The sequence below is a fragment of the Mesorhizobium sp. M5C.F.Cr.IN.023.01.1.1 genome (genome assembly GCF_003997585.1).
GTDB lineage: Bacteria > Pseudomonadota > Alphaproteobacteria > Rhizobiales > Rhizobiaceae > Mesorhizobium > Mesorhizobium wenxiniae.
The window spans coordinates 1-40,548 of sequence record NZ_RZSU01000061.1 but is presented as its reverse complement, the minus strand read 5'-3'; the positions used below and the strand labels follow the sequence as shown (position 1 = coordinate 40,548).

40 protein-coding genes, 1 tRNA gene and 2 pseudogenes are annotated in these 40,548 nt (G+C 61.9%); 22 read left to right on the top strand and 21 right to left on the bottom strand.

Features of this window, described 5'->3' with window-relative positions:
* The 6 genes and pseudogenes from EOA78_RS22475 to EOA78_RS22450 all read left to right on the top strand — a co-directional run.
* Nucleotides 1-955 (top strand): alpha/beta hydrolase (locus tag EOA78_RS22475; protein ID WP_245477651.1); only part of this gene is annotated, 955 nt, incomplete at its 5' end.
* A gap of 206 nt (nucleotides 956-1,161) precedes the next feature.
* Nucleotides 1,162-1,561 (top strand): annotated as a pseudogene (locus tag EOA78_RS22470) (GFA family protein).
* Nucleotides 1,562-1,695: 134 nt separating this feature from the next.
* The gene (locus EOA78_RS22465) at nucleotides 1,696-1,920 is read left to right on the top strand and encodes a hypothetical protein (RefSeq protein ID WP_127317033.1); all 225 of its coding nucleotides are present in this window, start codon (nucleotides 1,696-1,698) and stop codon (nucleotides 1,918-1,920) included.
* Between the two features lie 223 nt (nucleotides 1,921-2,143).
* Nucleotides 2,144-3,160 carry a GH25 family lysozyme gene (locus EOA78_RS22460; RefSeq protein WP_127317032.1) on the top strand — a complete coding sequence of 339 codons (1,017 nt, stop codon included), beginning with the start codon at nucleotides 2,144-2,146 and terminating at the stop codon, nucleotides 3,158-3,160.
* A 190-nt stretch (nucleotides 3,161-3,350) separates the two neighbouring features.
* Complete coding sequence (locus EOA78_RS22455; protein ID WP_127317031.1) at nucleotides 3,351-5,549, top strand: esterase-like activity of phytase family protein; 2,199 nt, start codon at nucleotides 3,351-3,353, stop codon at nucleotides 5,547-5,549.
* A 254-nt stretch (nucleotides 5,550-5,803) separates the two neighbouring features.
* Entirely contained in the window at nucleotides 5,804-6,175 is a 372-nt protein-coding gene (locus EOA78_RS22450) for an endonuclease domain-containing protein (protein WP_127317030.1), read from the top strand.
* A gap of 249 nt (nucleotides 6,176-6,424) precedes the next feature.
* Here the strand turns inward: EOA78_RS22450 and EOA78_RS22445 are convergent, their stop codons facing one another.
* From EOA78_RS22445 to EOA78_RS22390, 12 genes and pseudogenes are all read right to left on the bottom strand, one after another.
* The gene (locus EOA78_RS22445; RefSeq protein ID WP_127317029.1) at nucleotides 6,425-10,201 is read right to left on the bottom strand and encodes a vitamin B12-dependent ribonucleotide reductase; all 3,777 of its coding nucleotides are present in this window, start codon (nucleotides 10,199-10,201) and stop codon (nucleotides 6,425-6,427) included.
* Between the two features lie 701 nt (nucleotides 10,202-10,902).
* The gene (locus EOA78_RS22440; RefSeq protein WP_127317028.1) at nucleotides 10,903-11,391 is read right to left on the bottom strand and encodes an NUDIX hydrolase; all 489 of its coding nucleotides are present in this window, start codon (nucleotides 11,389-11,391) and stop codon (nucleotides 10,903-10,905) included.
* Nucleotides 11,392-11,590: 199 nt separating this feature from the next.
* Nucleotides 11,591-12,091, bottom strand: coding sequence for a xanthine phosphoribosyltransferase (gene gpt / locus EOA78_RS22435; RefSeq protein ID WP_029353723.1), 501 nt, complete (start codon nucleotides 12,089-12,091; stop codon nucleotides 11,591-11,593).
* Between the two features lie 123 nt (nucleotides 12,092-12,214).
* Entirely contained in the window at nucleotides 12,215-13,048 is an 834-nt protein-coding gene (locus tag EOA78_RS22430) for a universal stress protein (protein ID WP_127317027.1), read from the bottom strand.
* A gap of 176 nt (nucleotides 13,049-13,224) precedes the next feature.
* Nucleotides 13,225-13,968 (bottom strand): competence/damage-inducible protein A, encoded by a 744-nt coding sequence (locus tag EOA78_RS22425; protein WP_127317026.1) that lies wholly within the window; start codon nucleotides 13,966-13,968, stop codon nucleotides 13,225-13,227.
* Between the two features lie 209 nt (nucleotides 13,969-14,177).
* The gene (locus EOA78_RS22420; protein WP_029353730.1) at nucleotides 14,178-15,071 is read right to left on the bottom strand and encodes a carbohydrate ABC transporter permease; all 894 of its coding nucleotides are present in this window, start codon (nucleotides 15,069-15,071) and stop codon (nucleotides 14,178-14,180) included.
* A 1-nt stretch (nucleotide 15,072) separates the two neighbouring features.
* Nucleotides 15,073-16,023 carry a sugar ABC transporter permease gene (locus tag EOA78_RS22415; RefSeq protein WP_023798201.1) on the bottom strand — a complete coding sequence of 317 codons (951 nt, stop codon included), beginning with the start codon at nucleotides 16,021-16,023 and terminating at the stop codon, nucleotides 15,073-15,075.
* Between the two features lie 107 nt (nucleotides 16,024-16,130).
* Nucleotides 16,131-17,456, bottom strand: a complete 1,326-nt coding sequence (locus EOA78_RS22410) for an ABC transporter substrate-binding protein (protein WP_127317025.1) — start codon at nucleotides 17,454-17,456, stop codon at nucleotides 16,131-16,133.
* Nucleotides 17,457-17,490: 34 nt separating this feature from the next.
* Nucleotides 17,491-18,579 carry a sn-glycerol-3-phosphate ABC transporter ATP-binding protein UgpC gene (gene ugpC, locus EOA78_RS22405; protein ID WP_127317024.1) on the bottom strand — a complete coding sequence of 363 codons (1,089 nt, stop codon included), beginning with the start codon at nucleotides 18,577-18,579 and terminating at the stop codon, nucleotides 17,491-17,493.
* Between the two features lie 292 nt (nucleotides 18,580-18,871).
* The gene (locus EOA78_RS22400; protein ID WP_065008174.1) at nucleotides 18,872-19,111 is read right to left on the bottom strand and encodes a DUF2188 domain-containing protein; all 240 of its coding nucleotides are present in this window, start codon (nucleotides 19,109-19,111) and stop codon (nucleotides 18,872-18,874) included.
* Between the two features lie 97 nt (nucleotides 19,112-19,208).
* Nucleotides 19,209-19,481: pseudogene (locus tag EOA78_RS22395) on the bottom strand (DUF982 domain-containing protein); the annotation flags it as partial.
* Nucleotides 19,482-19,579: 98 nt separating this feature from the next.
* On the bottom strand, nucleotides 19,580-20,683 hold the full coding sequence (locus EOA78_RS22390; RefSeq protein ID WP_127317023.1) for an NADH:flavin oxidoreductase/NADH oxidase: 1,104 nt from the start codon (nucleotides 20,681-20,683) through the stop codon (nucleotides 19,580-19,582).
* 281 nt (nucleotides 20,684-20,964) lie between these two features.
* Between EOA78_RS22390 and EOA78_RS22385 the strand changes: the two genes are divergently transcribed.
* Nucleotides 20,965-21,543 (top strand): NUDIX domain-containing protein, encoded by a 579-nt coding sequence (locus EOA78_RS22385; protein ID WP_127317022.1) that lies wholly within the window; start codon nucleotides 20,965-20,967, stop codon nucleotides 21,541-21,543.
* Nucleotides 21,544-21,588: 45 nt separating this feature from the next.
* Here the strand turns inward: EOA78_RS22385 and EOA78_RS22380 are convergent.
* Together EOA78_RS22380 and EOA78_RS22375 are read right to left on the bottom strand one after the other, a co-directional pair.
* Nucleotides 21,589-21,674 (bottom strand) — tRNA-Leu (locus EOA78_RS22380).
* A 504-nt stretch (nucleotides 21,675-22,178) separates the two neighbouring features.
* Nucleotides 22,179-22,610 (bottom strand): potassium channel family protein, encoded by a 432-nt coding sequence (locus tag EOA78_RS22375; protein ID WP_245477648.1) that lies wholly within the window; start codon nucleotides 22,608-22,610, stop codon nucleotides 22,179-22,181.
* A gap of 26 nt (nucleotides 22,611-22,636) precedes the next feature.
* Here EOA78_RS22375 and EOA78_RS22370 point away from each other — a divergent pair, with 26 nt between their 5' ends.
* The 5 genes from EOA78_RS22370 to ade all read left to right on the top strand — a co-directional run bounded on the left by EOA78_RS22370 (nucleotide 22,637) and on the right by ade (nucleotide 27,128).
* On the top strand, nucleotides 22,637-23,074 hold the full coding sequence (locus EOA78_RS22370) for a hypothetical protein (protein WP_127317021.1): 438 nt from the start codon (nucleotides 22,637-22,639) through the stop codon (nucleotides 23,072-23,074).
* 797 nt (nucleotides 23,075-23,871) lie between these two features.
* On the top strand, nucleotides 23,872-24,066 hold the full coding sequence (locus EOA78_RS22360; RefSeq protein ID WP_127317020.1) for a hypothetical protein: 195 nt from the start codon (nucleotides 23,872-23,874) through the stop codon (nucleotides 24,064-24,066).
* 55 nt (nucleotides 24,067-24,121) lie between these two features.
* A complete protein-coding gene (locus EOA78_RS22355) occupies nucleotides 24,122-24,301 on the top strand; it encodes a hypothetical protein (RefSeq protein WP_127317019.1) in 180 nt (59 codons plus the stop codon).
* A gap of 121 nt (nucleotides 24,302-24,422) precedes the next feature.
* Nucleotides 24,423-24,875 (top strand): cupin domain-containing protein, encoded by a 453-nt coding sequence (locus EOA78_RS22350; RefSeq protein ID WP_127317018.1) that lies wholly within the window; start codon nucleotides 24,423-24,425, stop codon nucleotides 24,873-24,875.
* Between the two features lie 441 nt (nucleotides 24,876-25,316).
* A complete protein-coding gene (gene ade / locus EOA78_RS22345) occupies nucleotides 25,317-27,128 on the top strand; it encodes an adenine deaminase (RefSeq protein WP_127317017.1) in 1,812 nt (603 codons plus the stop codon).
* Nucleotides 27,129-27,155: 27 nt separating this feature from the next.
* Here the strand turns inward: ade and EOA78_RS22340 are convergent, their stop codons facing one another.
* The gene (locus EOA78_RS22340) at nucleotides 27,156-28,322 is read right to left on the bottom strand and encodes an alpha/beta hydrolase (protein ID WP_127317016.1); all 1,167 of its coding nucleotides are present in this window, start codon (nucleotides 28,320-28,322) and stop codon (nucleotides 27,156-27,158) included.
* Nucleotides 28,323-28,469: 147 nt separating this feature from the next.
* On the bottom strand, nucleotides 28,470-29,537 hold the full coding sequence (locus tag EOA78_RS22335) for an alpha/beta hydrolase (protein WP_245477646.1): 1,068 nt from the start codon (nucleotides 29,535-29,537) through the stop codon (nucleotides 28,470-28,472).
* A 237-nt stretch (nucleotides 29,538-29,774) separates the two neighbouring features.
* Between EOA78_RS22335 and ilvA the strand changes: the two genes are divergently transcribed.
* Nucleotides 29,775-31,031 (top strand): threonine ammonia-lyase IlvA, encoded by a 1,257-nt coding sequence (gene ilvA / locus EOA78_RS22330; RefSeq protein WP_127317014.1) that lies wholly within the window; start codon nucleotides 29,775-29,777, stop codon nucleotides 31,029-31,031.
* Nucleotides 31,032-31,041: 10 nt separating this feature from the next.
* A complete protein-coding gene (locus tag EOA78_RS22325; RefSeq protein ID WP_127317013.1) occupies nucleotides 31,042-31,596 on the top strand; it encodes a DUF1697 domain-containing protein in 555 nt (184 codons plus the stop codon).
* Between the two features lie 11 nt (nucleotides 31,597-31,607).
* Here EOA78_RS22325 and EOA78_RS22320 read toward each other — a convergent pair whose 3' ends face one another.
* Together EOA78_RS22320 and gloA are read right to left on the bottom strand one after the other, a co-directional pair.
* On the bottom strand, nucleotides 31,608-31,901 hold the full coding sequence (locus tag EOA78_RS22320) for a DUF2218 domain-containing protein (RefSeq protein WP_127317012.1): 294 nt from the start codon (nucleotides 31,899-31,901) through the stop codon (nucleotides 31,608-31,610).
* 131 nt (nucleotides 31,902-32,032) lie between these two features.
* Nucleotides 32,033-32,473, bottom strand: coding sequence for a lactoylglutathione lyase (gloA, locus tag EOA78_RS22315; protein ID WP_127317011.1), 441 nt, complete (start codon nucleotides 32,471-32,473; stop codon nucleotides 32,033-32,035).
* A gap of 238 nt (nucleotides 32,474-32,711) precedes the next feature.
* On the opposite strand from gloA, the gene EOA78_RS22310 reads away from it, so the two are divergent.
* From EOA78_RS22310 to EOA78_RS22300, 3 genes are all read left to right on the top strand, one after another.
* The gene (locus EOA78_RS22310; RefSeq protein ID WP_189522600.1) at nucleotides 32,712-33,287 is read left to right on the top strand and encodes a cold-shock protein; all 576 of its coding nucleotides are present in this window, start codon (nucleotides 32,712-32,714) and stop codon (nucleotides 33,285-33,287) included.
* Nucleotides 33,288-33,425: 138 nt separating this feature from the next.
* On the top strand, nucleotides 33,426-33,938 hold the full coding sequence (locus EOA78_RS22305) for a DUF192 domain-containing protein (RefSeq protein ID WP_127317010.1): 513 nt from the start codon (nucleotides 33,426-33,428) through the stop codon (nucleotides 33,936-33,938).
* 20 nt (nucleotides 33,939-33,958) lie between these two features.
* Nucleotides 33,959-34,726: an alpha/beta hydrolase gene (locus EOA78_RS22300; protein WP_164783878.1), complete on the top strand. Its 768-nt coding sequence runs from the start codon at nucleotides 33,959-33,961 to the stop codon at nucleotides 34,724-34,726.
* Between the two features lie 501 nt (nucleotides 34,727-35,227).
* Here EOA78_RS22300 and EOA78_RS22295 read toward each other — a convergent pair.
* Nucleotides 35,228-35,827: a hypothetical protein gene (locus EOA78_RS22295; protein WP_127317009.1), complete on the bottom strand. Its 600-nt coding sequence runs from the start codon at nucleotides 35,825-35,827 to the stop codon at nucleotides 35,228-35,230.
* A gap of 128 nt (nucleotides 35,828-35,955) precedes the next feature.
* Between EOA78_RS22295 and cysE the strand changes: the two genes are divergently transcribed.
* Nucleotides 35,956-36,804, top strand: coding sequence for a serine O-acetyltransferase (gene cysE / locus EOA78_RS22290; RefSeq protein ID WP_127317008.1), 849 nt, complete (start codon nucleotides 35,956-35,958; stop codon nucleotides 36,802-36,804).
* 151 nt (nucleotides 36,805-36,955) lie between these two features.
* Complete coding sequence (locus tag EOA78_RS22285) at nucleotides 36,956-37,159, top strand: DUF3126 family protein (protein WP_013531334.1); 204 nt, start codon at nucleotides 36,956-36,958, stop codon at nucleotides 37,157-37,159.
* 119 nt (nucleotides 37,160-37,278) lie between these two features.
* Here EOA78_RS22285 and EOA78_RS22280 read toward each other — a convergent pair whose 3' ends face one another.
* Nucleotides 37,279-38,010 carry a hypothetical protein gene (locus EOA78_RS22280; RefSeq protein ID WP_127317007.1) on the bottom strand — a complete coding sequence of 244 codons (732 nt, stop codon included), beginning with the start codon at nucleotides 38,008-38,010 and terminating at the stop codon, nucleotides 37,279-37,281.
* 163 nt (nucleotides 38,011-38,173) lie between these two features.
* Between EOA78_RS22280 and EOA78_RS22275 the strand changes: the two genes are divergently transcribed.
* Both EOA78_RS22275 and EOA78_RS22270 read left to right on the top strand, forming a co-directional pair.
* A complete protein-coding gene (locus EOA78_RS22275; protein ID WP_127317006.1) occupies nucleotides 38,174-38,518 on the top strand; it encodes a hypothetical protein in 345 nt (114 codons plus the stop codon).
* 19 nt (nucleotides 38,519-38,537) lie between these two features.
* Nucleotides 38,538-39,065: a gamma carbonic anhydrase family protein gene (locus EOA78_RS22270; protein WP_127317005.1), complete on the top strand. Its 528-nt coding sequence runs from the start codon at nucleotides 38,538-38,540 to the stop codon at nucleotides 39,063-39,065.
* Nucleotides 39,066-39,119: 54 nt separating this feature from the next.
* On the opposite strand, the gene EOA78_RS22265 is transcribed toward EOA78_RS22270, so the two are convergent.
* The gene (locus tag EOA78_RS22265; protein ID WP_164783876.1) at nucleotides 39,120-39,680 is read right to left on the bottom strand and encodes an ankyrin repeat domain-containing protein; all 561 of its coding nucleotides are present in this window, start codon (nucleotides 39,678-39,680) and stop codon (nucleotides 39,120-39,122) included.
* Between the two features lie 557 nt (nucleotides 39,681-40,237).
* Here EOA78_RS22265 and EOA78_RS37165 point away from each other — a divergent pair.
* Nucleotides 40,238-40,471 carry a hypothetical protein gene (locus EOA78_RS37165; protein WP_245477644.1) on the top strand — a complete coding sequence of 78 codons (234 nt, stop codon included), beginning with the start codon at nucleotides 40,238-40,240 and terminating at the stop codon, nucleotides 40,469-40,471.
* Nucleotides 40,472-40,548 lie beyond the last annotated feature (77 nt).

Here is a 40,548-nt window from a genome sequence, read left to right as displayed (position 1 = left end):
GTCCAGAGCGATGTTTTTCGCCATTTTCGCCTCGGCTGCAGCGCTCTTCGCTGCGCCGGGCGCCACCAAGGCCGAGGAGGCAAAGCCCGCCATGACCTCCGAACTGAAAGCAATGCCGAAGCCGGCGAAATCCGGCCTGCTGCCGATCAACGGCCTGAATTACTATTACGCCGTCTATGGCCAGGGCGAGCCGCTGCTTCTCCTGCATGGTGGGCTCGGCACCACCGACATGTTTGCGCCGATTCTGCCGAAGCTTGCCGAAAACCGCACCGTCATCGGCGTCGACCTGCACGGTCACGGCCGCACCGCGCTCGGCGACCGGCCGCTCAGCCTGGAGGCGATGGGTGACGACATGGCGGCGATCGTCAAGGCGCTCGGCTACGAGAAGGTCGATGTCATGGGTTACTCACTGGGCGGCGGTGTCGCCTTCCGTATGGCCGTCCAGCATCCCGAGGCAGTGCGCCGGCTGGTCCTGGTGTCGGCGGGCTATGCCGCGGACGGCTTCTATGCCGACATGCGCACGCAGCAGGCGCAGGTCGGCGCGGCGATGGCCGACATGATGAAAGACACGCCGATGTACAAGTCCTACGTGGCGGTCGCGCCGCATCCGCAGGACTTTCCGAAGCTGCTCGATCAACTGGGCGCCCATATGCGCAAGGACTACGACTACTCCGCCGACGTACCCAAGCTGAAGATGCCGGTCATGCTGGTTTTTGGCGACAGCGACATGTACCGGCCCGAGCATGAGATCAAATTCTATCAGATGCTCGGCGGCGGACTGAAGGACGCCGGCTGGATGCGCGAGAACCTGGCGCAGAACCGGCTGGCCATCCTGCCGAACCGCACCCATTACGACGTGTTCTTCGCGCCGGAACTGACAGCAGTCACTCTGCCCTTCCTCAATGGCGAGACCAAGGTCAAGACCTGGGACGAGGTCATCAGCGAGACGGAATAACCACCTGTCCGGCCCTTCTCCGCGAGATGGCCGGACAGGCTTATCCCTTTGAAGCCGGCTATAAGCCTTGGCAATCCCGACACACGTCGTGGGGCCAACGGCATCTCCCGCATCACAGCCATAGATGGCCCTATCAAGGCTTTTCAATTGACGCTGCTGTGCCGGCAGCTACCTTGCAGACAATCTTCAGAAAGAGGGCGCAGGTAATGGCGAGATATCAGGGTGGCTGCCTGTGCGGCGCGGTGCGTTACCGCACCGATGCCACGCCGATCAACGAGCGGGTCTGCCATTGCCGGCTCTGCCAGAAGGCGCTGGGCGCGGCCTTCAACCGCACGCGTGCTGTTCCGCATCGACGACGTGACCATCGACGGGCCGGTGGCGACGGTGAATTCCTCGCCCGATCTCAAGCGCGGCTTTTGTCCCCGCTGCGGCACGACGATGTTTTCCCGGCGCGACTCCGCCGGCATCATCGGCGTGACCTCAGGCTCGCTCGACGACCCTTCGATATTTAGGCCGCAGATGCATATGTGGACCGCCTCGAAGCAGCCCTGGGTGCCACTCGACGACGGACTGCCGCAATATGAAGGCGCGCCACCCCCGAACTGAAGCGCAGGCGAACTGAAGCGTAAAGCGTGCCCAATTTTTTCATCCGGGACACGAGATAGCCGGCAAAGCGTCATTGGCGAGCCATCATTGCCGCCTATCTATTACGTGCGGGTCGGCAGTCGAGGAGGCGACGGATGGAAGACAGAATCAACACCCTGGATGAGCTTTTGAGCGATCCTATGGTCAAGCTCGTGATGGAGCGTGACCGCGTACAGCCGGCCGAGCTTCGCTCGCTACTTGAAGAAAAGGTTCGCCGGGATGACGCACCGGTCGTCAACGATTGCCCCGTCACCGACCGCTTCATACCGCCCGCTCACATGGTAGCCGAGAGCTGCCACAAGCTGTGGCTGTGCGGCTAGGCAGCGGGCCTGCAGGCGTCGGCGATCGTTCGCGCCGTCTCCGTCCTGCCGTCGTTTCCAAGCTCTCACCGCTACGGTGATAAAGCGGGCGCCATGTATTGCCTAGCTCTCGTCCTAACAATTTGATTCAAACTTTGTTGGCAATTTCTCGTTAGTAATCTGGATCGGTTGTCCGGCGGCGTTGTCTTGCCCTCGGTCTGTTGTGTTCTGCGTACAGGTCCAGATGCGGTTATCAGGCGTCGTCATCTTCTCGATCGCGTCACTTTGCCTTGCCGGCTGCACATCCACGTCCGGCGTCGACGCGCTGCAAGTGCCGTCCAGCGAGACGACCAGCTCCGTTGTGCGGCCGCCCGCGCCGGTGGCGTCGGTCGGTGCGGCCGATGCCGCACCCGACTTCGCGCAGGAAGAGGCGACGGAGCAGACTGTGGCGATGGCCACTCCAGAGCCTGCCGACAGCATCGAACCACCCGTCGAGCCGATTGCCCTGGTGGCGCCGAAGCGGCTGGCACGGGCAGCACCGATCCTCGCCGAGCCGGTCCAGCGCTACCGTTTTCGTGACGCCAAGCCGATCAACTTCGGCAAGGCCTCGCCCAGACACCTCGCCGTTCACGGCGTCGACGTTTCACGCTGGCAGGGCAACGTGAACTGGGCAAAGCTGCGCGGGCAGGGCGCGAACTTCGCCTACATCAAGGCGACCGATGGCGGCGATCATCTTGATCCGATGTTCATGAAGAACTGGCGCAACGCCGACGCCGCCGGCCTCAAGCGCGGCGCCTATCATTTCTTCTACTGGTGCCGCACCGCCGGCGAGCAGGCCGACTGGTTCATCCGCAACGTGCCGAGGGTCGAGGGCGCCTTGCCGCCGGTGATCGATGTCGAGTGGAACGGCGAATCCAGCTGCAAGCGGCGGCCGTCGCGGCAAAAGGTGCTGGAGAAGATGCAGGTGTTCATGGACAAGCTCGAGCGCCACTACGGCCAGCGGCCCATCATCTACACCGCGCCTGATTTCTACCGCGACAATCTCAGAGGCGCGTTCTTGGATTATCCGTTCTGGCTGCGTGCGGTGGCACAGCACCCGTCAAAGGTCTATCCCGGCCGCAAATGGGTGTTCTGGCAGTATTCCGGCTCCGGCCTGTCGCACGGCGTGAGAGGCCGCATCGACCTCAACGTCTTCCACGGCGACGAGAGAGCCTGGCGGAACTGGGTTGGTGGGCGGCAGATGGTGGCCGAGGCGGAGTAGGGGTTCCTTCTTGCTGCTCGCCCTGCGGGGTGCCGATCGCGGCCGCAGGAAGCCGCCATTTGCAGGCCAGCATGAGGTGAATATCGAGGGACCCTGACCGCCTGTCGCGGAACTGTCATGGATCCGTCATCGCTTTGAAATGTCGTTCCCCCAAAGCAGGTGGCTTCCATTCGAACAGGAGACGCCACCCGTGCCCCGCCATTCCGCGCTTTTCGTCTTGACGGCAGCGCTTGCTGCCTCCGTTTCGCTGCCGGCCCATGCCGACATGATGTTCAACCGGGTCGCGAGCTTCGCCGTCGCCGGAAACCTCCCGGCGGACGTCGAGAAGACCACGCCGACTTCGTCCGAGATCATAACGGCGACCGAAGACGGCATGACGCTGGTCTATTCCGACAGCCCGCTCGGCGCCGTCGGCTTCATCGACATCACTGACCCCAAGGCGCCCAAGGCCGGCGGCATCGTCAAGATCGAGGGCGAGCCGACCTCTGTCGTGGTCATTGGCGGCAAGGTGCTGGCTGGCGTCAACACGTCGGAGAGCAAAGCCAAGCCTTCGGGCAACCTCACCGTCATCGACCTTGCCTCCAAGGCGATCGAAGGCACCTGCGACCTCGGCGGTCAACCGGACTCGCTGGCGTTCAGCAAGGATGGCAAGTTCGTGGCCATCGCCATCGAGAACGAGCGCGACGAGGAGCTGAACGACGGAGAAATTCCGCAGATGCCGGCGGGCGACCTCAAGATCTTCACGCTTGCCGAAGGCGAGCCTGATTGCGCGACGATGAAGAGTGTGAACCTGGCGGGCATCGCCGAAGTTGCGGCGGAAGATCCGGAGCCGGAATTCGTCGCCTTCAACGAAGCCGGCGAGATAGCGGTCACCCTGCAGGAAAACAACCACGTCGCCATCGTCAACGCCGAAACCGGCGCGATCGTCACGCACTTCTCGGCAGGCTCCGTCACGCTGGATAAGATCGACACCAAGAAGAACGGCGCCTTCTCCTTCGATGGCAAAATGGAAAACGTCGCGCGCGAACCCGACGCCGTAAAATGGCTCGACAATGACCGTCTCGTCGTCGCCAACGAAGGCGACTACAAGGGCGGCTCGCGCGGCTTCACGATCTTCAGCAAGAAGGGCGAGGTTGTCTACGAATCCGGTCCGTCCTTCGAGTACGAGGTCGCCAATGCCGGCCATTATCCCGACGACCGCAACAAGAAGGGCATCGAGCCGGAAGGTCTCGATACCGGCGCCTTCGGCGAAGACAGACTGATTTTCGTCGCTTCGGAGCGTGGCTCCGTTGTCGGCGTCTACAAGGACACGGGTGCTGAGCCTCAGTTTGTCCAGATCCTGCCGTCCGGCATCGGTCCGGAAGGCCTGGTCGCGATCCCCTCGCGCAATCTCCTGGTCACCGCCAACGAGGCCGACCTGGTCGAGGACGGGCTCGCCCGCTCGCACGTGATGATCTACGAGCGCTCCGAGGGTCCCGCCACTTACCCGATGATCACGGCAAAGCTCACGGCAGACGGCACGCCGCTCGGCTGGGGTGCGCTTTCGGCGCTCGCGGCCGGCGACACTGCAGGCAAGCTCTTCGCGGCCTCGGACTCGTTCTACGCCAACGCGCCCTCGATCTTCGAGATCGATGCCACGCAGACGCCGGCGCTGATTACCGGTAAGACCATTGTCACGCGTGGCGGCCATCCTGCGCAGAAGCTCGACATCGAAGGCATCGTCGCCGATGGTGAAGGCGGCTTCTGGCTGGCCAATGAAGGCGATCCGGCAAAGCTCGTCCCGCACGCCATCCTGCGCGTCGACGACAAGGGCGAGATCAAGCAGGAAATCGGCTTCCCGATGGACCTGCTCGCCCACCAGACCCGCTTCGGTCTCGAAGGCATCACCACCATCGGCGAGGGCGACGACCTGACGCTGGTGATGGCAATGCAGCGTGAATGGGCCGACGATGCGAAGGGCCAGGTCAAGCTTTTGGCCTACAAGCCGAAGGCCAAGGAATGGTCGGCGGTGCGCTATCCACTCGAAGCGACCGAGGCTGGCTGGATGGGGCTGTCGGAGATCACCGCGCATGACGGCAAGCTCTATATCCTCGAACGCGACAACCAGATCGGCGCCCTGGCCAAGGTGAAGCGCGTCTATTCGGTGGCGCTCGATGCCTTCAAACCTGCCAAGCTCGGCGGCGAACTGCCGTTGGTCGAAAAGACGCTGGTGCGCGACATCATCGGCGACCTGAAATCAGCCACCAACGGCTATGTCATCGACAAGGTCGAAGGTTTCACCATCGACAAGAACGGCGACATCTTCGTCGCCACCGACAATGACGGCGTCGACGATTCTTCCGGCGAAACGCTGTTTCTCCGCTTGGGCAACATCAGCGCCGTAAACTGAGGGCAATTCTTTCCTTCTCCCCTGTGGGAGAAGGTGGATCGGCGCGCAGCGCCGAGATGGAAAGGGGGTGTTGGACGGAGGGCCGTCGGTGCCAAGCTGGAACACACCTCATCCGACCTCGCTTCGCGAGGCCACCTTCTCCCACAGGGGGAGAAGGGAAGGCGCGGCATTCCGCGCTTTAGCCAATCTCGAATGTCAGCGATTTGCGTGACGATGGTGCTGGACGGAGCGCCAAGGCTGGGTAATCTCGCCCGATGCCGCATCAGCCCGGCGCTCCGACCAAACGTCATTTCGCTCGCTCGATGCGCCGCGAGCCAACGGAGGCGGAAGACCGCCTGTGGCACGAATTGCGCGGACGCAGGCTCGATCGCATCAAATTCCGGCGTCAGGTTCCTGTCGGCAAATTCATCGCCGATTTCGTTTGCGCCGGGGCCAGGCTGATCGTCGAGATCGACGGCAGCCAGCATGCGGACTCGAACTACGATCGGGTACGAGACGCCGAATTGAAGGCGAGGGGCTTTCGCGTGCTGCGTTTCTGGAACGACGACGTGCTGCGGGACTTGAACGCCGTCTGCGACACCATCATCGCTTATGTCCGCGATGAGAGTTTGCAACCGTGGCGGTAGCACAGTCTTGCCTTCTCCCCTTGTGGGAGAAGGTGGATCGGCGCGCAGCGCCGAGACGGTTGAGGGGTGTTGGAAGGATCGCCGTTCGTGCCAAGCTGGAACACCCCTCATCCGACCGAGCTTCGCTCGGCCACCTTCTCCCACAAGGGGAGAAGGGAAGGCTGCGTCGGATCACGGCCCTTAAAAACATTTCGGCCCGATCTTACGACCGGGGCCGATGATGTTGCGTTCCAGCGCTGCAGATTCTCCTCAGCTGCACCCGCTCGTAGCTCCGCAGGTGTCGCACTTCTCGCACGTCCCGTTCCGCACCATCGTAAAATTGTGGCATTCCGAGCATTCGTTGCCGGTGTAGCCCTGCATCAGCGATTGCTGACGCCTTGTCGCGGCGAGCGCTTTCGCCTCGGCGGCCTCCTGCGCGGCGGCATCGGTGAACAGCTCCCCCGAAGCCTCGGCTTCCTCGTAGACGATGTCCTCGACCAGCTCCCTGGCCCGCTCTTCATAATCGCGCTTGTAGGCAATGGCTTCGTCGCTAGCCGGCTTCAGCGCCAGCACGTTGGAGCCAGAGAAGGCGGTTGGAGCCGATCGGGCAGGGGCGGTTGACGGGCTTGTACCGCCAAAGCCCTTGGGCTCGGCGCCCGACACCAGCTTGACCGGTGAGACGCCGCGGGTCAGTCCCTTCGAGAACGGCGTCGCCTTGCCTTCGGTGATGCCGCGCCCGAGTGCTGTCTTGTCGAAATCCGACTGGTCGACATGGGCGAGATCGTGGCGCGCAAGATAGGACACGGCAAGCTCGCGGAACACATAGTCGAGGATCGACGTCGCGTTCTTGATCGCGTCGTTGCCCTGCACCATGCCGGCAGGTTCGAACTTGGTGAAGGTGAAGGCTTCGACATATTCCTCGAGCGGAACGCCATACTGCAGGCCGAGCGAGATGGCGATGGCGAAGTTGTTCATCATTGCCCGGAAGGCTGCGCCCTCCTTGTGCATGTCGATGAATATCTCGCCGAGACGACCGTCGTCGAATTCGCCGGTCCTGAGATAGACCTTGTGGCCGCCGACGACCGCCTTCTGCGTATAGCCCTTGCGGCGGTTCGGCAGTTTCTCGCGATCGCGATAAAGGCGTTCCACGACGCGCTCGACGATTTTTTCGGTCACCTGCACGGCGCGCTGTGCGGCGGGTGCCGCGATCAGCTGCTCGATCGCCTCGTCCTCGTCGTCTTCGACGTCCGCAAGCAGCGAGGCGTTGAGCGGCTGCGAGAGCTTAGAGCCGTCGCGATAGAGCGCGTTAGCCTTCAGCGCCAGCTTCCACGACAGCATGTAGGCGCCCTTGGCGTCTTCCACCGTCGCGTCGTTCGGCATGTTGATGGTCTTGGAAATGGCGCCGGAGATGAAGGGCTGGGCCGCCGCCATCATCTGGATGTGGCTGTTGATCGACAGCGAACGCTTACCGATCTTGCCGCACGGGCTGGCGCAGTCGAACACCGGCAGGTGTTCGGCCTTCAGAAACGGCGCGCCTTCCAGCGTCATCGCCCCGCAGACATGGATGTTGGCGGCCTCGATGTCCTTGCGCGAAAAACCAAGTGCCGGCAGCATCTCGAACGAGAAATCGTTGAGCTGCTCGTCGGTGAAGCCAAACGTCTCCTTCACCCAGTCTGCCCCCAGCGTCCACTGGTTGAAGACGAACTTGATGTCGAACGCCGACTTCAATGCCGCATTGAGTGCCGCGATCTTGTCGTCCGTAAAACCCTTGGCCTTGAGCGAGCCGGGGTTGACGGCGGGCGCCTGGTTCAGATTGCCGTGGCCGACCGCGTAGGCCTCGATCTCGGCGATCTGCGCTTCCGAATAGCCAAGCGTGCGCAGCGCTTCAGGGACAGCGCGGTTGATGATCTTGAAATAGCCGCCGCCGGCCAGCTTCTTGAACTTCACCAGCGCGAAGTCGGGCTCGATGCCGGTGGTGTCGCAATCCATGACCAGGCCGATCGTGCCGGTCGGCGCGATTACGGTCGCCTGCGCATTGCGGTAGCCATGCTCCTCGCCGAGCTCGATGGCGCGGTCCCAGGCAGCCTTGGCATGGGCGGCAAGCTCAGGCTGCTTCAGGTCGGAGGCGACCAGCGGCACCGGGTTGACGGCGAGTTTCTCGTAGCCGTCTTTGTCGCCATAGGCAGCGCGGCGGTGGTTGCGCATGACGCGCAGCATGTTCTGCGCATTGCGGTCGTAGTCGGGGAAGGCGCCGAGCTCGGCGGCCATTTCGGCCGAGGTGGCATAGGCCGTGCCGGTCATAATAGCGGTGAGTGCTGCGCAGATGGCGCGGCCCTCGTCGGAATCATAGGGAATGCCCGAGGTCATCAGCAGGCCGCCGATATTGGCGTAGCCGAGGCCGAGCGTGCGGTATTCGTAGGAAAGCTTGGCGATCTCCTTCGACGGGAACTGCGCCATCATGACGGAAATTTCCAGCACCATGGTCCACAGCCGAACCGTATGCTCGTAGGCGGCGATATCGATGGTGCCGTTGGCGTTGCGATAGGGCAGCAGATTGATGGAGGCCAGGTTGCAGGCCGTGTCGTCGAGGAACATGTATTCCGAGCACGGGTTGGACGCCCGGATCGCACCGGCCGAGGCGCAGGTGTGCCAGTCATTCATCGTCGTGTTGAAGTGCAGGCCCGGATCGGCCGACGCCCAGGCGGCATAGCCGATCTTTTCCCACAGATCCCTGGCCTTCAGCGTCTTCAGCACCTTGCCGTCCTTGCGGGCGGTGAGGTGCCAGTCGGCATCCTGCTCTACGGCGCGCAGGAAATCGTCCTTCAGCGAGACCGAATTGTTGGAGTTCTGGCCCGAAACGGTGAGGTAGGCATCCGAATCCCAGTCGGTGTCGTAGGTCTTGAACGACATCGAAGTGTAGCCCTGCTTGGCGAACTGGATGACGCGGTAGATGTAGTTCTCCGGCACCCCGTCCTTCTTGGCCGCCTTGATCTCGCGTTTCAGCGCGGTGTTGATCGCCGGGTCGAAGCAATCGTCGTCCTGGCCTTCGCAGTTGATGCAGGCCTTCATGATCGCTTCGAGGTGCTTCTTCACGATCTTGGAGCCGGTGACCAGCGAGGCGACCTTCTGCTCCTCATTAACCTTCCAGTCGATGAACTCCTCGATATCGGGATGGTCCGCGTCGACGATGACCATCTTTGCGGCGCGGCGCGTCGTGCCGCCCGACTTGATGGCGCCCGCCGCGCGGTCGCCGATCTTCAGGAAGCTCATCAGGCCGGACGAGCGGCCGCCGCCGGACAGCTTTTCGCCTTCGCCGCGCAGGAATGAGAAGTTGGAGCCGGTGCCGGAGCCGTATTTGAACAGCCGCGCTTCACGCACCCACAGGTCCATGATGCCGCCTTCGTTGACGAGATCGTCCTGCACGCCCTGGATAAAGCAGGCATGCGGCTGCGGATGCTCGTAGGAAGATTTCGACTTGGTCAGCTTGCCGGTGAACGGGTCGACATAGAAGTGGCCTTGGCTCGGGCCGTCAATGCCATAGGCCCAGTGCAGGCCGGTGTTGAACCATTGCGGCGAGTTCGGCGCAACGCGCTGGGTGGCCAGCATGTAGGCAATCTCGTCGCGGAAGGCGCGCGCGTCTTCCTCCGACTTGAAGTAGCCGCCCTTCCAGCCCCAATAGGTCCAGGTACCGGCGAGGCGGTCGAAGACCTGGCGGGCGTCGATCTCGGAGCCGTAGCGCTCGGACTCGGGCAGCTTTGCCAGTTCGGCCTCGTCGGCGACGGAGCGCCACAGGAAGGAAGGGACGTCATTCTCCTCGACCTTCTTCAGCCGAGCCGGCACGCCGGCCTTGCGGAAATACTTCTGCGCCAGGATGTCGGCGGCAACCTGGCTGAACTGCGCCGGCACATCGATATTGTCCAAGCGGAACACCACCGAGCCATCCGGATTCTTGATCTCCGAAAGCGCCTTGCGGAATTCGATCTCCGCATAAGCCGCCCCTTCTTGACCTGCTAGCCCTTGCTTGGTGAAACGACGCTCGATGCGCATTGGTCTTATCCCTTGTTGTCTATATATAGCGCTTTTCCAAGGGGAATTCTGCCCCCTTGGCGAAACGCGCATGTCCGCCGCCTGCCGGCGTTAGACAACGGCCGGCTCCTTTTTCACAGCCGCCGCCCTGCTGGTCAAACTCCTTGCGAAGTACCTGTCCAACGCGCCGGCGAACCCTGTGGGTCCCTCAAAACTGAAGCTTTTTTCGACTCCCTCAATCGAGGGAAGCTCACACTATCTAGCGTTGAACCTACCTGCAAACGCTAAATATAGTGTTAACAGACAATTTATTCCAGTCCGACATTTTTCCCTTTCGCCCCCAAAGACCCCACAACCCCAACGCATCCGCTGGCCTCGTAGACAGGCGGAAATGCGGCCGAAACGCACATAATCCGGGAAAAAGACCGGGCTCAGAACTTTCCGGTCGCACTCTCAACAGGAGCGCATGGCCCATAAAAGGCGACTCGTTTTGCGCCGTCAAGGATTCGTTTGCGTAGCTTTTGTGACCCCAACATCTTGTGTGTCACATATGTGGATAACGGGGATAGAAGTGGCGCGGAGGATTTCGATTTTGTCCCACGTCCAGGCCATCGACCGGGATGACAACGCACGCCAAAGCCGTGGTGGTCAAATCGATTCTCTTCGCCAAAGAGCATCGCCGGTGATGCGGCAGGTGCGCAGCTTTGGCCAGTGCGCCTTGCTCAGGAGAACTGGTGCGGATCGGCGCAGAAATAGGCGATGATCTGACCAAGGTCCGGCTCGTTGACCATGCGCACGGCCTCAGCGGGGCTGACCCATTTACGGGTGCGCGACCGCTTTTCCTTCCACCGGTCGGCGATCTTGTCGACCTGCAGCGGAAATACCAGGACTTCGCAAGGCACTTCCTCGCCGGAAGCCAATGCCTTGGCATAGAAGTAGCGGCCGGCTTCGTGGTGGGAGATCGTGCCGCGCAGTCCGGCTTCCTCGCCGGCCTCGCGCGCCGCCGCTTCGCAAAGCAGTTCCTTGGCCTCAGGCCAGCCCTTGGGAAGCACCCAGCGACCGGTATCGCGGCTGGTGATCAGCATGATCTCGACGCCATGCCCGGTATCGCGCCAGGGCAATGCTGCAACCTGCAGGCGGCACGGCGCTGTGCCGAAGAGCCGCTGAACCCTTTCGGCCAAATGGTTGTGCGTTGCTGGCCTCGTCAACATCGGAGAAGCTTGCCCCAGCCTCCAGAATCATCTGCCGTCTCGTGAATCTTACGGCCAATCATGAGCAATAAAAGTAAAAATCCTCATACGGACTGGTTAACCACACCACAGGCGTCCATTCAGGAAATATCGTGCGCCGCGGCACTCTTTCAAGAAGTGCTCGCCGGCATGTTCCGGGAGGAAAAGCAGTTGCCGCGAATCAGCCGACGTGATCGTCGGCGATCGGCTTCTGGTAGGTGAAGCCCATATCCCACGGAAAATAGATCCAGGTGTCCTGGCTTACCTCGGTGACGAAGGTGTCGACCAGCGGCCTGCCTTTCGGCTTGGCGTAGACGGTGGCGAAATGCGCCTTGGGCATCATGGCGCGCACGATGCCCGCGGTCTTGCCGGTATCGGTGAGGTCGTCGATGATCAGCACGCCGGCGCCGTCATCGGCGAGCAGTGCCGGCGTGACCTCCTTCAGCACCTGCAGCTGCCCCTGGCTGGCGTAGTCGTGATAGGAGGCGACGCAAACCGTCTCGATGACCCGGATGCCGAGTTCACGCGAGATGATGGCGGCCGGAACCAAGCCGCCGCGCGTGATGCAGACGATCGCCTTCCACTGGCCTTTGTTGGCACCGGCAAGCCGCCAGGCAAGCGCACGCGCATCGCGGTGGAACTGATCCCAGGAGACGGGAAAGGCCTTTTCGGGAAGGGACATTTTTGCATGCACTCCGCAGCGCGCGAAAACCGCGCGCAAACACTTGAAGGAATGCGCGCGGAATTAACTGAAAAGCCTTGGCCTTGGCAAGGGCGGCGGCCTGTGGAGGTACCCTTTGTGGACTTACCGTGACAGGAAAGCTGCCACCGGCAACGTGCGCAGCACCGTGCGCGTGACCCCGCCGAACAGAAGCTGGCGCAGCCAGGAATGGCTGTAGGCGCCGAGCACGAGCAGGTCGGCGCCGGTTTCGGCAACCCTGGTCTGGATCACGTCGTCGACCGAGTGGCCGCCCGATTGCAGCACCGAGACGCTGACGGTGGCGCCATGCCTGGACAGGGCAGCGGCGATTTCGGCGCCGGCCGCCTCCGGAGCCTCGTCGAGCGTATCCGGCGGGTCAATGACGACAATATCAGTCTTCTCGGCATCGATGATGAAGGGCAGAGCATCGAAGGCGGCGCGAGCGGCTTCCTTGCTGCCGTTCCAGGCGAGCAGCACATGCTTGAAGCTGGTGACGAGCGGGCCTGAATGCGGCACGACCAGCACCGGCCGGCCGGCGTCGTAGACCAGCGTGTCGACATCGGCGCTCGGGTCGCCGCCCGACTCGCGCTGCGCGGCGATGATCAGGTCCGCAGTGCGGACGGTTGGGATGCCGGTCAGCGCGCTGTCTCCGGAAAAGCTCTCGAGGCTGCGCCACTCGAAGGACAGGCCGGAATCCTCGACATGCCTGAGGAAAACCGCCTGCAACTTTTCAGCACGCTCCTTGTTCATGTCGGCCGAAACCTGCAGGAACTCGGTGTCCGGAAAGCCGGTGGCCGAGGTGTAGGGGACGGGAAGCGCTTCGGCATGAATGCCGATGAGATGGCTCTGGAACCTGTCGGCAAGCGGAATGGCGCATTCGAGCACGCGCACCGCGTCCTGTTCGTTCTGCAGTATAGCAACGATGGTCTTGAATCGCATGGTAACCCCTCAATTTACGGCGATCGGAACTCGCCCGCATGAAACGTTACATCACCATGCTTGGTTCCGGCTAATGCATGTCGCCCAAAAGTGCGCAGCGGTTTTGGGAAACGACATGCATAAAAAAGAACCTAAAGCGCGTCGCATGAATCCTCTCAGACGCGACGCGCTTTAGATCAGCTGGCCGCGCTGGCGAGGCCTGCGACCATCGCCTCGACATCGGCGTAGGCGGCGTCCAGCGCTTCCTGGCTGCGGGCACGGACGACCAGCTCGGTCCAGAACTTGCCGTCGCCATATTTCGGGTAGGACCCGATGATAGTATCCGGATGCGCCTTCTGGATATCGCCGAGCGGTCCGCCGACTAGGCCTTCGCCGAACGGACAGTGCACCGTGGCCGATAGCATTCTGGTGCCGGCCTTCAGCGTCGGCACCACACTGTCGAGCATCGCCTGGAAAATCGACGGCACGCCGGCCATGACATGGACGTTGCCGATGCGAAAGCCGGGCGCGATGGACACTGGATTGTCGATATGGTCGGCACCACGCGGCATCCGCGCCATGCGCTTGCGCGCCTCGGTGTATTCGATGCCGCGCGCGGCGTAGCTCGCTTCCAGCATCGCATAGGCCTTGGCGTCGTATTCGCAGGGCACGCCGAAGGCCTTGGCGATCGCGTCCGCGGTGATGTCGTCATGCGTGGGGCCGATGCCGCCGGTCGTGAAGACATAGGTGTAGCGGGTCCGTAGGGCGTTCACCGCGGCGACGATCTCGTCGTCCTCGTCGGGAACGATGCGCACCTCCTTCAGGTCGATGCCGATCGCCGTCATGATGTCGGCGAGATGGCCGATATTCTTGTCCTTGGTGCGCCCGGACAGAATCTCATCACCGATGACGAGCATGGCGGCGGTGACGATTTCAGACATGGGAGCTCCGGCAAGAGGTCGCCTTAGGCAGACAGAGTCGCCTCGGGCAGACAGGTCGCCTTAGGCAGGCAAGGGTCGCCTGAGATAGCGCGGCGGATGACCGGCGGCAATGGCGTCCGAACGGTATTGGCGCGCAGCTCCATCATTTCCGCCACACGCTGTTCCAAGCTTCGGCCCGCGAGGCTGCAAACCTCGACTGCGGCAGGGCGCTACTCCTTCACCGCACCGGTCATCGAGGACACGTAGTGCTCGACAAAGAATGAATAAAGCACGACCACCGGCAGGGAGCCGATCAGGGCTCCGGCCATCAGCGCTCCCCACTCATAGACGTCGGAACGGACCAGCTCCGTGAGCACCCCGACCGGCACAGTCTTGTTTTCGGACGACTGGATGAATGTCAGGGCATAGATGAATTCGTTCCATGACAGGGTGAATGCGAATATGCCGGCGGAAATCAGGCCGGGCACCGACAGCGGCAGCACGATCTTGGTGAGGATCTGCCACCGACTCGCCCCGTCGATGAGCGCGCATTCTTCCAGTTCGAACGGGATGGAGCGGAAGTAACCCATCAACAGCCAGGTGCAGAAGGGTACTAGGAAGGTCGGGTAAGTAAGAATGAGCGCGAAGGGCGTGTCGTAAAGCCCAAGGTTGAACACCATCACCGACAGCGGGATGAACAGGATCGACGGCGGCACGAGATAGGCGAGGAAGATCGCCAGCCCGACCTGCCGCGCCCCCGAAAACCGTAGCCGTTCGATCGCATAGGCCGCGAACACCGCAGCCAGCAGCGACAGGAACGTCGCGGCGGTCGAGATGATGATCGTGTTGAGCAGCCAGCCCGGATAGGACGTGTCGAACAAGAGATAGCGGATGTGCTCGAATGTCGGATGCACGACCCAGAACGGATTGAAATTGGCGTAGTCGGTCATCTCGTGATTGGGCTTAATTGCCGTGATCGTCATCCAGTAGAACGGGAACAACAGCACGATGACGAACACCAGCAACGGCAGATAGACCGTCACCACGCGCCGCGGCAGGCTCTGAAGGTAGCCCATGCCGCCTTCGTCGAGTTCCGGACGTTTCGTTTTTTTGATCGTGGCCATGTCAGTCTCCGCCGCCCTGCTGCCATTTGCGGCGTTGCAAGCCGAAATAGCTGAACAGGATCGCCGCAAGCAGGAACGGGATCATGGCGACAGCGATGGCGGCGCCCTCGCCAAGCTGGCCTCCCGAAATGCCGCGCTGAAAGGACAATGTCGCCATCAGATGGGTGGCATTGACCGGTCCGCCGCGGGTCAGCACATAGATCAGCTGGAAATCGGTGAAGGTGAACAGCACAGAGAACGTCATGGTGATGGCGATGATCGGCGTCAGCAGCGGCAGCGTCACAAAACGGAACAATTGCCAGCGGCTGGCGCCGTCGAGCGTGGCGGCCTCGTAAAGCGACTGGGGTATAGTCTGCAAGCCGGCCAGCAGCGTGATGGCGACGAACGGAATGCCGCGCCAGACATTGGCCGCGATCACCGAAGCGCGCGCGTTCTCCGGGTCGCCGAGGAAATTGATGCGATGGTCGATTAGGCCCATTTCCATAAGCGCCCAGGACAGGATGGAGAACTGCGAATCGTATATCCACCAGAAGGCGATGGCCGACAGCACCGTCGGCACCACCCACGGCAGCAGGACGATCGCGCGGAAGAACGATTTGAAGGGAAGGTTCTGATTGAGGATAAGCGCCAGCCAGAGGCCGAGCGCGAACTTCAGGATCGAGGCGCTTATTGTGTAGAGCAAGGTGTTGAATACGGAGAGCCAGAAGACGGCATCATCCGACAGATATTGGTAGTTTTCGATGCCTATGAAGATGCCGGGGCGGCCGATGCGGGCATCCGTGAAGCCGAGCCAGATGCCGAGCCCCAACGGATAGGTCAGGAAGACCAGCAGCAGCGCTGCCGCCGGCAGCATGAAGCCGAAGCCAAGCGCGTTCCGGCTGTCGGCCAGGAGCGACAGGCTCCGCGACAGGATCGACGGACGCGGCTGAACGGCGGCGGACGACACGGCCATGGGACGGCTCCTCATAAGGTCTGCTGGCATGGTGGCCTGAGTGGCCGCCACACGATTTCAGGAACCAGACCGGGCAGCGCGGTCGCGGCTGCCCGGCTCGGCTGTGATCAAACGCGATAGTACCGGTTGGCGCGTTTCTCCGCCTCTTCCATCGCCTCCTGGGCCGTGGCCTGGCCCGTCACGGCCTTGGCGAACATGTCGACCAGGACATAATCGGCCATGGTCGCCGCCGAGGCATAGCCGAGCGGCCCGGCATAGCCGTTGGGACGCAGCGTCGCCGAAGCCTTGGCGTAAGCGGCATTGTTCGGGTCGGCCGTCCATACCGGATTGTTGTCGAAGGCTTTGAGTGTCTGGCAGCAGTAGGCGGCCGAGGAGGTAATCCACTCCGCCATTTGCTGTTCCTCGAACATGAACTGCAGATAGGCCTTGGCTGCGTTGGGGTAGGGCGTGTAGTCGAAGATCACGGCCGTGGTCACCTGGAACAGCTCGACCGATTTCCCGACGGGACCGACCGGCAGGCTGGTCGTGCGCATGTCCTTGGCGATTTCAGTCAGTTTCGGATCATTGTCCTTGTTGGTCTTGGCCGTGTTATACACGGAAATGCCATTGGCGATGACACCCAGTTCGCCGGCCAGGAAGGCGCGGTTGTTGTTCACGTCGAGCCAGCTTTCGGTGCCGGGAATGAAGGTCTTGTAGAGCTCCTGCGCGTATTCGATCGCCTTGAGCGTCTCGGGGCTGTTGATCGTCACCTTTCCGCTCTCGTCGACCATCTGGCCGCCATGGCTCCAAAGCAGCCAGTGAGCATAGTTGTTGCCGTCGCCGACGCCATGGCCGTGCGTGAAGCCGGCCGGATGGCCCTTCGCCTGCAAGGCCTTGCAAAGCTCGAGGAAGCCCGCTGTGTCCTTCGGAAATTCCGAGAAGCCAGCCTCCTTTACCCAGCTTTCCCGATAGACAATGGCATTGCCGATGGTGGCCAGGGGCAGGCCGAGGAATTTCCCCTCGCGCGTCGCATATTGCTTTGGTCCGTCGTGCCAACCGCCGTATTTCGTGCCGAGATATTCACCCAGTTCCGACACGTCGTGCAGCTTGTCTGGATATTGATGCGGGTCGTCGAACCAGACCAGCATCAGATCTGGACCGGAGCCGACATTGGCGGCGACCGCCGCCTTGGGGCGGATGTCCTCCCAGCTTTCCTTGTCGACGCGGACCTCGACGCCTGTCGCCTCGGTGAACCGCTTGGTGTTGGCCAGCCATTGATCCTCATCGCCCTGTACGAAGGGCGACCAGCGCAGCATCCGCAGCTTTGCGCCGTCCTCGGGCTTGTATGTCAACCCCTCCTGGGCAAAGGCGGAAGAGCCGACGAACCGGCTTCCCAAGGCTCCCGCCGCCACGCCGGCGGTCGTGCGGATCACGTCACGTCTGGTGAATTTCATGCTCGTCTCCTCCTGTTATTCCTCGCGGTGGTTCTTACTGCCGGGTGCGCATTTCGAAGCGCTGCCCGGTTTCGCCATGAAAGAGATGGATGAGGCCGGGCTCGGCCGTAAGCCGTACGGTCTCGCCCGGCGTGAAGGAATGGCGCTCCCGGAAATTGGCGACGATCTCTTCACCGCCGGCCGTCCGGCCGATGAGCTGCACTTCCGACCCTGTCGGCTCGACCACCACGACGGTGACCGGAATACCCTGGTCGTCGGACAGCTGCAGATGCTCGGGCCGTATCCCCAGCACCACCTGTTCGCCGCTGCCGATCGAAGGTACTGCGGCCAGCGGCAGGGAAATTCCGCCGGCGCCGCGAAAAGACGATGAGCCGCCATCCGTTGCGATTTCGCCCCTCAGCATGTTCATGGCGGGCGAGCCGATAAAGCTGGCGACGAAGAGATTGTTCGGCCGGTCGTAGAGTTCCAATGGCGGCCCGATCTGCTCGACGAGGCCGTCATGCATGACCACGATCTTGTCGGCCATGGTCATGGCCTCGATTTGGTCATGGGTGACATAGACCGTCGTGGTCTTCAGGCGCTGATGCAGTTCCTTGATCTCGGCGCGCATCTGCACCCTGAGTTTGGCGTCAAGGTTGGACAGCGGCTCGTCGAACAGGAAGACCGCCGGATCGCGCACGATCGCCCGGCCCATGGCGACGCGCTGCCGCTGGCCGCCGGAAAGCTGCCGGGGATAGCGCTCCAGCAATGGCACCAGCCCCAGGATTTCGGCGGCGCGCTTAACGCTGGCAGCGCTTTCGGCTTTCGAAACACCCTTGAGCATGAGCGAGAACGCCATGTTCTCGGCGACGGTCATGTGCGGGTAGAGGGCGTAGTTCTGGAAGACCATGGCGACGTCGCGTTCTTTTGGCGCAACGTTGTTGACGACACGGTCGCCAATCGCGATCTGGCCGCGCGAAATCTTTTCCAGGCCGGCGATCATCCTGAGAAGGGTCGATTTTCCGCAGCCCGACGGCCCGACCAACGTGACGAACTCGCCGTCGTCTATATCGACGCTGACACCGTGGAGAATCTCGACGGTTCCGAATGATTTGTAGACATCGCCAATCGCGACAGACGCCATCGATTTCCTCCCGAATGCTTCCTGCGACGTCTTCGAAGGAAACCGCTTTCCTAACTGGCCGCGGCAGCTCCCAAAGTTCCTCCCTGGTCACGCGCGATGATGAAACGGTAGCGCTACCAGACTGCCCTGTAAAGCGGCTGCGTGGCAAGTGCTCTTCTTCGTTGCTCCTGATCGTGTTTGTTCCCGGTGGGATTGAAATTCGCCATGTCTGGGATCCTGGCAGGAAAATGTCTTGCCCAGCCCCAGCCCTTGAAAACGGAGGTGCGAGAAGTCATCAGTAAACGACACCAGCCTAATCGGAAACTTCGGTTTGCGGCCGGTCCCGGCCGTCGGCGAGCTCGTCGTGCCATTTGCCGTCGGCGTCCTCGTACTGGATGCCGTCCGTGGTGCCGGCGACCTGCTGTTCGGCCGAAGCGATCTCGGCCGCGCGGAGCGCGTCCTCGTGGGTAGGGAACGTTTCCGAGAATGTCGAGCCGACCTTGTAGGCCCAGCCCCCGTCATGCTCGACGATCTTGTAGGTCAGCTTCGCCATGAAATCCTCCAGTGGGAAAAGCTCCGTCTGCTCAATGCAGTTTGCCTTGGGGCAGTTTGCCTTGGGGCAGTTTGCCTTCGGGTAGTTTGTCTTCGGGCAGCCTGCCGTCGGACAATCTCTCGTCGGGAACCAGCACGTCCGATTCCTTCGCGGCTTCGACCAATGCGCGGCGCGCATCCGCCGTCGAACGATAACCCTCCAGCACTTTTAGGCAAGTGTCGAGAGCATCGCGATGCCGCGGACCACGATTGAGCGGCCAGACCGTCATCAGGCACTCCGCCGCTTCCTGGGTGCTGCGGATCTCACGGTATTTGCCGACATGGCCAAGTTCGACCACCACCGGCTTTTCAAAAGGCTTGTTGTCCATCATCGCCGCCAACGCGGAGCGGCCGATTTGGTTGCACGTCCCTCCGCGTAAAGGTCTCAAGGGTCGCTATCATTGGGGCCGCAGCCATTGGAAATGGCTGCTCAGCCCGCCGCCTTGATCCAGTGCTGCATCGTCGTCACCGAGCGGGCAAGCTGCGGCGCCGGGTGGATCGTCTCGCCGAAGGTGGCCGCGGCGCGCCACGCCCAGCGCGGATCGGCGAGGAAGGCGCGGGCCAGAGCCACCATGTCGGCACGGCCCTCGGCAACGATCGCCTCGGCCTGCTTCGGGTCGTCGATCAGGCCGACGGCCCGCGTCGGGATGCCGGCGCCGTTGCGCACGGCTTCCGCCAGATGCACCTGGTAGCCCCGACCTGTCGGCAGCTTCTGCAGGGGCGAATTGCCGCCGCTCGAGCAGCAGAGATAGGCGACGCCCGCTGCCTTCAGCGCCTTGGCCACTTCGATCGCGTCCTCGACATCGAAGCCACCATCGACCCATTCCTTGACCGACAGACGCGCCCCGAGCATCAGCTTGGGCACTGCCTTCCTCACCGCCTTGGCGATCTCGACGACAAAACGCATGCGGTTTTCCAGCGAGCCGCCCCAGCGGTCGGTGCGCTGGTTGGAAAGCGGCGACAGGAACTGGAAGATCAGATAGCCGTGTGCCGCATGCAATTCGATGAAATCGAAGCCGGCCCGCTCGGCCCGCCTTGCCGCTTCGGCGAAGCGTTCGATGATGTGCAGGATTTCCTCATCCTCCAGCGCCCGCGGCACCTGCCAGCCGGTGTCGTAGGCGATTGCCGAGGCGGACACGATCGGCCAGGGATCCTGATCGGCACCGAGCGGCCCGCCGCCTTCCCAAGGCTTCCGGTTAGATGCTTTGCGGCCGGCATGGGCAAGCTGCGTGCCGAATTTGATGCCGGGGCCGGCGACGCGCTTGGCGGCATCCAGCGCGCGCCGCGCGGCTGCCTCGTTGTCGTCGGAGTAAAGGCCGAGGCAGCCATGCGAGATGCGGCCGCGCCGCTCGACGTCGGTCATCTCGACGGTGACCATGCCGGCGCCGGACATCGCCAGGTTCATCCAGTGGTACAGGTGCCAGTCGCTGGCCGAACCGTCATCGGCGGAATACTGGCACATGGGCGCGACCGCGATGCGGTTGGGAAAGGCGAGGCCGTCAAGCGTGATCGGCTGGAAAAGGGATGTGGTCATCAAAAAAACTCCGGGGAGGGGCTGTCGCTATTTAGGCAGTGGATTGCGCCTGCGCCATACACGAGGCGGTGAAGCGCGCGCCCCTGGACCAATTGCTGTTGGGATTGCGCACGGGCCGGTTCGCGGCTAGCGGATGACCCCGAACCGAAGGTCGGCGCAGCAAAAATCGATTCCGATTTTCGGAAAGGATCATGCACAGATCAAAAGTGCTACAGCGTCCTTTGCGCGTCCAAGAGGACGCGCGGCGCTGTAGTCCTCACGCCGGCAGCACGGAGTTCACCATGGAAGACCGCATTCGCATCCGTTCGGAAGAAGTCCTTTCCGATGACTGGGCAGTCCTGAAAAAGACCGTCCTCGATTATCGCCGGCGCGACGGGCAATGGGAGACGCAGATCCGTCAGACCTACGATCGCGGCGACGGGGCGGTGATCCTGCCTTACGACCCCGAGCGCTCGACGGTTCTGCTCGTGCGGCAGTTCCGCTACGCGGCCTACGTCACCGGCCACCGCGAGCCGCTGATCGAGGCCTGCGCCGGCCTGCTCGATGAACACGATCCCGAAACCTGCATCCGCAAGGAGGCGGAAGAGGAGCTCGGCTACCACCTGAAGGACGTTGAACGGCTGTTTTCGCCTTTTATGAGCCCTGGCAGCGTGACCGAGCGGCTCTGGTTCTTCGTCGCGCGCTATTCGCCGACCGACCGCATCTCGGACGGCGGCGGCGCGCCGGAAGAAGGCGAAGACATCGAGGTTCTGGAAATGCCGCTCGATGAGGCGCTGGCCGGCATCTACGACGGCAGCATTGTCGACGCTAAGACCATCATCTTGATCCAGCACCTGAAGCTGAACCCGATCCGGGCTTGATCCATGCCGGAACCTGGATGCCGCCGAGGAGCGCCGTCGATGTGCTGGTGCGGACGACGGGAATCGAACCCGTACGATCAGAGATCGAGGGATTTTAAGTCCCTTGCGTCTACCAATTCCGCCACGTCCGCGCCCTTTTCGTTTCAACTACTTAGGCGATTTCGTCAATCGGCGTTGTGCAGTCCGAAAATTGTGTTGTGCAAAACTGCGTTCCCCTTTTCATTCGCCGGAGCCCGTTTTTGCCATATTTTCTGGTCCATGCTCGCAGCGTCCAACCTCTTTTCTCGACATGCCTGGCCCAAGCGCGTAGAGCGGCCCCCAGCCCGTCGGCGCCTCGTCCCGGCGTCATTGCCTATGCGCCGTATGGCGGCATAGGTGACGCGCAGCCCCTCCAGTGTGCAGCCTTAATCTTCAATTGGGATTAGCTGCGCGGGGTCCCAATGGGGGAGGGCTGCATGGTTCGGACGATCGGATGATCGAATGATCGGATGATTGCTGATCTCCGCATTCGCTGCCAGCTATTTTTGAAGGAACTCGACCTCGGCATTGTTGATAGTTCCATCCGCGGCCAGGCCGCGCGCGAGCCCTCATTGCGTTTGTGGAAGTTTAGGCGCTCAAAGCACTACGCACACGCGTCAGTCTTGCTTCCGCTTCCACAAATCCGAAGTCGATGCGTATGCGAACGATGCTGACCAAGTGATCAGGACGAGTCCGTTGAGACCTTCCAAGGCAGCAACGATCCGCATCGGCCCAGTGGCATAGACTTCGCCAAAGCCGATGGTCGTGTAACAGGTGATCGAGAAATAGAAGAAATCCGCTGCGCTCCCGGAAAACAAGCCTGCGAGAGCTCCAAGGTCTGGATGCTGGTGCATCCAGGCATAGGCGACCGCGAAAAGACAGATCCCCACCACGTGAGCAATGATCGCTGCGATGACCAAGAGCAGCAGATCAACCCGCATCGGAAGTGAAAAACGACGCCTCATCGCTCCGGCGATATTCAGCACCTCATAGTGCATCAGAACCGTTACCAGTGCGAGACCTGCAGATATGGCGAACGCGATAACCAATTGCGGTACCTTCAAGTAGGCTTCAGATGCTCAACGCCTATCACCGCGCGAACGGTTCGAACAGCGTGTCGCGATGTACGAGCCCGATGCTGCCCGCCGCCTTCATCGAGGGTATTGACGGCATCCGCTCCAACATCGTCCTGCGGCGCGTTGTGGAGCATCTGGAGCGCGGTGAGATCAACGGTGCCATCCATGAACTCGTCGCCCTGACGCCACGCGATGCGATCGCCGCCGACGCGAATGGTGAGGGCGAACGCGAGGCCCCGTGGTGCCATCGCCGCCGGGTCGTCGGCAAATTCGTCGGAACCGAACCGCTCCGCGGAGCTTTCGTAATGAGGGGCAGCGTCAAAGAGGAGACTGTCATGGATCGGCAAGAAAATAGCGTTCTGGAGGCTGGCTGGCTTTTGGCGGTCCCGCTTTCTATCGGGTTTGCCGTTTTGATTGCAGGTTTAGTGCTGGGCTAGTGTGCTATGGGAACCGGAATTCGATCACTCGTCCCTGGGCCGTCCATGATTGCGGGGCGTCAACGGAACCAAAATCGCGCAATAGCTGGGGCACAAGATCAAGGCGGACGTCACCGTCGCGCTTTTCGCCAGCCCGCTGATCGGGCTTCTGCCTCGCTGCAGAAGCAGCGCTCCCCCTTGCCGGTCGAGGTTACGGTTCGGTCATGACGGCGGCAGCGAGAAAGGCGCCCGCTAGCCGTCCATTTCAGCAGATCGAGCACCGGCTTGTCGCGCCGGTTCACTTTCCTGAGATCCGGCATATCGACCGCTGCGCACAGATCGGGCAGATGTAAAAATCGTCGCCTTCGTTCTTGCGCGAATCGCCAAACACCTGCGTGGCAGGAAGACCCTTTGGCATGCCTCGCTGCAGAACTTTCGCGAGGAAAAATGATCGCCACGCAATGGAACTTTGCGCGGGCACAGTGGTTTGGGGCCAGTCGGAGAAATCCGGCATGTTCTGAGGAGCCGAGCCTGTCCCGGATCCCCCCTCGCCGGGGCGGGCTCGTTACCCAACCGTTACCGGTCCCTCAAGGCTAGAGCGTTTTTTCCGGGCAGCATCATGGCGCGCGCGACCCGCCTTGGATGCGGATCGTCGGCGCGAAATTCGTGCCCAAGTCAACAGCATAGCTGCCGTTACCGGGCCGGCGGCAACCCTTCCCAGCGAGGGAATCAAACACTGAGGTTCAAACAAGATCGTTTCCACCTGGAACAATTTCGTAGTGGCTGAGTTTCGCACTAAAGCTACTGGAATCCCGAACATGGCAGAGTTTGACACAGAACGAGGGAAGTCTGTTGCCGAAGCCGTTCGGCAACTGATCCGTTCCGAAGATAATCGCCGGTATTTACACGACGCGCTGGATCTTGCCGTCGACCTGCGACTTCCCAGCCCCCTTGCCTCATTGCTTGAGGCGCTTGATCAGGCCGGGCGGGATCCATTTCCGAACGAGCGATGATCGAGTAAAACGCGCCAGGTCTTCCCCTCTACCCTCATGGCTCACTACTCCCCCCATGACTCAACGCTACGACATTGAGAAGACGCCTGAAGGTACCTGGGACATCATCGATGTGTTCACGGGGCTGCCGGTTGTCGAGGTGGGCGTTCCCTTGATCGACATGCCGATCGAAGAGGCCGACGATCTGGTCGATCTTCTCAACTGCCGCGACCGGCAACAGCGGCAGGATACTTAACGACCGCTTCCCAGACCGCGCGAGAGCGCGTCCCCCGTTCGGAGGATGCATTCGGTCGTTCTGCCTTGGTAGGCTTCAATTGGTAAAGTGGTTCGACTTTGAACCAAATGGAGAGATTGTCATGATCAAGCTCGCCTCTGCTCTGGCGCTACTGCTTGTTGGGACAGCGCCTCTGTTTGCCGATGACAAGCCGATGAACGCGGACAGTATCAAATGGGGCCCTGCTCCTGCTGTCATTCCGGCTGGCGCGGAACTGGCGGTTATGGCTGGAGATCCTTCAAAGGACGGCGCTTATGTGCTGCGGTTAAAGATGCCAGCCGGCTACAAAATTGCCGCTCACAATCATCCTGCCTCGGAATATGTAACGGTGCTTTCCGGTAACTTCCATATCGGAATGGGCGATAAGCTCGACGAGACGAAAGGCACCGAACTGACTGCCGGCGGCTTCGGCATTGCGCCGGCCGGAATGAATCACTTCGCGTGGACGACAAGCGATACGATTATCCAGGTTAATGGCGACGGGCCGTTCACGATCACCTACGTCAATCCGGCGGATGATCCGAGCAAGAAATGACAGTTCGGGGATCAAATTGATTGAACCGCCTGCAGGCTCCAATGGTGGAGTGCGATGACCCTCTGAGCGGACGGATCAGGCGGTTCGAGTTCTGATCTGAGTTTTCGACCCAGACCGCTACCCTGAGCGTTGGGCGAGGCATCGAACTCCCCGAACCTCGATTCAGAAAAATCCGTTAGCGAGGAGCAGTCTTCCGGTTGGGGCACTTTGCCGTGGACGGCGCCTGAAACAAAAACCCGCTCGGCGGCGGGTCGTTGGCGCAAATCAGCACCATGTCGAAATCAATAGCATAGATGCCGTCACAAAGCAACGAATCGCGAGCTCGCAACAGGCGCGAAAATCGCGGTCACGGTGAAGGCCGAGGAGCGCTCAGGCAATCCGCTGATCTCGCTGGCCAAAACGCCATCGGCTTGGCACAGTCGGGAAAACAGGAGTCTCTTCATGGTGAAGACCGCGCGTGCGACAAAACCAAAACCCTGGGCCGAGGCGGCCACGCATCTGGTCGACGTCGCGATGGGCAGGAGGCCCGCCGATCTCGTCATCCGCAACGGGCGCTGGGTCAACGTTCACTCCGGCGAGATCATCGCCGGCACCGACATTGCCATTGCCGGCGGCCGCTTCGCCTATTGCGGACCGAATGCCGGCCACGCCATCGGGCAGGGCACCAAGGTGGTCGACGCCGGCGGACGCTATCTGGTGCCGGGTCTCTGCGACGCGCATATGCATGTCGAGAGCGGCATGGTGACGGTGACGGAGTTCTGCCGCGCGGTCATCCCGCATGGCACCACCTCGATGTTCATCGATCCGCACGAGATCGCCAATGTGCTCGGCCTGCCGGGTGTGCGGCTGATGCATGACGAGGCCGTCGCCATGCCGATCAACGTGTTGGTGCAGATGCCGTCCTGCGTGCCTTCGGCGCCGGGGCTGGAGCATGCCGGCGCCGAGCTGACGGTCGCCGATGTCGCCGAGGCGATGGCATGGGAAAACATCATCGGGCTTGGCGAGGTTATGAACTTTCCCGGTGTCGCCGCCAACGATCCGGTGATGGCGGGCGAGATCGCCGCGACGGTGAGGGCGGGCAAGACCGTCGGCGGCCATTATGCCTCGCGCGATCTCGGCCTGCCGTTCCACGGCTACGTCGCCGGCGGACCCGAGGACGACCACGAAGGCACGCGCGCCGAGGACGCCATCGCCCGCGTCCGCCAGGGCATGAAGGCGATGCTGAGGCTGGGCTCGGCCTGGTACGACGTCGCCTCGCAGATCAAGGCGGTGACGGAGAGCGGGCTCGACCCGCGCAACTTCATCCTGTGCACCGACGACAGCCATTCCGGCACGCTTGTCCATGAAGGCCACATGGACCGGGTGGTCAGGCACGCCATCAGCCAGGGGTTGAAGCCGGTGACCGCGATCCAAATGGCGACGCTCAACACCGCCCAGCATTTCAGGCTGGAGCGCGAGCTGGGTTCTATCGCGCCGGGGCGGCTCGCCGATCTGCTGATCGTCTCCGATCTGGCCGCAATGACCATCGACGAGGTCTACGGCCGCGGCGTCAGGCTGGCCAAGGGCGGCAAGCTCGACATCGACATTCCGGCCTCTGACTATCCGAAGACGGCAAAGAACACCGTCAAGCTCGGCAGGACGCTCAAACCGGGGGATTTCGACATCGTGGCGCCTATCGGCGCCAACGAGGTTCGGGTGCGGGTCATCGGCGTGATCGAGAACCAGGCGCCGACGCGCGCGCTCGAGGCCGATCTTCCCGTGGAGGACGGGCTGGTCGCCATGGACCGCCGCAATGATGTCTGCCAGATCGCGCTGGTCGAGCGCCACAGGGGCACGGGCGGCGTCACCAATGCCTTCGTCTCCGGCTTCGGCTACATGAGCGACTGCGCCATGGCTTCCAGCGTGGCGCATGATGCGCACCACATCATCGTCGTCGGCACCAGCAAGCAGGACATGGCACTGGCGGTCAACCGGCTGGGCGAGGTCGGTGGCGGCGTCGTGCTGTTCTCCAAGGGCAAGGAACTGGCGCTGGTCGAAATGCCGATAGCGGGGCTGATGTCGGACGAGCGCGCCGAAATCGTCGCGGCCAAGGCCGACAAGCTGACCGAGGCGATGCGCCAGATGGGCTGTTCCCTGAACAACGCCTACATGCAGCACTCGCTGCTGGCGCTGGTCGTTATCCCGGAACTGAGGATTTCCGACGTCGGCCTGATCGACGTAACGACGTTCCAGAAGGTCGACCTGTTCGTCTGACAACAACCATGGACGAGCCCAAATTGCTCATCCGCCGGTGGCGATGGTCAGCACCCTGAACGGCGTGGTGATGACGATCTCGGCAACGGAGCCGACGGCCTTGCCGATGCCCTGGCCGAGATTGTCGATCGGCTGCGCCGGATTGGCTTCCTCCGATGCCAGGCCGGCCGGGGCGCGCAGCCGGTTGCCGAGCAACTGCACCAGGAACGGGTTGTCGGCGAATTTGGCGTGGTTCAGACGATCGCCGCCTTTGGTCTTGGTCAGGTCGATCACCGACACGCCGTAGCTGGCGAGGTCGGCCGCGTCACCATAGTCGCCGACGCGCGGCTTGTCGCCGGAGATCAGGGAGGACAGTCTGAGGGCGCGATCGTCGCCCGAAAGCAGGATGGCGAAAGGCTTGTCGGGCTTGCCATAGCGGATCATCTGCTTCTTGAACACATCGACATCAATGTCGGGCGAGGCCAGGATGACGTAGCCGAGCTTGTTGCCAAGATCGCGGTCGCCGGTGATGGCAAGCTGGCGCAACGCCTCCATTGTCACCCAGGTGCCCATCGAATGGGCGATAATGTCGATGCTCTTGGCCTTCGTCTTGGCCAGCATGCGCAGCGTCTCTTCGAGATCGTCGCGCGCAGCGTTGGCGCTTTCCTTGTCGTAGATATAGCCCGTGGTTTTGCCGCTCGACGCCCATGAGAACAGCACCGGCGTGCCGGGATATTTCGTGTCGTGCGCAATCTGCGTCAGCCGATAGATGCCGTCGTCGAAACCGTTGTTGAAGCCGTGCACGAAGACCAGCGCGCGGTCGCCGCGCATGGCGATGTCGGCACCGACCGCCTTGGCGAATTGCGGGGCGCCTTCGTAGAATTCGACCTCCGTTGCCGTGAAATCCTTCGCCGGATTGCTGTTGGCGGAGCTCCTGACCCGCTCGATGGCGCCGACCTGATGGACCTTCGGAACGGTGACCTCGACACTGGCAAAACTGGTGGTCGGTGAACGGTCACCGTCGAACACTTGCCGCGGATCTTTCGTTGCCTTTTTCCGGGTGGTGGCGACGAATATCTCATGCGTGGCTGCGATGTCGGAGGCAGGCACGGTGACAGCCGTCGTGTTGAGAAGGTCGTGTGTTTTCCCGCCGGCGCAGCCGGTAACGGCGAGCGCAAACGCTACGACGAGAAAAATCTTCGAACGCACGGTCACGCAGGCTCCCGCAAGGGGGACGTCAAGCTGGTGACGCCGCTCGCTATTGCGATAAAGCCAAGGGCCGGCCCGGTCCAGTTGAAAGTGATCCGATGGTGCCGCAACCGTGAACATGCACGACGAAAGTAACAGGGCGTGGAACGCACCTCACTGTCCGAGCAGGCTGATGCGGTCGGTTACCTCGCGGTCGCTGGCAAATCCGTCATCCTCGCGCAGCCGCTGGCCGATCATCTTCACCAGCTCGGGGTTGTCGGCAAATTTGGTGTGGTTGAAACGGTCCGATCCCTTGACGCTGGAGAGATCGACAACGTTCACGCCATAGTCGGCGAGGTCGGCGGCGTCCTTGTAGTCGCCGACGCGTGGCCGCGAGCCGGCGATCAGGCCGGAGAGCCGCAGCGCCCGGTCGTCGTCGGACAGGAGCAGGATGAATGGCTTGTTCGGCTTGCCGTAGCGGCGCATCTGGCTCTTGAACACGTCGACATCGATGTCGGGCGAGGCCAGCACGACGTCGCCGAGCTTGCCGCCGAGATCGCGGTCGCCGTTGATGGCGAGCTGGCGCAGCGCTTCCATGGTAACCCAGGTTCCCAGCGAATGCGCAACGATGTCGATGCGCCGCGCGCCGGTCTGCGCGAGCATCCTCAGCGTCACTTCCAGCTGGTCGCGGGCAGCACTGGCGCTTTCCCTGTCGTAGACATAGTCCCTGGTCTTGGCGCCCGACGCCCAGGAAAACAGCACCGGCGTGCCCGGGTAGCCGGAATCATGGGCGATCTGGGTGACGCGGTAGACAGCGGCGTCGAAACCGGTGTTGTAGCCGTGGACGAAGACCATGACGCGACCGCCGCGCGCGGCGATGTCGGTGCTGAGCGCGCTGGAGAATTTCGGCGCGGTGTCGTAGCCGACGACCTCGGAGGCCATGAAGTATTTGGCCGGGTCGTTCGACTTGCCGCGCGAACGCCGCTCGATCCGACCGGTTTCGTGGGTCCCCGGCACGGTGACGTTGGCGCGGGCATAGTTCAGCGTGGCCGAGCGCTCACGGTCGAAAACCTTGCTGGGATCGTCGGAGCGCTTGCGCGTCGTGGCGATGAAGATGCTGTGGTTGCCGGCGATTTCCGTCACCGGCGCGGACACCATGGCGCTGCCGAGCAGTTCCTCGGTTTGCCGGCCGCCGCAGCCGGCAACGAGCAAGGTAAGAACAAGGATACAAATCTTCTTCAACTCTAGAATTCCACTCCGGCCGAAAGGCTATCCAACCTCCGCGAACCATCCCGGACCGTCGAAGTGCGGCAGAAGTAAGTCATATCCAGCCAAAATGCGCTCAGCGCCTTGCGACAGTCATCGCACTGTTGCGCGAAAGCCAGAACGATTGCCCTGATCAAACACCTAAGGCGTGTGCTAGCTTCATGACCGACAGTCGCACGCGAAGACCACAGACGATTCGGGGTGATTTTTCCGATGACCAGTTTCTCCTCCCGCGTCGCAGCCGCTGCCGCTGCGATCCGCGAGATTTTTCCGGAAACGCCGCTGCAGGAAAACGATTACCTGTCGAAGAAGACCGGGGCCCGCGTGCTGCTGAAGCGCGAGGACCTGTCGCCGGTGCGCTCCTACAAGATCAGGGGCGCCTTCAATTTCTTCCGCAAGGCGCTCGACGCCGGCAACGACGCCGAACTGTTCGTCTGCGCTTCCGCCGGCAACCATGCGCAGGGCTTTGCCTTCGTCTGCCGTCATTTCGGCAGACAAGGTGTGGTGTTCATGCCGGTGACGACGCCACAGCAGAAAATCGACAAGACGCGGCTGTTCGGCGGCGAATTCGTCGAGATCAGGCTGATCGGCGACTTTTTCGACGACTGCTACCGCGCCGCCTTCGAATTCACCGAAAGCGCCGGCGCACACATGGTGCCGCCGTTCGACCACAAGGACATCATCGAGGGGCAGGCGACCGTCGCCTACGAGATATCAGGCCAGATGCCGGGCGCGCGGATGCCCGACATCATCATGCTGCCGGTCGGCGGCGGCGGTCTGGCTGCGGGTGTGACGCATTATTTCGCCGACCAGCGCCGCGACACGCGCTTCGTCTTCTGCGAGCCGGCCGGCGCGCCAAGCCTCAGCGAGAGCCTCGCCGCCGGCAAGCGCATCAAGCTCGCCAAGGTCGACAATTTCGTTGACGGCGCGGCGGTGGCCGAGATCGGCCGCGAACCGTTGCGGCACCTCAGGGATTTTCCTGCCGATACGGTACGGCTCGTTCCGGAAAACCGGCTCTGCGCGACCATGATCGAGATGCTGAACGTCGAAGGCGTAGTGCTGGAGCCGGCCGGCGCATTGGCGATCGACGCGCTCAAGGATTTTTCCAAGAAGGACGTCAGAGGCAAGACCATCGTCGCGGTAGTTTCGGGCGGCAATTTCGACTTCGAGCGGCTGCCGGACGTGAAGGAAAGGGCGCTGCGTTTCGAGGGGCTGAAGAAGTACTTCATCATCCGCTTTCCGCAGCGGCCGGGCGCGCTGCGCGACTTTCTCGAATTGCTGGGGCCTGACGACGACATTGCCCGCTTCGAATATTTGAAGAAATCGGCGCGCAATTTCGGTTCGGTGCTGATCGGCATCGAAACCAAGGATCGCCGCAATTTCGAGCTGCTCAACGCGAATTTCGAGGCCGAGGGCGTCCAGTATCAGGACATCACCGACAACGAGACGCTCGCCGGGTTCATCATATGAGCGCCCGAATATGAGTGAAGAGGAGAAGATATTCGTTGCATTGTTTTCCGGCATCAATGTCGGCGGCAACCGCATCGTCAAGATGGCCGAACTCCGGTCGTTCTTCGAGAAACTCGGCTTTGGCGACGTCGCCACCTACGTGCAGAGCGGCAACGCCGTGTTCCGGTCGGCAACGGGCGATGCGGCCACGCTGACCAAGCAGCTGGAAGCGGCTTTCGAGAAGAAATGGGGATTTCACTCGCGCATCATGGTGCGCGATCTCGGCTGGTTCGAGCGGCTGGTGGCGGACAATCCCTATCCGGAAGTCGCTGGGGAGCCGACGAAACTCCACGTCTACGCGCTGGAACGCGAGCCGATCGCCGATGAGGTCGCGCGGCTGGCCGAAAAATGCACCGGTCCCGAACGGTTCGAGATCAAGGGCGACGTGCTTTACCTGCATGCACCGGAAGGCCTCGGCAAATCGGTGTTTGCCAATCTCATCCCGCGCACGCTGAAAGTGCCCGGCACCGCGCGCAACTGGCGCACGGTGCTGATGCTGTTGGAGATGGCCGGCCGAGGCGGCTGAAACATAGCCGCCTACGCTGCCGAAGCCCTTTTCCAGTCGAACGTCAGCTCTTCGCGGAAAGCGAAGCGTTTGATGTGGTCGGCAACGACCGTTTCCAGGCGCTCCAGCGAGCCGGCTTCGTCAGCGGTTACCGCGATATGCAGCGCTGCGGCATCGGCATCGAGAACCGCACGGCCCAGTGAGAGGTCGATCGTGCCGTGGTTCGGATGGAACTCGACCGGAAACTTGTGCGCCCAATGCTTGCATAGCTGCTGCAGATAACGGCTCGCATGTTCAGTGGCGACATCGACATGGCTGGTCGGCATGAATGGATTTCTCCCAAGGCAAGATGCGCCAATTTCGGAAGCAGGCGTGATCGCCGGACAGATAGGCGCGATCTCGAGAAACGCCATAAAATGTCCGGCTCGGTCGTACCCGCCCTCGATCTTGTGATGGGTTACCAGCTTCCGGTGTTCGGCATCGACGCCCAGGGCTCGGCCTTGGCCTTGGCCGGGCCTTTCTGCAAAAGCTCGATCGAAATGCCGTCCGGCGACTTGACGAAGGCCATGTTGCCGTCGCGCGGCGGCCGATTGATGGTGACACCCTTGTCCATCAGCTGCTGGCAGGTGGCGTAGATGTCGTCGACCTCGTAGGCGAGGTGGCCGAAATTGCGGCCGCCCTTGTAGTCTTCCGGATCCCAATTGTAAGTGAGCTCGATCAGCGGCGCCTTGTCGGCGATACCGCTTTGCTCGTCTTCGGGCGCGGCGAGGAAGATCAGCGTGTAGCGCCCCTGTTCGTTTTCGTGGCGGCGCACTTCCTTGAGGCCAAGCTTGTTGCAGTAGAAATCGAGCGAGGCATCGATGTCGGCGACACGGACCATGGTGTGGAGATAGCGCATGTGATTTCCTCGAAACGTTTGCGTTGCGGCGGAACATAGGGGCCACCCGGCCAAAGGGCAATTCCCGATAACCGGTCGTGTTGGCAAACAACAAATCCGGTATCCCTGCAATGAACCGTGAAAAAAGACAGCTCAGGTCTTGCACACACCGGAAGCGGCAGTGTTAATCTAACGCCAAGAATCAGTTGCGGTATTCTTGAAAAAGGGGGGCGTTCTTATGGGGGAAAAAGCCTCTTTCATGGGGCGGGACGGAACCGGTCACGACGCCTTGCAAAGAGACGGGAGCGGCGACGCTGCCGATCTTGTCGAGGTTGCGGGCGCCATCAAATGGTTCGACGTGGCCAAGGGCTACGGTTTCATTCTTCCCGATGACGGCTCTTCCGGCGATATTCTCCTCCATGTGACATGCCTTCGAAAGGACGGTTTTCAGACCGCCTTGGAAGGTGCGCGCGTCGTCTGCCTGGTCAAGCAAGGTGAGCGCGGATTGCAGGCGTTCCGCGTGCTTTCCATGGATCTCACCACGGCGACCCATCCGGCGGAGATGCAGGAGCAGCGCACCCACGTCTCGGTGACGCCGGAAAGCGGCCTCGAACGGGCGCTGGTGAAATGGTTCAACCGCACCAAGGGGTTCGGTTTCCTGACCCGAGGCGAGGGCACCGAGGACATTTTCGTCCACATGGAGACCCTGCGCCGTTACGGCATTACAGAGCTCAGGCCCGGGCAGGTCGTGCTGGTCCGCTTCGGGCGCGGCGACAAAGGCCTTATGGCTGCCGAAATTCACCCGGATATGGGTACCTTGCCCGTCTCGCACTAGGTTCTATCCCGATCGAATCGGGATAGGACCTATTTTTGCCTGACCATGATCTTTTCCGAACCGCAGGTCAGCGCAGCAAAAACCGGGTTCCACTTTTCGGGGTCATGGTTTAGGACGATTTCCGGCCGAGGATTTTGCATGACTCACAGGAACCGGCTGATAGCGGGCGTAGTCTGCGCCGCGATCGCCTTTGTCGTCGCCACAGGCGCTTTCTTCCATTCGCAGCAACCGGCTTCGGCAGACGGCCGGGCGATGAACCTTGCCGTCGACCCGCAGCCGCTGGTCGCTGTGACGAAAGCCGGCGAACGCTCTTTCTCCGTCGAAATCGCCGACACCTCCGCCGAGCGCGAGGCCGGCCTGATGTTTCGCGAGGAGATGGCCGACGATCATGGCATGCTGTTCGTGTTCGAGGGGCCTCGGGATGTGAGCTTCTGGATGAAGAACACGCCGATGCCGCTCGACCTGATCTTTGTCGGTCAGGACGGCAGGATCCGGGCAATCAAGCAAGGCGAGCCGCAATCCGAGGCGATGATCTCGCCCGGCGAGCCGGTTCGCTTCGTGCTCGAGCTCAAGGCGGGCACCGCCGCCAGGAGCGGCATCGCGGACGGCGATTTGTTGCGCCACCCGGCAATCGACACTGCGCACAACTGAACGCGCAGGATCCGGCGCAGATGCAGTTTTTCTCCCATGACGGTTTTGATCTTGCTTTCCTCGACCGCCAGCCGGCATCGGGGCAGGGCGATCCGGTGCTCATGATCCATGGCTTTGCCTCGACCCATTACGTCAACTGGGTGTCGCCCGGCTGGTTCAAGGCGCTGAACGATGCCGGCTACCGCGCAATCGCCTTCGACAATCGCGGCCATGGCGCCTCGTCGAAGAGCTATCAAGAGGCCGATTATACGCCCGCAAAAATGGCTTCCGACGGCGCAGCGCTGCTGAACCATCTCGGCATCGAACGCGCCCATGTCATGGGCTATTCGATGGGCGCGCGGATATCGGCCTTCCTGGCGCTATCCGACCCGGACAAGGTGGCGACGCTGGTCTTCGGCGGTCTCGGCGTCGGCATGGTTGACGGTGTCGGCGACTGGGATCCGATCGCCGCCGCCCTCCTGGCCGACGATCCCGATGCCACCAGCCATCCGCGCGGCCGCTCGTTTCGCGCCTTCGCCGACCAGACCCGCAGCGACCGCCGCGCGCTGGCCGCCTGCATTGCCACCTCGCGGGAATTGCTGGCCGAGGCCGACATCGCGCGTATTGCCCAGCCAACATTGATTGCCGTCGGCACCAAGGACGATATCGGCGGTTCGCCCGACGAACTGGCCGCCTTGATGCCGAACGCCAGGGCCTTTCACATCGAAGGCCGCGACCATATGCTGGCCGTCGGCGACAAGACCTTCAAGCAGCGGGTGCTGGAGTTCTATGCGGAAAATCCACTGTGACTGGCGGCAGATGTAGGTGCATTGCCACCAGGGGGAAGTAGCGCCGTGGCCGGCGCGATCGCAGCAGGCAGCTAGTTGTGAAAACCTGACGCATGTACCAGAAACACAAGTTGGAAAGCTGATATTCGCTTCGTTAGGGTTAAGGCATGACGTTCGACCCCCTACTGATCACACTCATTGCGCCAGCGGTCCTAATCATCGGCTCCGCTATTGGTTTACGATTTGGGCTTCCCCTCTGGATCGCCCTCTCCATTACCGGGATTGTTCTGGCTCTGGGCGGATATGCACTTCGAGGAGGTGTTAATCAAAGCTGCCTCATCGATGAGAGCGAGTGTGTTGGCGCAACAGCTACCGCCTATGTCATTTCCGCATTCTGGTTCATGGCCGTTGTAATACTAATGGTCAGTGCGGCCCGGAACATGCGAAAACATAGCGGGCGCGCAACACGCAAGCCTTGAGGGTCCGCAAAGGGTCCAACCCTGCGACTAGAACCCGTCTGAGTCATGCCTCAAGCGCTTCGATCGACCGCGCCATGTTCTGCCTGGCTTGCGGTTCGAACCGCTGCCGGAACTCCTCGGTGTGAAAGATATGCGTGCGCGCGAGGAAACTCTTCAGAACAGCACTGCGGCCGGCGCGCCACATCGGCTGTTCCACCCAGCCATATTCGCGGCGAACCGCCTGTTCATAGGCGTCGAACGCATCCGGCGTCGCACCCAGGATTGCCAGGTCCATGTCGAGGAACAGTGCTGCGTCGCGGACGGCATTCTCGTCGTCAAAGTGCGGCAATTCATGCGTGGCGGTGGCGATGATCATCGCGGTGATGCGGTCCAGGCGCTCCGTATCCGTGCGGCCGGCGAGTTTTTTCTCGGCAAGGGCGGCACTCCTCGCCTCATTGTCCTTGGCTCGGCTGTCATAGATGGCATCGTGGAACCAGATCGCCGCCTCGACCGCCTCGGGATCGTGCAGGGATGCATGATAGTGGCCGGCGAGCGCCAGCATCGCCTCGATATGGGCAATGCTGTGATAGTGGCGGCCTTCGGCTCGGTATAGCGCGGAAAGCTCGTGCTTCAGCGGTTCGTCGATCAAGGGTTCGTTTTCCATGGCCGCTTGAATTTCCGTGAACCAAATCCATTTGACAAAGCACTAAGGAAAATTGAGTTCAACCGTGCTATGATCTGGCTTATATGTGCGACCGGAGAATAGGCAAGCAGGCAAGCCGGAGACCATTGATGAACAGCGTTACCATTGCCCGCCCGACCATGGTGAAGCCGATCGACCCGATCTGGCGCTCGATCCGCGACGAGGCGATGGAGGCGGTCAACCGCGATCCGCTGCTGGCGGCGTTCCTCTATTCGACCATCCTCAACCAGGAAAGCCTGGAGGAAGCGGTCATCCATCGGTTGGCTGAGCGGCTCGCCCATCAGGATATCGGTTCCGATCTCATCCGCCAGACGTTCAAGGCGATGGCAGCCGACGACAAGGACTGGTCGTCGACGGTGCGTGTCGACATTCAGGCTTATTACGACCGCGATCCGGCCTGCGACCGCTTCATCATGCCGGTGCTCTATTTCAAGGGTTTTCATGCCATCCAGACCCACCGGCTGGCGCATTGGCTGTGGAACCAGGGCCGTCAGGATTTCGCGCTCTACCTGCAGAGCCGGTCGTCCTCGGTGTTCCAGACCGACATCAACCCGGCCGCGCGCATCGGCAAGGGCATCTTCCTCGACCACGCCACCGGCCTCGTCGTCGGCCAGACGGCGGTGATCGAGGACGACGTGTCGATCCTGCACGGCGTGACGCTGGGCGGCACCGGCAAGGCCGGTGGCGACCGCCATCCCAAGATCCGCTACGGCGTGCTGATCGGCGCCGGCGCCAAGATCCTAGGCAACATCGAAGTCGGCCATTGCTCGAAGATCGCGGCAGGCTCGGTGGTGCTGTCGCCGGTGCCGCACAACAAGACGGTTGCCGGCGTGCCGGCTCGTGTCGTCGGCGAGACCGGCTGCGACCAGCCTTCGCGGCAGATGGACCAGCTTTTGCCATCGCAGTCGATGGACCACGTGGTCAGCTTCGATATCTGATTTCAAGTCCGCGGGGCGGGCAACGGAACTCCGTTTGCCGGCTCTGCCGCCTGTCGGTTCTCGCATATCCGGTCGGCTTGCCTTTACATCGCCATTGTCGACGTGCCAGAAGCGCGCTCAAACGAGCAAGACCGACGATCGGAGAAGACTTTTGAAGCCGGACGAAATCAGAAAGCTGGACGCCTATTTCAAGCGCGTCTTCCAGAACCCCAAGCTTGAAGTGAAGGCGCGGCCGCGCAAGGACGATTCGGCCGAGGTCTATGTCGGCGACGAATTCCTCGGCATCGTCTTCAAGGACGAGGACGACGGCGACTATAATTTCTCGATGGCGATCCTCGACATCGATCTGGCCTGAGTCGGAGGTTCTCGGTTGGCGGTAGGCGCCGTTATCCCTCGCGGAGAAGGGGGCGCCAATCTCCGCCGTTTGCGATTTGCCCCCAAAGCGCGTCGCATAATCCCTTCAGACACAATGCGTTAGCGCCCGGTCTTTAGCATACGCGCGGCCTCGGCGGCGAGGGCTGCGTCGAGCGCCTGCCAGTACCCCAGAAATTCCATGGGAAAGCGGTAGGTGAGGCTGAGACTGTCGCCGACCAGAATGTCGCGTTCGCAGGGCGCCAGCGACTGCGCAGCACTCGGGCCGCTCAGGCAGCGGGCCACGAACGGGTCCTTGCCCCGGCGATTGGCGACCGCCAGCACCTCGTTGAAATAGCCTGATTTTTCGGTGAAGCCGTAGAGCGTGGTGCCGCCCGGACCGGGCGTGCCGGGCTGGACGATCAGTGCGCTGTAGATCGGCGCGAAGCGGCCGCTCATGTCACGCGACATTATCTGCCGTTCGAACGATAGGAAGATGATGCTCTTGCTTGATCCGGTATGGTTGAAATCGTTGCGGGCGGCTTCGCTGTAGCCGTCCATCTCGGGATAGCGCAGATAGAGGTCGAGCCGCGAAGCGATGCCGTCGCGCCGGGCCTGGTCGAAGCGGATGACATTGGCCGGCACGGCGATGACGTTGTTGCCGATCACCACCTCGTGGATTGTCGTGTCGTCGGTGTATCCGGCCATGGCGATCGAGCGGCCGAACCATTTGCCACCAAGGCTGATCGTCACCGAAAGCATCGCCAGCGCCGCGAACACGTAGAACACCCGCTTCATCAGCTTGGAATCGACGACGGTAAGTTGCGGACCGTTGGCGGTGGCTGCCTGCTTCATCGCGATCCCCAATTTTCGGCCGCCTGTCCCAACATGTCCCATGGGCGTCCCCTGGAACGTCCCTCTTGGGGTGTCCCTAGGCGGCACACGTGGCGCGGCACGGCTCTTGCAACGGCGCCTGTCGAACACGACTGTGCGATTTCATGGTAAATGGAAGGTAAAGATGGGTCCGGTCGAACACACACTTTTTGCTTTTATGGTTGGGCTGACGGCGTGCGGCCTGGCCGGATCGGCGATGGAGCTGATGTCGGGCCGCCGGCTTGCCTTCGTCGAGCCCTATGTGTCGCCGGCGCATGTGCTGCGCTCGCTCGCCGCGACGGCCTGCGCCGGACCCTTGATGTTCGCCAACGAAGCCCTCGACGCCTGGCGGCAAGGCCGCATTTCCGCTCCGGCGCTGATCTCCTGCGGTTGCACCGCGACGTTCTGGGCATTGGCGTTGGGCGTCGTGCTGATCGACATTGCATCCTGGGCGGGCATGCTCCTAGGTTCGGCTGACCTTTCAGTGTGAGACGAATCGGGAGATCGAAATGCCGCTCTACGCGATCGACGCAAAAGCCCCCGTTTTCGAGGACGCGGACAGCAATTGGATCGCACCCGACGCCACCCTGATCGGCGACGTACAGATCGGCCGCAATGCAGGCTTCTGGTTCGGCGTCGTCATTCGCGGCGACAACGAGCCGATCATCATCGGCGCCGATACCAATGTGCAGGAACACACGGTCATGCACACCGATGCCGGTTTTCCCCTGACCATCGGGCAAGGCTGCACGATTGGCCATCGCGCCTTGCTGCATGGTTGCACGATCGGCGACAACAGCCTGATCGGCATGGGCGCCATCGTGCTGAACGGCGCGAAAATCGGCAAGAACTCGCTGGTCGGCGCCGGCGCTCTGGTCACCGAAGGCAAGGAATTTCCCGACAATTCACTGATCATCGGCTCGCCCGCGCGTTTGGTGCGAGCGCTGGACGATGCCGCGGTCGCCACGCTGCGCGCTTCGGCCGCGCACTACGTCGCCAACGGCAAACGCTTCAAGGCGGGGCTGACGAAGGCCTGAGGCCAGCCTTGCTCAAACCTTCGGCTATGGTTTCACCGGCATCGTCCCCCAAACTCACCGTCCATTGAAGCCGCGCCTGGTCATCGCATCGCGCAGCAGCGAAGCGCCGGCTTCAAAGCCGGCATTGTCGGCGTCCTCGAGAGCTGTCGTATAGCCGTCGATGCGGGTTTCGAGCGATGGGTCGCTGCCCGCCGCCAACAGCAGGCGGATGGCATCGATGCTACGGATGGCGACGGCATAGTGAAGCGGTGTCCAGTCGTTTACGCCCCGCATGTTGGGGTCTGCGCCCCCATCGATCAGGATTCGAACGATTTCCAGTCTGTCGGCCCGGTCGGTGGACAGTGCCGCGATGATTGCCGGAAAACCGCCGTGGTGGTGATAGTTCGGGTCCGAGCCCGCATCCAGTAAGATCGAGATGAAAGCGGCGGGGCTCCAATAGATCGCATATTCCAGTGGATGTCCAAGGCCGAGTTCAAACGGCATTTGCTCGTCAAACCAGCCGGGTGAGCCGCCGAGGGCCACACCGAGACCCTCGAAGTCGCCCGCCTTGAACGCGTCATCGATGGCCTTGAACAGGCGGTGGCGCTCGCATCGATCTTCCGGGATTTCCAACATCGCAGCGATCCGGAGCTTGAACGGCCGCCATATTGCTCGCATTGGCAGTTGCCTGAAAGCCTCATGGGCGGGTTGCGATCGGAGAGAAGTTCTTGCGGCTGCATTTGTTAGTATCTCATCCCGCTTCAGTCTCTTAGCTGCCGACAATCCAGCCGCGCGTTTGGTGCGAGCTCGACTATGCAGCGGTTGCAGGCTGCCGGCAGCTGATCCTTTGCGCAGTGGACGCCGAATTTACCGCATCGACGCCAGGCGAGCGGTCGAACTCGGCAGGGATGATGCGATTGCACTTCCCGTGGTGGATACGTCCTTGGTGATGTTGGGGGCGAACTCAAGAGCAGTGCGGTCTGCATCGATCGCGCGCTCGTTCTCAACCCGAATTTAGCGGCTGCCTGGGGCCTAAGCAGCTGGGTGAGAGCCTGCTTTGGTGAGCCGGACAGAGCCGTCGAACACGCTGCGGGCGCCATGCGCCTGAGCCCGCTGGATCCGCGTCTGTTCGCCTGGCAGTTCTGCACGGCGCTGGCTCACTTCTGTGCTGGCCGCTACGATGACGCTGTCGAATGGGCAGAAAGCTCGTTGGATCCCAGCCGAACTACGCAAGCGCCATGCGCGTTGCGGCCGCAGGTCATGCGCTGGCAGGGCGGCTTTTGGAAGCGCAGCAAATGATGGCCCGGCTGTGCGCGTTCGATCCCTTGCTGCGGCTTTCGAACCTCGCCGAGGTGCTGCCGCCGTTTCATCGACCGGACGATCGCAGCAGATATAAAGGCCTTCGCAAGGCGGGCCTGCCGGACTAACGCCCGGTGCCGCTTGAAAAAGTGGAGCCGGCCCGGGGACGGGGCCGGCTCCTAAAACCCGGTCGTTGGGGACGGGG

Coding starts and splice junctions, on each gene's coding strand:
- EOA78_RS22465 (WP_127317033.1), top strand. CDS start 1,696: ATGGAAGACAGAATCAACACCCTGGATGAGCTTTTGAGCGATCCTATG.
- EOA78_RS22460 (WP_127317032.1), top strand. CDS start 2,144: ATGCGGTTATCAGGCGTCGTCATCTTCTCGATCGCGTCACTTTGCCTT.
- EOA78_RS22450 (WP_127317030.1), top strand. CDS start 5,804: ATGCCGCATCAGCCCGGCGCTCCGACCAAACGTCATTTCGCTCGCTCG.
- EOA78_RS22445 (WP_127317029.1), bottom strand. CDS start 10,201: ATGCGCATCGAGCGTCGTTTCACCAAGCAAGGGCTAGCAGGTCAAGAA.
- EOA78_RS22440 (WP_127317028.1), bottom strand. CDS start 11,391: ATGTTGACGAGGCCAGCAACGCACAACCATTTGGCCGAAAGGGTTCAG.
- gpt (WP_029353723.1), bottom strand. CDS start 12,091: ATGTCCCTTCCCGAAAAGGCCTTTCCCGTCTCCTGGGATCAGTTCCAC.
- EOA78_RS22430 (WP_127317027.1), bottom strand. CDS start 13,048: ATGCGATTCAAGACCATCGTTGCTATACTGCAGAACGAACAGGACGCG.
- EOA78_RS22425 (WP_127317026.1), bottom strand. CDS start 13,968: ATGTCTGAAATCGTCACCGCCGCCATGCTCGTCATCGGTGATGAGATT.
- EOA78_RS22420 (WP_029353730.1), bottom strand. CDS start 15,071: ATGGCCACGATCAAAAAAACGAAACGTCCGGAACTCGACGAAGGCGGC.
- EOA78_RS22415 (WP_023798201.1), bottom strand. CDS start 16,023: ATGGCCGTGTCGTCCGCCGCCGTTCAGCCGCGTCCGTCGATCCTGTCG.
- EOA78_RS22410 (WP_127317025.1), bottom strand. CDS start 17,456: ATGAAATTCACCAGACGTGACGTGATCCGCACGACCGCCGGCGTGGCG.
- ugpC (WP_127317024.1), bottom strand. CDS start 18,579: ATGGCGTCTGTCGCGATTGGCGATGTCTACAAATCATTCGGAACCGTC.
- EOA78_RS22400 (WP_065008174.1), bottom strand. CDS start 19,111: ATGGCGAAGCTGACCTACAAGATCGTCGAGCATGACGGGGGCTGGGCC.
- EOA78_RS22390 (WP_127317023.1), bottom strand. CDS start 20,683: ATGACCACATCCCTTTTCCAGCCGATCACGCTTGACGGCCTCGCCTTT.
- EOA78_RS22385 (WP_127317022.1), top strand. CDS start 20,965: ATGGAAGACCGCATTCGCATCCGTTCGGAAGAAGTCCTTTCCGATGAC.
- EOA78_RS22370 (WP_127317021.1), top strand. CDS start 22,637: ATGCTCAACGCCTATCACCGCGCGAACGGTTCGAACAGCGTGTCGCGA.
- EOA78_RS22360 (WP_127317020.1), top strand. CDS start 23,872: ATGGCAGAGTTTGACACAGAACGAGGGAAGTCTGTTGCCGAAGCCGTT.
- EOA78_RS22355 (WP_127317019.1), top strand. CDS start 24,122: ATGACTCAACGCTACGACATTGAGAAGACGCCTGAAGGTACCTGGGAC.
- EOA78_RS22350 (WP_127317018.1), top strand. CDS start 24,423: ATGATCAAGCTCGCCTCTGCTCTGGCGCTACTGCTTGTTGGGACAGCG.
- ade (WP_127317017.1), top strand. CDS start 25,317: ATGGTGAAGACCGCGCGTGCGACAAAACCAAAACCCTGGGCCGAGGCG.
- ilvA (WP_127317014.1), top strand. CDS start 29,775: ATGACCAGTTTCTCCTCCCGCGTCGCAGCCGCTGCCGCTGCGATCCGC.
- EOA78_RS22325 (WP_127317013.1), top strand. CDS start 31,042: ATGAGTGAAGAGGAGAAGATATTCGTTGCATTGTTTTCCGGCATCAAT.
- EOA78_RS22320 (WP_127317012.1), bottom strand. CDS start 31,901: ATGCCGACCAGCCATGTCGATGTCGCCACTGAACATGCGAGCCGTTAT.
- gloA (WP_127317011.1), bottom strand. CDS start 32,473: ATGCGCTATCTCCACACCATGGTCCGTGTCGCCGACATCGATGCCTCG.
- EOA78_RS22310 (WP_189522600.1), top strand. CDS start 32,712: ATGGGGCGGGACGGAACCGGTCACGACGCCTTGCAAAGAGACGGGAGC.
- EOA78_RS22305 (WP_127317010.1), top strand. CDS start 33,426: ATGACTCACAGGAACCGGCTGATAGCGGGCGTAGTCTGCGCCGCGATC.
- EOA78_RS22300 (WP_164783878.1), top strand. CDS start 33,959: ATGCAGTTTTTCTCCCATGACGGTTTTGATCTTGCTTTCCTCGACCGC.
- EOA78_RS22295 (WP_127317009.1), bottom strand. CDS start 35,827: ATGGAAAACGAACCCTTGATCGACGAACCGCTGAAGCACGAGCTTTCC.
- cysE (WP_127317008.1), top strand. CDS start 35,956: ATGAACAGCGTTACCATTGCCCGCCCGACCATGGTGAAGCCGATCGAC.
- EOA78_RS22280 (WP_127317007.1), bottom strand. CDS start 38,010: ATGAAGCAGGCAGCCACCGCCAACGGTCCGCAACTTACCGTCGTCGAT.
- EOA78_RS22275 (WP_127317006.1), top strand. CDS start 38,174: ATGGGTCCGGTCGAACACACACTTTTTGCTTTTATGGTTGGGCTGACG.
- EOA78_RS22270 (WP_127317005.1), top strand. CDS start 38,538: ATGCCGCTCTACGCGATCGACGCAAAAGCCCCCGTTTTCGAGGACGCG.
- EOA78_RS22265 (WP_164783876.1), bottom strand. CDS start 39,680: ATGTTGGAAATCCCGGAAGATCGATGCGAGCGCCACCGCCTGTTCAAG.
- EOA78_RS37165 (WP_245477644.1), top strand. CDS start 40,238: ATGGGCAGAAAGCTCGTTGGATCCCAGCCGAACTACGCAAGCGCCATG.